The organism is Pseudomonas sp. GW460-LB5 (assembly GCF_059423245.1).
The window spans coordinates 1-55,964 of sequence record NZ_JBWKXT010000024.1 but is presented as its reverse complement, the minus strand read 5'-3'; the positions used below and the strand labels follow the sequence as shown (position 1 = coordinate 55,964).

At 63.1% G+C, this 55,964-nt stretch carries 51 protein-coding genes and 1 tRNA gene (1 of these 52 running past the window's edge); 27 read left to right on the top strand and 25 right to left on the bottom strand.

What is annotated here, in order from left to right; translation table 11 throughout:
- Positions 1-295, top strand: partial view of a disulfide bond formation protein B gene (locus AC07XM_RS16050; protein WP_016484346.1) — the 3' portion only. The gene continues 212 nt to the left of window position 1, outside the view; the window shows 295 of its 507 coding nt (coding positions 213-507); its start codon lies beyond the left edge, outside the window; the stop codon is at positions 293-295.
- Between the two features lie 231 nt (positions 296-526).
- Positions 527-997 (top strand): sigma D regulator, encoded by a 471-nt coding sequence (gene rsd / locus AC07XM_RS16045; protein ID WP_102689384.1) that lies wholly within the window; start codon positions 527-529, stop codon positions 995-997.
- Positions 998-1,006: 9 nt separating this feature from the next.
- Here the strand turns inward: rsd and AC07XM_RS16040 are convergent, their stop codons facing one another.
- Positions 1,007-1,645, bottom strand: coding sequence for an FKBP-type peptidyl-prolyl cis-trans isomerase (locus tag AC07XM_RS16040; protein WP_023047973.1), 639 nt, complete (start codon positions 1,643-1,645; stop codon positions 1,007-1,009).
- Between the two features lie 179 nt (positions 1,646-1,824).
- On the opposite strand from AC07XM_RS16040, the gene AC07XM_RS16035 reads away from it, so the two are divergent.
- Positions 1,825-2,886 carry an AlgP family protein gene (locus tag AC07XM_RS16035; RefSeq protein ID WP_070086489.1) on the top strand — a complete coding sequence of 354 codons (1,062 nt, stop codon included), beginning with the start codon at positions 1,825-1,827 and terminating at the stop codon, positions 2,884-2,886.
- Here the strand turns inward: AC07XM_RS16035 and AC07XM_RS16030 are convergent.
- The gene (locus AC07XM_RS16030) at positions 2,862-3,344 is read right to left on the bottom strand and encodes a TIGR02444 family protein (protein WP_102689383.1); all 483 of its coding nucleotides are present in this window, start codon (positions 3,342-3,344) and stop codon (positions 2,862-2,864) included. The genes AC07XM_RS16035 and AC07XM_RS16030 overlap by 25 nt on opposite strands.
- A 50-nt stretch (positions 3,345-3,394) precedes the next feature.
- Between AC07XM_RS16030 and abc-f the strand changes: the two genes are divergently transcribed.
- The 3 genes from abc-f (at position 3,395) to AC07XM_RS16015 (ending at position 6,723) form a co-directional block, all read left to right on the top strand.
- Positions 3,395-5,305: a ribosomal protection-like ABC-F family protein gene (gene abc-f, locus AC07XM_RS16025; RefSeq protein ID WP_024717580.1), complete on the top strand. Its 1,911-nt coding sequence runs from the start codon at positions 3,395-3,397 to the stop codon at positions 5,303-5,305.
- Positions 5,305-5,892, top strand: a complete 588-nt coding sequence (locus tag AC07XM_RS16020) for a mechanosensitive ion channel family protein (protein ID WP_016484352.1) — start codon at positions 5,305-5,307, stop codon at positions 5,890-5,892. Before abc-f ends, AC07XM_RS16020 begins: the two co-directional genes overlap by 1 nt.
- A 198-nt stretch (positions 5,893-6,090) precedes the next feature.
- Positions 6,091-6,723 (top strand): LysE family transporter, encoded by a 633-nt coding sequence (locus AC07XM_RS16015; RefSeq protein ID WP_016484353.1) that lies wholly within the window; start codon positions 6,091-6,093, stop codon positions 6,721-6,723.
- A 32-nt stretch (positions 6,724-6,755) separates the two neighbouring features.
- On the opposite strand, the gene AC07XM_RS16010 is transcribed toward AC07XM_RS16015, so the two are convergent.
- The gene (locus AC07XM_RS16010) at positions 6,756-7,508 is read right to left on the bottom strand and encodes a slipin family protein (RefSeq protein ID WP_016484354.1); all 753 of its coding nucleotides are present in this window, start codon (positions 7,506-7,508) and stop codon (positions 6,756-6,758) included.
- Between the two features lie 2 nt (positions 7,509-7,510).
- Complete coding sequence (locus tag AC07XM_RS16005) at positions 7,511-8,857, bottom strand: NfeD family protein (protein WP_023048233.1); 1,347 nt, start codon at positions 8,855-8,857, stop codon at positions 7,511-7,513.
- A gap of 97 nt (positions 8,858-8,954) precedes the next feature.
- On the opposite strand from AC07XM_RS16005, the gene AC07XM_RS16000 reads away from it, so the two are divergent.
- The 3 genes from AC07XM_RS16000 (at position 8,955) to AC07XM_RS15990 (ending at position 10,424) form a co-directional block, all read left to right on the top strand.
- On the top strand, positions 8,955-9,413 hold the full coding sequence (locus AC07XM_RS16000) for an aminoacyl-tRNA deacylase (RefSeq protein ID WP_016484356.1): 459 nt from the start codon (positions 8,955-8,957) through the stop codon (positions 9,411-9,413).
- Between the two features lie 60 nt (positions 9,414-9,473).
- Entirely contained in the window at positions 9,474-9,716 is a 243-nt protein-coding gene (locus AC07XM_RS15995; RefSeq protein WP_016484357.1) for a DUF2789 domain-containing protein, read from the top strand.
- 69 nt (positions 9,717-9,785) lie between these two features.
- A complete protein-coding gene (locus tag AC07XM_RS15990; RefSeq protein ID WP_023048232.1) occupies positions 9,786-10,424 on the top strand; it encodes a hypothetical protein in 639 nt (212 codons plus the stop codon).
- Positions 10,425-10,430: 6 nt separating this feature from the next.
- Here the strand turns inward: AC07XM_RS15990 and AC07XM_RS15985 are convergent, their stop codons facing one another.
- The 3 genes from AC07XM_RS15985 to AC07XM_RS15975 all read right to left on the bottom strand — a co-directional run bounded on the left by AC07XM_RS15985 (position 10,431) and on the right by AC07XM_RS15975 (position 13,017).
- Positions 10,431-10,868, bottom strand: coding sequence for a CBS domain-containing protein (locus tag AC07XM_RS15985; protein WP_016484359.1), 438 nt, complete (start codon positions 10,866-10,868; stop codon positions 10,431-10,433).
- Positions 10,869-11,048: 180 nt separating this feature from the next.
- Positions 11,049-12,779, bottom strand: a complete 1,731-nt coding sequence (locus AC07XM_RS15980) for a dipeptidase (protein WP_102689382.1) — start codon at positions 12,777-12,779, stop codon at positions 11,049-11,051.
- A gap of 161 nt (positions 12,780-12,940) precedes the next feature.
- Positions 12,941-13,017 (bottom strand) — tRNA-Arg (locus AC07XM_RS15975).
- Positions 13,018-13,215: 198 nt separating this feature from the next.
- Between AC07XM_RS15975 and AC07XM_RS15970 the strand changes: the two genes are divergently transcribed.
- From AC07XM_RS15970 to AC07XM_RS15935, 8 genes are all read left to right on the top strand, one after another.
- Positions 13,216-13,965 (top strand): GntR family transcriptional regulator, encoded by a 750-nt coding sequence (locus AC07XM_RS15970; RefSeq protein WP_016484361.1) that lies wholly within the window; start codon positions 13,216-13,218, stop codon positions 13,963-13,965.
- Positions 13,962-15,686: a fumarate reductase/succinate dehydrogenase flavoprotein subunit gene (locus AC07XM_RS15965; RefSeq protein WP_095116582.1), complete on the top strand. Its 1,725-nt coding sequence runs from the start codon at positions 13,962-13,964 to the stop codon at positions 15,684-15,686. The genes AC07XM_RS15970 and AC07XM_RS15965 overlap by 4 nt, the downstream gene beginning before the upstream one ends.
- Positions 15,687-15,848: 162 nt before the next feature.
- Positions 15,849-16,094: a 4Fe-4S dicluster domain-containing protein gene (locus tag AC07XM_RS15960; protein WP_008096634.1), complete on the top strand. Its 246-nt coding sequence runs from the start codon at positions 15,849-15,851 to the stop codon at positions 16,092-16,094.
- Positions 16,095-16,212: 118 nt separating this feature from the next.
- On the top strand, positions 16,213-17,619 hold the full coding sequence (locus AC07XM_RS15955) for an ABC transporter substrate-binding protein (RefSeq protein WP_095116586.1): 1,407 nt from the start codon (positions 16,213-16,215) through the stop codon (positions 17,617-17,619).
- 15 nt (positions 17,620-17,634) lie between these two features.
- Positions 17,635-18,417, top strand: a complete 783-nt coding sequence (locus AC07XM_RS15950) for an ABC transporter permease (RefSeq protein WP_016484364.1) — start codon at positions 17,635-17,637, stop codon at positions 18,415-18,417.
- Complete coding sequence (locus AC07XM_RS15945; protein ID WP_016484365.1) at positions 18,417-19,268, top strand: ABC transporter ATP-binding protein; 852 nt, start codon at positions 18,417-18,419, stop codon at positions 19,266-19,268. The genes AC07XM_RS15950 and AC07XM_RS15945 overlap by 1 nt, the downstream gene beginning before the upstream one ends.
- Entirely contained in the window at positions 19,265-20,230 is a 966-nt protein-coding gene (locus AC07XM_RS15940; RefSeq protein WP_016484366.1) for a HEAT repeat domain-containing protein, read from the top strand. Before AC07XM_RS15945 ends, AC07XM_RS15940 begins: the two co-directional genes overlap by 4 nt.
- The gene (locus AC07XM_RS15935; protein ID WP_102689381.1) at positions 20,230-20,517 is read left to right on the top strand and encodes a DUF971 domain-containing protein; all 288 of its coding nucleotides are present in this window, start codon (positions 20,230-20,232) and stop codon (positions 20,515-20,517) included. The genes AC07XM_RS15940 and AC07XM_RS15935 overlap by 1 nt, the downstream gene beginning before the upstream one ends.
- 66 nt (positions 20,518-20,583) lie before the next feature.
- Here the strand turns inward: AC07XM_RS15935 and AC07XM_RS15930 are convergent, their stop codons facing one another.
- Together AC07XM_RS15930 and AC07XM_RS15925 are read right to left on the bottom strand one after the other, a co-directional pair.
- Complete coding sequence (locus AC07XM_RS15930) at positions 20,584-21,447, bottom strand: ABC transporter ATP-binding protein (RefSeq protein ID WP_016484368.1); 864 nt, start codon at positions 21,445-21,447, stop codon at positions 20,584-20,586.
- A complete protein-coding gene (locus tag AC07XM_RS15925) occupies positions 21,444-23,042 on the bottom strand; it encodes an ABC transporter permease (protein ID WP_256596943.1) in 1,599 nt (532 codons plus the stop codon). Before AC07XM_RS15925 ends, AC07XM_RS15930 begins: the two co-directional genes overlap by 4 nt.
- Before the next feature lie 297 nt (positions 23,043-23,339).
- Between AC07XM_RS15925 and AC07XM_RS15920 the strand changes: the two genes are divergently transcribed.
- Positions 23,340-24,377 (top strand): ABC transporter substrate-binding protein, encoded by a 1,038-nt coding sequence (locus AC07XM_RS15920; RefSeq protein ID WP_023048650.1) that lies wholly within the window; start codon positions 23,340-23,342, stop codon positions 24,375-24,377.
- A 40-nt stretch (positions 24,378-24,417) separates the two neighbouring features.
- Positions 24,418-25,323 (top strand): TauD/TfdA dioxygenase family protein, encoded by a 906-nt coding sequence (locus tag AC07XM_RS15915; RefSeq protein ID WP_016484371.1) that lies wholly within the window; start codon positions 24,418-24,420, stop codon positions 25,321-25,323.
- A 64-nt stretch (positions 25,324-25,387) separates the two neighbouring features.
- Here AC07XM_RS15915 and AC07XM_RS15910 read toward each other — a convergent pair whose 3' ends face one another.
- Complete coding sequence (locus AC07XM_RS15910) at positions 25,388-26,302, bottom strand: LysR family transcriptional regulator (RefSeq protein ID WP_016484372.1); 915 nt, start codon at positions 26,300-26,302, stop codon at positions 25,388-25,390.
- Positions 26,303-26,494: 192 nt separating this feature from the next.
- Between AC07XM_RS15910 and AC07XM_RS15905 the strand changes: the two genes are divergently transcribed.
- From AC07XM_RS15905 to AC07XM_RS15885, 5 genes are all read left to right on the top strand, one after another.
- Entirely contained in the window at positions 26,495-28,831 is a 2,337-nt protein-coding gene (locus tag AC07XM_RS15905; RefSeq protein WP_102689380.1) for a TonB-dependent receptor, read from the top strand.
- Positions 28,832-28,848: 17 nt separating this feature from the next.
- Entirely contained in the window at positions 28,849-30,525 is a 1,677-nt protein-coding gene (locus AC07XM_RS15900; protein WP_102689379.1) for an aryl-sulfate sulfotransferase, read from the top strand.
- 338 nt (positions 30,526-30,863) lie between these two features.
- Positions 30,864-32,306, top strand: coding sequence for an NADP-dependent succinate-semialdehyde dehydrogenase (gene gabD / locus AC07XM_RS15895; RefSeq protein ID WP_016484375.1), 1,443 nt, complete (start codon positions 30,864-30,866; stop codon positions 32,304-32,306).
- 182 nt (positions 32,307-32,488) lie between these two features.
- Positions 32,489-33,766: a 4-aminobutyrate--2-oxoglutarate transaminase gene (gene gabT / locus AC07XM_RS15890; protein WP_016484376.1), complete on the top strand. Its 1,278-nt coding sequence runs from the start codon at positions 32,489-32,491 to the stop codon at positions 33,764-33,766.
- Between the two features lie 138 nt (positions 33,767-33,904).
- Complete coding sequence (locus AC07XM_RS15885) at positions 33,905-35,164, top strand: response regulator (RefSeq protein ID WP_016484377.1); 1,260 nt, start codon at positions 33,905-33,907, stop codon at positions 35,162-35,164.
- Positions 35,165-35,217: 53 nt separating this feature from the next.
- Here AC07XM_RS15885 and AC07XM_RS15880 read toward each other — a convergent pair whose 3' ends face one another.
- Complete coding sequence (locus AC07XM_RS15880) at positions 35,218-36,246, bottom strand: GGDEF domain-containing protein (protein WP_016484378.1); 1,029 nt, start codon at positions 36,244-36,246, stop codon at positions 35,218-35,220.
- A 99-nt stretch (positions 36,247-36,345) separates the two neighbouring features.
- Positions 36,346-37,530, bottom strand: a complete 1,185-nt coding sequence (desA, locus tag AC07XM_RS15875; protein WP_016484379.1) for a delta-9 fatty acid desaturase DesA — start codon at positions 37,528-37,530, stop codon at positions 36,346-36,348.
- A gap of 146 nt (positions 37,531-37,676) precedes the next feature.
- Here desA and dibA point away from each other — a divergent pair, with 146 nt between their 5' ends.
- Positions 37,677-39,572, top strand: a complete 1,896-nt coding sequence (gene dibA / locus AC07XM_RS15870; RefSeq protein ID WP_016484380.1) for a phosphodiesterase DibA — start codon at positions 37,677-37,679, stop codon at positions 39,570-39,572.
- Positions 39,573-39,600: 28 nt separating this feature from the next.
- Here the strand turns inward: dibA and AC07XM_RS15865 are convergent, their stop codons facing one another.
- From AC07XM_RS15865 to tcyJ, 9 genes are all read right to left on the bottom strand, one after another.
- A complete protein-coding gene (locus tag AC07XM_RS15865) occupies positions 39,601-40,245 on the bottom strand; it encodes a methionine ABC transporter permease (RefSeq protein WP_023048205.1) in 645 nt (214 codons plus the stop codon).
- On the bottom strand, positions 40,235-41,344 hold the full coding sequence (locus AC07XM_RS15860) for a methionine ABC transporter ATP-binding protein (RefSeq protein WP_016484381.1): 1,110 nt from the start codon (positions 41,342-41,344) through the stop codon (positions 40,235-40,237). The genes AC07XM_RS15865 and AC07XM_RS15860 overlap by 11 nt, the downstream gene beginning before the upstream one ends.
- 1 nt (position 41,345) lies before the next feature.
- A complete protein-coding gene (locus tag AC07XM_RS15855; RefSeq protein ID WP_016484382.1) occupies positions 41,346-42,146 on the bottom strand; it encodes a MetQ/NlpA family ABC transporter substrate-binding protein in 801 nt (266 codons plus the stop codon).
- The gene (locus AC07XM_RS15850) at positions 42,139-43,530 is read right to left on the bottom strand and encodes an LLM class flavin-dependent oxidoreductase (protein WP_102689378.1); all 1,392 of its coding nucleotides are present in this window, start codon (positions 43,528-43,530) and stop codon (positions 42,139-42,141) included. Before AC07XM_RS15850 ends, AC07XM_RS15855 begins: the two co-directional genes overlap by 8 nt.
- Positions 43,530-44,711 carry an SfnB family sulfur acquisition oxidoreductase gene (locus AC07XM_RS15845; RefSeq protein ID WP_016484384.1) on the bottom strand — a complete coding sequence of 394 codons (1,182 nt, stop codon included), beginning with the start codon at positions 44,709-44,711 and terminating at the stop codon, positions 43,530-43,532. Before AC07XM_RS15845 ends, AC07XM_RS15850 begins: the two co-directional genes overlap by 1 nt.
- A gap of 139 nt (positions 44,712-44,850) precedes the next feature.
- Positions 44,851-46,092 (bottom strand): SfnB family sulfur acquisition oxidoreductase, encoded by a 1,242-nt coding sequence (locus AC07XM_RS15840; RefSeq protein ID WP_096425458.1) that lies wholly within the window; start codon positions 46,090-46,092, stop codon positions 44,851-44,853.
- 264 nt (positions 46,093-46,356) lie between these two features.
- Positions 46,357-47,115, bottom strand: coding sequence for an L-cystine ABC transporter ATP-binding protein TcyN (gene tcyN, locus AC07XM_RS15835; RefSeq protein WP_016484386.1), 759 nt, complete (start codon positions 47,113-47,115; stop codon positions 46,357-46,359).
- A 2-nt stretch (positions 47,116-47,117) separates the two neighbouring features.
- Positions 47,118-47,786, bottom strand: coding sequence for a cystine ABC transporter permease (gene tcyL, locus AC07XM_RS15830; protein WP_016484387.1), 669 nt, complete (start codon positions 47,784-47,786; stop codon positions 47,118-47,120).
- The gene (tcyJ, locus tag AC07XM_RS15825) at positions 47,783-48,577 is read right to left on the bottom strand and encodes a cystine ABC transporter substrate-binding protein (RefSeq protein ID WP_023047209.1); all 795 of its coding nucleotides are present in this window, start codon (positions 48,575-48,577) and stop codon (positions 47,783-47,785) included. Before tcyJ ends, tcyL begins: the two co-directional genes overlap by 4 nt.
- Before the next feature lie 331 nt (positions 48,578-48,908).
- Here tcyJ and epsC point away from each other — a divergent pair, with 331 nt between their 5' ends.
- Both epsC and betT read left to right on the top strand, forming a co-directional pair.
- Positions 48,909-49,841: a serine O-acetyltransferase EpsC gene (gene epsC / locus AC07XM_RS15820; protein WP_060518080.1), complete on the top strand. Its 933-nt coding sequence runs from the start codon at positions 48,909-48,911 to the stop codon at positions 49,839-49,841.
- Between the two features lie 290 nt (positions 49,842-50,131).
- Positions 50,132-52,135 carry a choline transporter BetT gene (gene betT / locus AC07XM_RS15815; RefSeq protein WP_023047206.1) on the top strand — a complete coding sequence of 668 codons (2,004 nt, stop codon included), beginning with the start codon at positions 50,132-50,134 and terminating at the stop codon, positions 52,133-52,135.
- A 118-nt stretch (positions 52,136-52,253) separates the two neighbouring features.
- Here betT and tauD read toward each other — a convergent pair whose 3' ends face one another.
- The 4 genes from tauD to tauA are packed head-to-tail and all read right to left on the bottom strand — an operon-like array spanning position 52,254 to position 55,745.
- Positions 52,254-53,087, bottom strand: coding sequence for a taurine dioxygenase (gene tauD / locus AC07XM_RS15810; RefSeq protein ID WP_016484392.1), 834 nt, complete (start codon positions 53,085-53,087; stop codon positions 52,254-52,256).
- Between the two features lie 48 nt (positions 53,088-53,135).
- Positions 53,136-53,975, bottom strand: coding sequence for a taurine ABC transporter permease TauC (gene tauC, locus AC07XM_RS15805; RefSeq protein WP_060518078.1), 840 nt, complete (start codon positions 53,973-53,975; stop codon positions 53,136-53,138).
- Positions 53,972-54,760, bottom strand: coding sequence for a taurine ABC transporter ATP-binding subunit (tauB, locus tag AC07XM_RS15800; protein WP_016497543.1), 789 nt, complete (start codon positions 54,758-54,760; stop codon positions 53,972-53,974). Before tauB ends, tauC begins: the two co-directional genes overlap by 4 nt.
- Positions 54,761-54,773: 13 nt before the next feature.
- Positions 54,774-55,745 (bottom strand): taurine ABC transporter substrate-binding protein, encoded by a 972-nt coding sequence (gene tauA / locus AC07XM_RS15795; RefSeq protein ID WP_016484395.1) that lies wholly within the window; start codon positions 55,743-55,745, stop codon positions 54,774-54,776.
- Between the last annotated feature and the right edge of the window lie 219 nt (positions 55,746-55,964).

The window sequence follows — 55,964 nt, the reverse complement described above, 5'->3', positions numbered from 1 at the left end:
GGGGGTACTGGGCTGCTCGCTGGCGGGCGCTTTGCTGGCAGCACGGCATGTCTGGGTGCAGGGCGCTGAGGGTGTCATTCATGTTTGCCCGGTGCCGATCGGGCGGGTGTTCGAGCAATCCTGGGCTGAGGCAGCACGGCAATTGCTGCTGGGTGGGCCTGATTGCAGCTCGCTGACCTGGAGCTTTCTCGACCTGACGTTACCGGAGTGGAGCCTGTTGGCCTTCCTGCTTCTGGCGGTGCTGCCCCTGAGTTACCTGCTGGCGTATCGTTTCCGCACCCTGGCACGAGCATGACCTGAAGCAAGGCCACGTCATTACCGCGACCAATGGTGATGTAACAGGGGATTAAACACTTGTATGAACTTTGTCTGCTGCGTACCTTGATGGGCAGCACGCGTGGGAATAATCTCCCAGCACGCATACCGAAAATACAACTGCTCGATGCCGTCCTGCTGATGTCACCTTTGTGCCGCACGGTTGTGGTGCGGGGTGCAGCGGCATCTACCCAGAAGGGAAGAGATCGCCATGCTCGATAGTTGTCAGAACGCCCAGGAACGCTGGGGTGGGGTTCACAAGCTGATCGACCGTTGGCTGGCGGAGCGCCGGCAACTGGTGCAGGCTTTCCGCGGCTTGCGCGATTTGAAGCCAGCCTTTGCCGACAAGGACACCAACGGAGACTTTTGCGCACTTCTGGTCGACTACGTTTCGGCGTGGCACTTCGAAGTTTGCGAGCAGCTGGTCAGCGAGGCCAAGGCTTTCGGAGACGAGAAAGCGCTGAAGCTGGCTGAAGAACTCAACCCACGGATCAACGACAGTACCCAGGTCGCACTGGCCTTCAATGACCAATGCACCAAGGGTGAGTGCAAGGACACCGAACGCTTCGCCGAAAAGCTGGGCAAGTTGGGCGGGCTGTTGCACGAGCGCTTCGAACTTGAAGACTGCCTGATTGAGGTGCTGCACAACGCACACAAGGAAGAGGGAGCAGTCCAGGCGTGAGAGTTGACGTCAGTCGCCAACCGCCAGCAATTCGATCTCGAACACCAGGGGTGTATACGGTGCGATAAGGTCACCCGCGCCTTGCGCGCCATAGGCCTGCGCCGACGGAATTACCAGGCGCCATTTGGCCCCGGCGTGCATCCTTGGCAAGGCCACCTGCCACCCTTCGATCACCGAGTCCAGGCTGAACCACTGGGGCGCCTGGTTCTGGTCGAACACAGAGCCATCCGGCAGCCTGCCCACATAACGTACCTGCACTTTGCCGCCCGCTTTGGGCTGGGCGCCAGTGCCTGGCTGCAGCTCGCTGTAGAGCACACCTTCCGGTAGTTCGCGTACCCCATAACGGCCACGCTCGTTGGCCATGAAGCGCGTTTCGGCTGCCTGCAACTTCTGCGTGGCGGCGTCACCTTCCCTCGCTTCGTGCTGCTGCAGCACCGCTTGCATACGTGCCTTGTCGAGCTTCAAGGGTTGCCCCTGATAGGACTGCTTCAGGCCTTCGACCAGTGCATCCAGTTGCAGGCCAGGCATATCCTGGCGCAGGCGCTCACCCAGGCTGGCCCCCAGGCTGTAGGCAAGGTCATGGTCGTTGCTGTCGGCCATTGCAACTGGCACCAGCAGGCATAAACCTAATACAAGATATCGAGGCAATGCCCTGACTCCCAAATATCAGCAATGATTAATTCAGCAACTACACTTTCACGCAGCTGCAAGATAACAACTTTGCCCAGGCATGCAACGCGGCGTAAATATTACTGTCAACATGCCCTAGCGGCGGTAGCAGCAGAAGCATAGTATGAGCCGCAATCTCGTCAGCCAGGAGGTAAACCATGTCGGCCAAAAAGAAGCCAGTAAGTACGCCGTTACACCTGCTCCAGCAACTTTCGGGCAGCCTGCTCGAACACTTGGAAGATGCCTGCTCGCAAGCGCTGGCTGATGCGGAAAAACTGCTGGCCAAATTGGAAAAGCAGCGTGGCAAGGCCCAGGAAAAACTGCACACCGGTCGCCTGAAACTGCAGGATGCCGCCAAGGCGGGTAAAGCCAAGGCGCAGACCAAAGCGCAAAAAGCCGTTGGCGAACTTGAAGAGCTACTCGATTCCCTCAAGGAACGCCAAACCCAGACCCGTACTTATATCCAGCAACTCAAGCGCGACGCTCAGGACAGCCTCAAGCTGGCCCAAGGTGTAGGCAAAGTTCGCGAAGCAGCCGCCAAGGCCCTTGACCTGCGTGCCGCCAAAACCACCAAGCCTGCTGCTGCCAAGCCAGCTGCCAGGTCCACTGCTGCTGCCAAACCTGCCGCTAAGCCAGCTGCCAGGTCCACCGCTGCTGCCAAACCTGCCGCTAAGCCAGCTGCCAGGTCCGCTGCTGCTGCCAAACCTGCCGCTAAGCCAGCTGCCAAGGCCACTGCTGCTGCCAAACCTGCCGCCAAGCCGGCTGCCAAGGCTACTGCTGCTGCCAAACCTGCCGCCAAGCCGGCTGCCAAGGCTACTGCTGCAGCTAAACCTGCCGCCAAGCCGGCTGCCAAGGCTACTGCTGCAGCCAAACCTGCGGCCAAGCCAGCTGCCAAGGCTACTGCTGCCGCCAAGCCAGCGGCCAAAGCCACTGCTGCCGCCAAGCCTGCTGCCGCTGTCAAACCTGCCGCCAAGCCAGCGCCAGCCAAAGCTGCTGCCGCGAAATCCGCTGCTAAACCAGCTGCTGCCAAGGCTCCAGCACGCACGGCCGCCAAGCCAGCTGCCGCCAAGCCTGTTGCCAGCAAGCCAGCCGACGCCAAACCTGCTGCGCCAGCCGCCAGCACCCCGGCTGCAGCAACCAACTCGGCCAACCCGGCCTCGTCGGCAGCGCCGTCGGCACCCGCCAGCACCCCGGCTCAGGCACCCTCTTCGGCGTCCTGAAGCGCAGTCGCCGCGACGCGCAACTGATCCAGCGCGTGGTGGTGTCGGACAGGGGCCGGCGCCAGCCGGGCCAGCCAGTCGTCCGTGGGCTCCCTGGAGCCTGCGGGCCACTTTTGGGCGAATTCCTGCAAGCGCTCCAGCAAAGTTCTTTCTGCCTGCAACTCCAGCCCCTTCACCTGTTCACGCAACGACGCCAGCTGCGTATCTCCCAACGCTGCCGCTCGCCATTGCTGGCGCAGGCTGCGGAGTGGAGTGACCACTTCGCGCTGCCACGGCTCGGCCATTTCGTGCAGTGCTTGCACGCGCTCCTCCAGCACAGCCACAGCACGTGCTTGCAGCCAGGTTGCGCATAGCAGCAGGCAAACATCGCCACCCTGCGCCTGTAGCTCAAGGCAGGCCGCTTCCACGCCAGGCCTGGCATACAGGGCCAAAGCGTAATTCCACAGGTCGGTGTACATGGTTCCACTCGCGCTATGGGCCGAGGAAGCTGGTAGACTCCGCGACCATCATGATCAGACTATCCAACCTCACTTTACAGCGTGGTCCGCAGCGCTTGCTAGACGGCGCCGACATGACCCTGCACGCCGGTCACAAGGCCGGCCTGATCGGCGCCAACGGCGCCGGAAAATCCAGCCTGTTCGCCTTGCTGCGCGGTGAGCTGTCGCCCGATGGCGGCGATTGCCTGCTGCCTGGCGACTGGCGCATCGCCCACATGCGTCAGGAGGTCGACACCCTCGACCGCCTGGCCGTGGATTATGTGCTCGACGGCGATGCGCGCCTGCGCAAGGTCCAGGCCGAACTGGCCGCGGCCGAGCAGGCGCACGATGGCACCGCCCTGGCGCGCCTGCACAGTGAGCTGGAAGGCGCCGACGGCTATACCGCCGATGCCCGCGCGCGCAAATTGCTGGCTGGGCTGGGCTTCACCAACGAGCAGATGGACCGCCGCGTCGGCGACTTTTCCGGCGGCTGGCGGATGCGCCTGAACCTGGCCCAGGCTCTGATGTGCCCGTCCGACCTGCTGCTGCTCGACGAGCCCACCAACCACCTGGACCTCGACGCCATCCTGTGGCTGGAAGACTGGCTCAAAGGCTACCCCGGCACACTGTTGCTGATCTCCCACGACCGTGACTTCCTCGACGCGGTGGTCGACCACGTGCTGCACGTCGAACAGCGCAAGCTGAACCTGTACAAGGGTGGTTACACCGCCTTCGAGCGCACCCGTGCCGAACGCCTGGCGCAGCAGCAGCAGGCCTACGAGAAGCAGCAGGCGCAGCGCGCGCACATGGAAAAGTACATCGCCCGTTTCAAGGCCCAGGCCACCAAGGCCCGCCAGGCACAAAGCCGGATCAAGGCCCTGGAGCGCATGGAGGAGCTGTCGGCGGCGCATGTCGACTCGCCGTTCGACTTCGTCTTCCGTGAGTCGCAGAAAATCTCCAGCCCGTTGCTGAGCATGTCCGAAGGCCGCCTGGGTTATGGCGACACGGCCATTCTCGACAAGGTCAAGCTGCAGCTCACCCCAGGTGCGCGCATTGGCCTGCTCGGGCCCAACGGCGCCGGCAAGTCGACCCTGATCAAGAACCTTGCGGGTGAGTTGGAGCCGTTGTCTGGCCGCCTGGTACGTGGCGAGAACCTGGCTGTTGGCTACTTTGCCCAGCACCAGCTGGACTCGCTGGACGACAAGGCCAGCCCGCTGCTGCACCTGCAGCGTATTGCCCCCACCGAGCGCGAACAGACCCTGCGCGACTTCCTCGGTGGCTTCGACTTCCATGGCGCTCGCACCGACGAGCCGGTTGTGAACTTTTCCGGTGGCGAAAAGGCCCGTCTGGCGCTGGCGCTGATTGCCTGGGAACGGCCAAACCTGCTGCTGCTCGATGAACCAACCAACCACCTTGACCTGGAAATGCGCCTGGCGCTGACCATGGCGTTGCAGGAGTTTGCCGGTGCCGTGGTGGTGGTGTCTCACGACCGTCACCTGCTCAAGAGCACGACCGACGACTTTTTGCTGGTGGCCGACGGCAAGGTCGAAACCTTCGACGGAGACCTGGACGACTACAGCCGCTGGCTGGTCGAGTACCGCCAGCGCAGTGCGCCGGTCAGTACCGCCCCGGTCAACCCGGACAAGACCGACAAGAAAGCCCAGCGTCAAGCTGCCGCGGCCTTGCGCCAGCAACTGGCACCGCACAAGAAAGCTGCCGACAAGCTGGAAACCGAGCTCAACCAGGTGCATGTGCAACTGGCCGAGATCGAGACCGCGCTGGGTGACGGTGGCCTCTACGAGGCGGCGCGCAAGGACGAGTTGCGTGACCTGCTGGCGCGCCAGACCAAGCTCAAGCAACGCGAAGGTGAGCTGGAAGAAGCCTGGATGGAAGCGCTGGAAACCCTCGAAAGCATGCAGGCCGAACTCGAGGCGCTGTCCTGATGGAGGAACTGCGTTCGCTGCTGCCAGGGCAATGGATGGACACGTTCTGGCTGGGCTTGCAGATTCTGTTGATCCTGGTCGCGGCTTTCGTCCTGCAGCGCATCGTTGCGCGTGGGTTGAGCCGCCTGGGCCAGCGTTACCCGCTGCCGCCAGAACTGCTGGTACCGGTGCGTGGTGGCCTGCGCTGGCTGATCATGGGCAGCGCGCTGCTGTTCGTGCTCGAGCGCCTGGGCGTTTCGGCGACCGTGCTGTGGACGGCGTTGTCCGGCTTTGTCGCGGTGGCGGCGGTGGCGTTCTTCGCCATGTGGAGCGTGCTGTCCAACCTGCTGTGCGCGGTGCTGATCTTCACGGTCGGGCCGTTTCGCATCGGTGATGTGGTCGAGCTGGTCGACACGCTGGACAAGCCGGGGGTGAAAGGCCGGGTGATCGCCATCAACCTGCTGTTTACCACCTTGCTGGAAATGCCCGATGCGGGCGGGGCGCTGGTGCAGGTGCCCAATAGCCAGTTCTTCCAGAAGTCGGTACGGCGTTGGCGCGGGGCTGAGGTGCAGGCCTTGCACAAAGAAACAGCTGCCGAAGCTGACTGAACCTGTACTGGCCCCTTCGCGGGCATGCCCGCTCCCACAGGTATCCCGCAGGGTCTGAAACTGCACTGTACTTGTGGGAGCGGGCGCGCCCGCGAAGAGGCCGGCACAGGTCCCAAAAATCCCTCAGAAATCGCTGGTTATTTTTTCACCAAAACCTTAGCTTAACCTTTTGCAACAAATGTTCGAGCGAGGTGTGTGATGTCGATGGAAGTATGGCTGGGCTTCTTTGCCGCCTGTTGGGTAATCAGCCTGTCACCCGGTGCCGGGGCGATTGCCTCGATGTCCAGCGGCCTGCAATACGGCTTCTGGCGTGGCTACTGGAACGCCCTGGGCCTGCAACTGGGCCTGATTGTGCAAATCGCCATCATTGCCGCCGGCGTCGGCGCCATCCTGGCCGCCTCGGCCACGGCCTTCCAGGTCATCAAATGGTTCGGCGTTGCCTACCTCGTCTACCTGGCCTACAAGCAATGGCGCGCCTTGCCGATGGACATGTCCGATGAGTCCGGTGTTCGCCCTATCGGCAAACCGCTGAGCCTGGTGTTCCGCGGGTTCCTGGTCAACGTCAGCAACCCCAAGGCGCTGGTGTTCATGCTGGCAGTGCTGCCGCAGTTCATCAATCCGCATGCACCGCTGTTGCCGCAGTATGTGGCGATCACTGTGACGATGATCAGCGTGGACATGCTGGTGATGGCGGGGTACACCGGCTTGGCTTCGCGGGTGTTGCGCCTGCTGCGTACGCCCAAGCAGCAGAAGCGCCTCAACCGGACCTTTGCCGGGTTGTTCATTGGTGCGGCCACTTTCCTGGCGACCCTGCGCCGCGCACCTCTCTGACAGACCGCTGGGGCCTGGTCCGGGCCCCAGCTCTATTTCTGCTTGTCTACCAACCCTGTCAGCAAGTCCACCGGCATCGGGAAGACAATGGTCGAGGTCCTGTCGCCCGCAATCGCCCCCAGCGTCTGCATATAGCGCAACTGCATTGCCCCCGGTTCCTTGCCCAGCATTTGCGCCGCCTGCATCAGCTTCTCTGACGCCTGCAACTCCCCCTCGGCATGGATCACCTTGGCCCGCCGTTCGCGTTCGGCTTCAGCCTGCCGGGCGATGGCGCGTACCATCGATTCGTTGAGGTCGACATGCTTGATCTCGACGTTGGCCACCTTGATGCCCCAGGCGTCGGTTTGCGCGTCCAGCACATGGCGAATGTCCCCGTTCAGTTGCTCACGTTCGGCCAGCAGCTCATCCAGTTCGTGCTTGCCCAGCACCGCACGCAGCGTGGTCTGGGCCAACTGGCTGGTCGCTACCAGAAAGTCCTCCACCTGGATTATCGCCTTTTGCGGGTCGAGCACGCGGAAGTAGAGCACCGCGTTGACCTTGACCGAGACGTTGTCGCGGGTGATTACATCCTGGGGTGGTACATCCAGCACCACCGTGCGCAGGTCGACCCGCACCATTTGCTGGATCACCGGGATCAACAGGATCAACCCCGGCCCCTTTACCTGCCAAAAGCGCCCCAGCTGAAACACCACACCGCGCTCGTACTCGCGCAGGATGCGAAACGCCGACAGCAACAGCATCGCCAGCACGATCAGCACGGCACCAAAACCAACTTGCATGAACATGGTCATTCTCCTTGCACCGCAGGCGCGGCGGGGCTCACGTCCAGCATCACGCCATGGCGTGCGGTCACCCGCACGTTCTGGCCAGCTTGCAGCGGCGTTGCGCACTGCACTTGCCATTGCTCGCCTTGGGCCAGCACGACGCCACGCAGCGGGTTGCCTGCCATCACCTGGGTGACGGGAACCAGGCTGCCGACAAGGCCGGCGTCACCGCTGACCAGTGCCCGTTGACGTGCCTTGAGGGCCATGCCCAGCACGCCGCCGATCAGCAGCGCCGAAAGCACTCCCAGGGTGCCTATCAAGGCCAGCGGGATGCCGAAACCGGGTGCATCGGTATCGATCAGGATCAGCGCGCCGACCACAAAGGCAACGATGCCGCCAAAACCGACCACGCCGAAACTGGGCAGAAAGGCTTCGGCGATCATGAAGGCGATACCCAGCACGATCAGCGCCACCCCGGCGAAGCTCACCGGTAACAGTTGTAGAGCGTAAAGTGCCAAGAGCAGGCAGATACCACCGACCACACCACCCACCGTAGACCCGGGGCTCATGAATTCGAACAGCAGCCCGTACACACCGATCATGATCAGAATAAGCGCCACGCTGGGGTTGGTGATGACCGCCAGTACCCGTGTGCGCCAATCCGGCAGGTGCTCCACCAGGCTGGCGCTGGCGGTGTGCAGCTGGCGTGGCTGGCCAGCGACCACCAGCGTTTTGCCATCGAGCTTGCGCAGCAGGGCGGGCAGGTCATCGGCGACCTGGTCGATCACATTCAGCCGCAAGGCCTCGCTGGCTGGCAGGCTGACGGCCTCGCGCACGGCCTTCTCCGCCCAGTCGGCATTGCGCCCGCGCAGCTGCGCCAGGCCGCGAATATACGCAGTGGCGTCGTTAACCTGCTTGCGTGCCAGGGTTTCATCATCGCTGCCCTTGGCCTTGTCGTCTTTGGGCGCACCTGGGGGGCCGCCGATCTGCACCGGCGTGGCAGCACCCAGGTTGGTCCCGGGGGCCATCGCGGCGACATGGCTGGCGTAGAGAATATAGGTGCCGGCGCTGGCAGCGCGGGCACCGCTCGGGGCGACGTAAGTGGCAACCGGCACGGGGCTGGCGAGAATCGCTTTGATCATCTGACGCATGGCGCTGTCCAGGCCACCGGGGGTGTCCATGCGGATCACCACCAGTTGCGCGCCCTGTGCCTGGGCCTGCCCGAGGCTGCGAATCAGGTAGTCGGCGCTGGCCGGCCCGATGGCATCATCGATGCCCAGCACCCACACTGCACCGGGCGCTGCCTGGCCACCTGGCGTGATGCCAAGCAGTAACAGCAGCAACAGCCAGCGCCAGCAGCGGGCGATCACCTGTCGTCACCTCGTTTGCCCCTATTACACAAGTTTAGCCCTGGTTGGCGTTACCCCGCCTAAAATTACAGATTGGGGGTGAAAACGGAGGTGCATCATGCGTATGGCAAAGACCCTGCAGGCCCGCCTGGACAAGGCCAACTGCGACTACGACATCATTCCCCATCCACACTCGGCCACCAGCCTTGAGTCGGCGCGCACGGCCGGCGTACCCGCCGAGCGGGTGGCCAAGTCGGTGATGCTCGATGACCGCCATGGCAACTACATCATGGCCGTGCTACCGGCCAACCGGCATCTGGACATGACCAAGGTGCGCATGTCCGGGGCCTGGCAACTGACTCGCGAAAGTGGCCTGCCGAGCCTGTTCGGCGACTGCGAGCGCGGCGCCGTGCCGGCCCTTGGCGACGCCTACCAGATAAAAATGTTGCTTGATCCGAGTCTTACACGCCAGGGCGATGTCTATCTGGAGGCGGGTGACCACGATCACCTGATCCACATGAGCATGGAGCAGTACATGAAATTGGTGCCGCACGCCGAAGTGCGCGAGCTGTGCTGATGCTCTCAACCTATACCAGTCTGGCGTCGTCGATGCCCAGACTGGTGCCCAGGAGGAACCATGGACAAGCCGATTCATCCATTTTCGGAAATTTTCAAACAATTGGGTCTTCCCGACGACCCGGTAGAAATCGATCGTTTCATCACCACCCATTCACCGCTCGATGAGGATGTGAAATTGGTGGACGCGCCATTCTGGAACGACTCTCAACGCGCTTTTCTCAAGGAAAGCTACACCGCCGACGCTGATTGGATACCCATGATCGACCAGCTGAACGAAGCGCTGCATCCCCGCAAAAAATAAAGCGCCGAGCGGCACCTGACGAGTGATTGGCCGTTGCTATGCTCAGGAAAACAATAAGGGGATAGCGCGATGAAAGATCCCTATGCACCAGGCTTCTGGTGCTCCGTGACGATCCTGGGCACCCTGACGGCCAGTTACTTCTATGGCATCAGGCAGACGCAACAGATGAACCAGGCGGTGCACTTCCTGTATGCGGCTGCGGCTGTCACCGTGGCGGTGGTATTGGTGGCGCTGACCTGGATCGCCTGGCAGCAGTTGCACCTGAACAAGCGCGAAGTGATTCAGGGGCGAACGTTGCTGACCATCTGGAACACCAAGGTGGCACTACGCCGCGTCGAGACGGTATTCGACCGCTATTTCTGGGGCAGCTACTGGCATTCCGGCCGCACGTTCGAAGAAGTCATGGGCGAGCTCAAGGGGACACCGCTGGAGCAGAGCCTTGATGCCTTGAAGCGCCAGTGCCGGGTGCTCGACCGTGAAATCCATGACCACCATCACCATTGGCTGGCCAATGCCCGCGACCTGTCCAGCGTGGCCCAGGCCATGGCCCGTGAACGCTACCAGCTGGACCTGGGCGAGCCCACCTGCAGTGGCCATGGCAATACTGCAGTGGTCAACCGTGACCTGGAAGTGCTGGTGTACACCTGGTCGGCACGCCTTCGCAGCTTCGACCATCAACTGGATGAGCTTGAGCGCGCCTACCATTGAGGGGCGTCATTCGCCGCGGATGTACTGCTCCAGTTGCCGAATCAGGCTGGCCTGTTCGGTGATGGTTTCCTTGACCAGGTCGCCGATGGACAGCAGGCCGAGCAGTTTGCCGTTGTCGACCACCGGCAGGTGACGCAGGTGACGGTCGGTCATCAGGTTCATGCAGAAATCGAGCTTCTGCTTTGGCTCCACGGTGACCACGGGTGCACTCATGATTTCGCGCACCGGGGTGGCGGCGGAAGAGCGGCCCTTGAGTACCAGTTTGCGCGCATAGTCCCGTTCACTGACGATACCCACCACCTGGTTGCCCTCGACCACGGGTAACGCACCGACGTTTTTCTCCGCCAGCATTTTCAGGGCGTCAAGCACCGAGTCATCCGGGCCGATGGTGTATACGGTCTGGTGCTGGGACTTGGTCTTGAGGATTTGTTCGACGGTCTTCATACGGGCCTCTGCGGGTGAAAAAAGCGCTGTCTCGGAGTAACTAAAGCATCCGGCACGGCGCTCTGCACGGCAATGCAGGAAACGGCATGGAGTCGATTGAAAAACGTCATGGGTGTCCGCCTGTGCCGGGCTTCGCGGCTAAAGCCCCCCCCCCCCCCCCCCCCCCCCCGGCCCTGCCTATCAAAGCTTCGGCATCTGCCCGATCCGCGCCACCATTTCGCTCACTACCTGCAGGTCGAGCATGAACTGCTCTACGGTCTTGAACTCATTGTCGTTGTGCCCGGTGTATTTCACATCCGGCATGGCAAGGCCGAACTGCACGCCGTTGGGCAGGTCGTGCACCGAGGTTGCACCGGCCGAGGTACCGAACTCATGCTTCATGCCCAGGTTCTCGCTGGCTACAGCCAGCAGGGCCTTGACCCACTCGCCTTCGGGGTTGCGGTACATCGGCTCATCCAGGCTGTAGTCGAATGCCACCGAGATATGGCTCTTATGGGTCCAGTTGCCCAGCTTGCCAACCAGCTCGTCCTTGATCGTGGCAATCGGCTTGCCCTTGGGAATGCGCAGGTTCACCGCCAGTTTCAGGCCTTTGTCATCCACTCCTACAAAGGTTGGCGATGCAGTCAGCGGGCCCATGAACGCGTCCTTGAACGCCACGCCCAGTTTGTTCCCCAGGTAGTCCAGGCCCCAGTTGTCAGCAGCGTAGCGGGCGGCGTCGGTGAAGTGGTTGTGCTTGAGCGGCACCTGCTGGCCGAGGCCATTGATGAAGTCGAGCATGCGCGCCACCGGGTTGACCCCGGACTCCGGTTCCGAGGAGTGGGCAGAAACACCGGTCACGGTGAGCAGTACCTGTTTGCCATCGGCCTTGGCGTCGATGCTGAAGTCGCCCCCATGCTGCTTCACATATTTGGCACCAGCCTGCTGCAGGTGTTTGGCCAGCTGTGCAGGGTTGTCGGCGTTCAGGGTGGCTACCGATGTGGTCGGGATCTGATTGGTGGCCAGGCCGCCGGTCAGGTTGACGATTTCAGCACCTTTGCCGCTGGCCTGGCGCTTGCTGAAGCTGGCCATGACCGTGCCGTAGCCTTTCTCGGCGATCACCACCGGGTAGCCGCCGTCCAGGGCCAGGTTGTAATCGGGGGTAGGGTTGCGTTCGAAGTAGTAGGGGATGGCATCACCGCTGGTTTCTTCGGTGGTGTCGATCAGCAGCTTGAACTGCCGGGCGAGTGGCAGGTTTTCGTCCTTGGCCACTTTCAACGCGTACATTGCCACCACGATGCCGTTCTTGTCGTCTTCGGTGCCGCGACCGTACATGCGGTCGCCCACCAGGGTGACTTTGAACGGGTCCAGGCGGGTGCCGTCGGCCAGCTTCCAGTTGTCCGGGTTGACCGGCACAACGTCGGCATGGGCATGTATACCGATCACTTCCTTGCCGCTGCCGAGCGAAATCTCGTACACCCGGTTGTCGATGTTGCGGAAGGCCAGGCCGAAGCTGTCGGCCAGGGCCTTGATCTTGTCGGCAATCTTGAGGAACTCGGGGTTCTCGTACTGCGGCGTACCCTCGATGTTGAAGGTGGGGATGGCTACCAGCTCGCGCAGGGTTTCGGTAGCGGCCTTGCCATACTTGATGCGGGTATACAGGCCGAGCAGGCGGTTGATTTCGTCTTGTTGCTCGGCGGCCAATGGCTTGTTGGCCAGGTAGGCATCGAGGGTTGCCTCAAGGTTGTCGGCCTTGGCTTGCTCGCTGCCTTTGAGCTTGTCGAGGAACTGCCTGAAGTCGCTTGGGTTGCTGCCGTCGAAGGCTTTGACGATGGCAGCGGACTGCTGTTGGGAGAGGTTGGCCTGGGCCGGCTGGGTGAACAGACCGATGCTGGCCAGCAGCAGGGTGGTGGCGGTGAGTTTTTTCAGGTGCATGGTTGCGCGCATTCCTTCGCCAGTCATTGTCATGGGTTACCCGTCAGAAAACGGGAAGACGCCCACGCTAACACCAATGACCCGTGGCACGGGAGTACCAGAAACGCGACATGTCGCACAAACGAAAAAGCCCCGGGCCAAGGCCCAGGGCTTTTTTGATATGGCGCACTCGGCGGGATTCGAACCCACGACCCCTGCCTTCGGAGGGCAGTACTCTATCCAGCTGAGCTACGAGTGCAACGCGCACGCATGATACCCATCTGAATCGGTGGCGTCCATCGCCTTGATCTGTGGCCTTTTTTCCTCTGTTGCCAGCACCGACAACCAGGATTTCATCTATCCATATGCGAAATGAATATTTCCGCTAGCCGGTTTATGCCCACTATCCTCTGGTCACAACTTGTTATAACAAGTAACCGATCAGCGAAGAGATCCCATGGCCGAACTGCTCCCCCTGTCCCCGGTACCGCTCTACACCCAGCTCAAGGAACTGCTGCGCGAGCGCATCCTCGACGGCACTTATCCACCGCACAGCCGCATGCCGTCTGAAAGCGAGCTGGGCAAGGCTTTCGACGTCAGCCGCATCACCGTGCGCCAGGCGCTGGGCGACCTGCAGAAGGAAGGGTTGATCTTCAAGATCCACGGCAAAGGCACATTCGTCGCCAAGCCCAAGGCGTTCCAGAACGTCAGTACCCTGCAGGGCCTGGGTGAGTCGATGACGCAGATGGGCTACGAGGTGATCAACCGCCTGCGTAGCTTGCGCCATGTGCCGGCCAACGCTTTGGTGGCCGCCCGGCTGCAGGTCGAGGAGGGCAGCCTGGTGACCGAGATCCGCCGGGTGCGGCTGATCAACCGCGAGCCGGTATCGCTTGAACTGACCTGGCTGCCCAAGGCTGTCGGCGAAAAACTGGAGAAGGCCGACCTGGTCACCCGCGACATCTTCCTGTTGCTGGAAAACGACTGCGGCATCGCCCTTGGCCATGCCGACCTGGCCATCGATGCGGTGCTGGCCGACAGCGACCTGACTCAGGCCCTGGATGTTGAAGAAGGCTCCCCGATCATGCGCATCGAGCGCCTGACCCATGCTGCCGATGGCACGCCACTGGACTTCGAACACCTTTACTACCGCGGCGATGCCTTCCAGTACCGCCTGCGCATTGACCGTCAGAAGGGGGGCAAGGCATGAGCATCCAGACCCAGGACTACGACATCATCGTCATCGGTGGCGGCACCGCCGGGCCAATGGCGGCGATCAAGGCCAAGGAGCAGGACAAAAGCCTGCGCGTGCTGCTGCTGGACAAGGCCAACGTCAAGCGCAGCGGCGCGATCAGCATGGGCATGGACGGGCTGAATAACGCCATTATCCCCGGCCACGCCACCCCCGAGCAGTACACCAAGGAGATCACCGTAGCCAATGACGGTATCGTCAACCAGGCCACGGTGCATGCCTACGCTACCCACAGTTTTGAAACCATCGAGCAGCTCGACCGCTGGGGCGTGAAGTTCGAGAAGGACGAGACGGGCGACTACGCGGTGAAAAAGGTTCACCACATGGGCGCCTACGTGTTGCCCATGCCCGAAGGGCACGACATCAAGAAGGTGTTGTACCGCCAGCTCAAGCGTGCCCGGGTCGAGATCAGCAACCGTATGGTCTGCACCCGTGTGCTGCTCGATGGCGAAGGCGCCGCCGCGGGTGTGCTGGGCTTCGACTGCCGCAGCGGCGAGTTTCGCGTGGTGCGGGCCAAGGCGGTGATTCTGGCCTGTGGCGCCGCCGGGCGGCTGGGCCTGCCGTCGTCAGGCTATTTGATGGGTACCTACGAGAACCCGACCAACGCCGGCGACGGTTACGCCATGGCCTACCATGCAGGTGCCGAGCTGGCCAACCTCGAGTGCTTCCAGATCAACCCGCTGATCAAGGACTACAACGGCCCGGCCTGTGCCTACGTTACCGGTCCGCTGGGTGGGTACACCGCCAACAGCAAGGGTGAGCGCTTCATCGAGTGCGACTACTGGAGCGGCCAGATGATGTGGGAGTTCCACCAGGAGCTCGAAGGCGGCAATGGCCCGGTGTTCCTCAAGCTTGATCACCTGGCCGAAGAGACCATCCAGAATATCGAAGAGATCCTGCACAGCAACGAGCGCCCCAGCCGTGGCCAGTTCCACGCCGGGCGTGGCACCGACTATCGCCAGCACATGGTCGAAATGCACATCTCCGAAATCGGTTTTTGCTCCGGGCATTCGGCATCTGGCGTGTGGGTCAATGAAAAGGCCGAAACCAGCGTCAAAGGGTTGTATGCCGCAGGCGATATGGCTGCGGTGCCGCACAACTACATGCTCGGCGCCTTTACCTATGGCTGGTTCGCCGGCGTAAACGCCGCGCACTACGTGGCCGGGCGCGAACTCGCCGAGGTTGATGCCGCACAGGTGGAGCGCGAGCGCGCGCGGGTGTTTGCCCCGCTGCAGCGTGAGCATGGCCTGCCGCCCGCCCAGGTCGAGTACAAGCTCAGGCGCATGGTCAACGATTACCTGCAGCCGCCCAAGGTGACCAAGAAGATGGAAATTGGCCTGGCGCGCTTTGCCGAGATCGAGCGTGACCTGGAGCAGATGAAAGCCAGCAACCCTCATGAACTGATGCGTGCGATGGAAGTGTCAGTGATTCGCGACTGCGCCGAGATGGCGGCGCGCGCCTCGCTGTTCCGCGAGGAAAGTCGGTGGGGGTTGTACCACCACCGGGTGGATTTCCCTGAGCGCAACGATGGCGAGTGGTTTTGCCATTGCCACCTGAAAAAAGGTGAGAACGGTGAAATGACCAGTTTCAAGAAGGCTGTCGAACCCTACCTGATTGCCCTGGAAGCCGATGAGCAGACCGCTTATGACCGGTTGCGGGTGAAGGCTGATGCAGCGTGAATGGGGCTGCTTCAAAGCCCAGTCGCCGGCAAGCCGGCTCCCACAGGTACTGCATCGGCGGTGAAGTCTGCACCCTCCTGTGGGAGCTGGCTTGCCGGCGATGAGGCCATCAGCCTCTGCAAAAAACAGAACGAGGGCCACAGGCCCCAAGGACTCCGTGAAATGGCCTACCAGCCGCAAGAAATCTTCTTTCGCAGCAGCGCCCCGGTCACCATCGACGAAGACAAATGCATCGCCGAAAAAGGCTGCACCGTGTGCGTCGAGGTTTGCCCCATGGACCTGCTGGCGATCAACCCAGCCACGCAAAAGGCCTACATGGCCTTCGATGAATGCTGGTACTGCATGCCCTGCGAGAAGGATTGCCCCACTGGCGCGGTGAAGGTCGACATTCCGTACCTGCTCCGCTGATTCATCCTGCCATCCGGTCAACCCCCGGACGCCCTCCTGCTGTGCCCCTCGTTTCCCACCACCCAAGCCGGGGGCGGAGACGACGCCAACTCTTATAACGATTCGAGGGGAAATACCCATGCGCCTTGCAGCAACCGTGGCCGGCCTCGCGCTGGCGCTCACTGGCCTGAACGCCAGCGCCGAAACCATCCGCATCGCGATCGGCACCCAGGACACCACCATCAACTGCGCCACCGGCGGCCTGCTGATACGTGAGCTGGGCCTGCTGGACAAGTACCTGCCGCACGACGGCAAGTATAAGGATGCGACCTACCAGATCGAATGGAAGAACTTCACCAGCGGTGCGCCGCTGACCAACGAAATGGTCGCCGGCAAACTCGACTTCGGCGCCATGGCCGACTTCCCGGGGTCGTTCAACGGCGTTGCACACCTGGATGCCGGCAAGCGCAGCCTGTTCATCAGTGTGCTGTCAGGCAGCGTGCATGGCAGCGGCAACGGCATCGTCGTGCCCGCCGCGTCCAGCGTGCAGTCGCTGGCGGAGCTCAAGGGCAAGACCATTTCGGTGCCGTTTGCTTCCACTGCCCACGGCATGCTGTTGCGCGCCGTCGCAGCCCAGGGTTGGGACCCGCAGAAGGATGTGCGGATCATCGCCCAGGCGCCGGAGATCGCCGGTTCCGCCCTGCGCAGCAACCGCATCGAGGCCCACGCCGACTTTGTGCCGTTCGCCGAGCTGTTCCCCAACCGGGGTTTTGCCCGCAAGATCTATGACGGCGCCCAGGCCAACGCACCGACGTTCCATGGTGCCCTGGTCGATGCCGACTACGCGAAGAAGTACCCGGAAGTGGTCACCGCCTACCTGCGCGCCAGCCTTGAAGCCGACCGCCTGATCGCTGCGGAGCCTGAAAAGTACAGCGAATTGATCGAGAAGGTCACGGGGATCGAAGCCGAGGTCAATTACCTGTTCCATGGCCCGCTCGGCCTGCAGACCCGCGACCTGACCTGGAAGCCTGAATATCGCCAGGCAGTCGCAACGTCCATCGATACGCTCAAACTGCTGAAAAAGACCGACCGTGGTTTGGACACCGACAAGTTCATCGACGACCAGTACATCCGCGGGGCCTTCAAGGAAGCTGGGCTGGATTACGACAAGGCGCTGAAGAACTACGACCCGTTACCGCTCAAAGCCAATGATGCGCTGACCGGCAAGCCGATCACCGATTTCAGCCGCCTGGCACAGGTCTGGGTGCGTGGTGAAGACAAGGTACGCCACTACGCTTCGCCAGAAGCGGCCCTTGGCGCCCTGGCCCAACTGGAGCAGGAAGGCAAGGACATCCGCGCCATCTACGCCCAGGCCGCCGACAGCGGGATCAAGTTGCTGGCCAACCAGGCCTGGTTCGTGCGCAACGGCAACGGCGAACTGGCGGCGTTCCTGCTCAAGGACCAAGCCGAGCAGTACGCCAAGGCCCATGGTGGCGAGGCGCTGGACTTCGTCAGTGCCAACCAGAAGCTGGTCGCCCAGCGCTGACCGGGAGCCACCGACATGACCCGCAACCTCAAGCGCTGGCCGCTGCGCCTGGCTTCGCTGCTGGCCTGCCTGCTGTTCTGGCAACTGGCGGCAAGCGTGAAGCTGGACCTCGGTCTGCTGACGTTCACCTATGTCCCCACACCCAAGGCGGTGCTGGAAGCTGCCTGGCAATTGCTGACCTCCAGCACGCTGCTGGCGCACCTGGGCAGCAGCCTGTCGCGGGTATTTGCCGGTTATGCCACTGCGGCGCTGACTGGCGTGGCCCTGGGGTTGCTGATCGGCCGTTCGAAATGGGCTGAAGACACCCTGCTGCCGCCGCTGGAAGTGCTGCGGCCGATTCCGGCGGTGGCGTGGATTCCGCTGGCGATCCTGATGTTCCCGTCGTCGGAACTGTCGATGGTGTTCATCACGTTCACCGGCGCGTTGTTCCCCATCCTGCTCAATACCGTGCACGGCGTGGAGGCTGTCGACCCGCGGCTGGTGGCATCGGCGCGCAGCCTCGGTGCCGGGCGCTGGGCGATCCTGCGCGAAGTGGTATTGCCTGGGGCGTTGCCCAGTATCGTCACAGGCCTGGCCATCGGCATGGGGACTTCATGGTTCTGTCTGGTCACTGCCGAGATGATTTCCGGGCAGTTTGGCATCGGCTACTACACCTGGGAGTCCTACACCTTGCAAAACTACCCGGACATCATCGTCGGCATGCTGCTGATCGGCGTGCTGGGCATGGGTAGCAGTGCCCTGGTCAAGCGCATCGGCGAGCTGGCCACGCCCTGGTACCGCACGCGGAGGGCCGGGTGATGAACAGCTTTCAACTTGCGCCAGGGCGTATCGAAGGGCATGGCCTGTCGATACACCTGGGGCACGGCAGCGACGCGTTCGAGGCGGTGCAGCGCTTGGACTTTGCCGTAGAGCCTGGCGAGTTTGTCTGCATCCTCGGCCCCTCTGGTTGTGGCAAGTCAACGTTGCTCGGCGCCTTGGCCGGGCACCTGGTGCCCAGCAGCGGCCAGTTGAAGGTGGACGGCCAGCCCGTTTCCGGTCCGTCGCCGCAGCGTGGCATGGTATTCCAGCATCATACCTTGCTGCCTTGGCGAAGCGTGCTCGACAACGTGGCCTTCGGCCTGAAGATGCAGGGCCTGGGCCGGGCCGAACGTCACCGGCAAGCACGCGAAATGTTGCAACTGGTAGGGCTGGCCGACTTTGCCGGGCGCTGGCCCAGCCAGCTGTCAGGCGGTATGCAGCAACGGGCCGAAATTGCCCGGGTGCTGATCAACCGCCCGGGGCTATTGCTGATGGATGAACCCTTCGGCGCCCTGGATGCGCAAACCCGTGCACGCATGCAGGAGCTGTTGCTGGATATCTGGGCAAGCATCCGTACCACCGTGGTGTTCGTCACCCACGATATCGACGAAGCGCTGTTCCTGGCCGACCGTATTCTGGTGATGAGCCCGCGCCCCGGTCGCTTTATCGAAGACATGCGCCTGGACTTTGCGCGGCCACGCCGCACCCGCCTGCTGACCACCCCTGAATTCACCCACCTCAAGCGTCACTGCCTGGCGTTGCTGCGCCACGAGGAAGGCCGCGAACTGCCGCGCCTGACCCCGTTGGGCCTGCCGGCCACCGACCACCCACCGCTACGGATCGCGCTATGACTGACCGAACGACCGACAACCCCGACATCCTTGCCCTGTTGCCTCGCCTTGATGCCACCGACGCTGGCGTGCGCCGCATCGCCCTGATCGAGCTGGCCGACCTGGAAGACCCGGATGGCTTGCCTTGGCTCACCGATGCCCTGCTGGTGGACGCCGCCGACGAGGTGCGTGCCGAGGCCGCGCGCCTGCTTGAGGCCTGGGAAGAACCCGAAGTTGTGCAAGCCCTGTGCGCTGCGCTGGCCGATGTCGCCGAGCCGGTACGGCTGGCAGCAGCGCAGAGCCTCAGCGAACTCAAGAGCCTTGAAGCCGGTCAGCTGATCCTGCCTTGGGTCAAGCACGCCGATGCCTTCGTCCGCGCCAGTGCCTTGCGAGCCTTGCGCGAGCTGCGCCTGGAGGATGCTGCCGAACCAGCGCTGCTGGCGCTGGCCGATGACGATGCGGCCGTGCGGCGTGAGGCAGTGGGCATTCTTGGCTGGCTCAAGCACCAGCCGGCGTTGCTGGCGCTGGCAGGGCTCGCCCAGGCCGAGCCGGACACCGAGGTGCGCCGCGCGGCCATCGGCGCGCTGGGCCTTGCCCGGGACAACTCGGTGTTGCCTGCGCTGGTGACGGCATTGGCTGACCAGGCCTGGCAAGTGCGCGAGGAAGCCGCCACAACGTTAGGCAAAGTCGGTCAGGACCAAGCAGGCCCGGCGTTGGTGGATGCCCTTGCCGACGACTTCTGGCAGGTCCGCCTGCGGGCAGCGCGCTCACTGGGTCGGCTGCGCTATGCCGCTGCACTGGACGCGCTTGGCTTATTGCTGGGCCATGGCATTGCCAACTTGCGCAAGGAGGCAGCGCTGGCGCTGGGCGAGCTGGGCCAGGCGCGTGCCTTGCCGGTGCTGCAGGCCGCCGAGGCTGACAGCGACCCCGAGGTGCGCAAGGCTGTACGGATTGCCCTGGCGCAATTGCGCGGGGCTGCCTGATGAACGCCCCGCAAGCCATTCGCAACTTGCGCGGGCCAGGGCAGCTGCTGCTGCAATGGGAAGACGGCGAGCACAGCCTCAGCCATACCCGTTTGCGCGGTGCTTGCCCTTGCTCACAATGCCGTGCGGCGCGGCTGGCGGGGGGGATCAGCCTGGTGCGCGACGATGTGCGGGTGGAGCGGATTACCTCGCAGGGATATGGCGTGCAGCTGGTGTTCAACGATGGGCATGAGCGCGGGATCTACCCTTGGGCTTACTTGCGTGACCTAGTCAGCAAGGGAGGCTGATCCCTCAGGCTACCGCATCCCCTATAGGAGCAGCCTTGTATCTGCCCTGAAATTGTCGCCGGTCATTCACAATGCAATCAGCTCCGGCCGCAGCCCTTCCACCCGTCGCCCCGGCGGTGGCAGGTAACCGCCATCCCCGGTGATCTGGTGCAGCACCTTCTCGCGCAGCCCATGCAGTGCCACACCCGTACGTAACCGCGGGTGTGGCAGGTCTATCTCGACCACCGATTTGATCCTGCCCGGGCGTGGCTCCAGCACCACAACCCGATCAGCCAGGTATGTTGCCTCCTCGGCATCGTGGGTCACCAGCAAAGTTGTGATACCTGCTCGTTCGCGAATGGCCAGCAGCTCGTCTTGCAGTTGCTGGCGGGTCAGAGCATCCAGGGCGCCGAACGGCTCGTCGAGCAGCAGGATACGCGGGCTGGCCACAAGGCCACGGGCGATCGCCACGCGCTGCGCCATGCCGCCCGATAGCTGGTGTGGATAGGCCGACTCGAAGCCGACCAGTCCCACCAGTTGCACGAATTCATGCACCCGCCTGGCGCGTTCACCCTGGGTGAGCGACTCGTTGACCAGCCCCAAGGCAATGTTCTGTTCCACGTTCAACCACGGGAACAGCCGGTGCTCCTGGAACACGATGCCGCGTTCGCCACCAATGCCGCTGACCGCTTGGCCGTCGACACGGATGCTGCCGCTGTATTCGGTATCAAGCCCCACCAGCAAGCGCAGCAAGGTGGATTTGCCACAACCGGATGCGCCGACGATGGCAATGAACTCACCTTCGTTGATCGACAGGTTGAAGTTGCGGATAGCTTCGAACGGCTGGCCGTCCACGCTGAACACCTTGCCGACCCCCTCGAAGCTGACCAGAGGCGGGGTGCTGTTGGGCTGGTTGGCCGCCTGCAGGTGGGCCGTGTTGAATGCGTTCATGCGGTTCTCCAGCGCGTAGCGCGCGATTCGAGGCGTTGTCCAAGGGTGCCGAGCAGGGCGCCGACCAGGCCGATCAGGACCATGGCAGCCATCACCTGGTCCATGCGGAACAGTTGCTGGGCACCGATCATCAGGCTGGCGATGCCGCCGTCCGACGGCATGAAGTATTCCGCGCCGATGGTGCCCAGCCAGGCGTAGATCAGCGACAGGCGCAGGCCGGCGAAAATCGCCGGTGCCGCGCCGGGCAGCACCAGCAGGCGCAGGCGCTGCCACAGGTTCAGGCGCAGGGTGCGGGCCGCTTCGCCCAGCTGTGGCGACAGGCTGGCGATACCGCGCTGGGTAGCGATCAGCAGCGGGAAGAAGGCGGCCAGGCCAACGAACACAAGCTTGGCCCCTTCACCCAGCCCGAACCACGCAGTGAGCAAAGGCACCCAAGCAAACAGCGCCACCTGGCGCAAGGCCGACAGGCTCGGGCCGAAGAGGCGTTCGGCTGTGTTGGAGAGCCCCAGCAGCAATCCGGCCAGCAAGCCCGCGGCGCCGCCCAGCAACAGGCCGCTCAGGGTGCGTTGCAGGCTCAGCAACAAGGCTTGCGGCAGCGACCCATCGGCCAGGCCGACGAGCAGCGTGCGCACTACTTCCAATGGCGAGGTGAGGATGTTCGGGTCAACCCAGCCGAAGCTGTTGCTGGCCTGCCACAGCACCACTATCCCCAGTGGCAGCAGCAGGCTTTGCCAGCCGCGCGGCAGTGGCCCGCGCTGCTGCTCGCCAGTGGCCGGTTGCGGCCAATACAGCAGGCGCTTTTCCAGCGCTGAGAAGCTGCGCTCCAGCGCGGCGCCGACCAGGCCGATCACCAGGATGCACAGCATCACCAGGTCGAGCATGAACAGCTGTCGCCCCCAAACCATGAGGTACCCGATCCCTTCGCTGGAGGCCAGCAACTCGACCGCCAACAGCGATGTCCAGCCAGTAGCCAGGGCCAGGCGCACGCCCGTGAGGAAGGCGGGCAGGGCAGCTGGCAGCAACAGGCGCAGGAACAGCAGGTGCTTTGGCAGGCGCAGAGCCGCAGCGGCCTCGCGCAGTTTTGGCTGGGCATCGCGTACACCCACCAGCGTGTGCAAGGTCACGGGGACCACCACGGCTTTTACCAGCACCACCAGCAGCTCGCCGATGCCGAAGAACAACATGAACAACGGAATCCAGGCCAGGGTGGGGACCTGGGCAAGCGCCACGAACGTCGGCAGTACCAGCGTCTGCGCCCGGCGCGAAGCACCCAGCCATACCCCCAGCAGCAGGCCGCTGGCAATGCCCGCCGCCAACCCCCAGAACAGCCGTTGCAGGCTTATCCACAGGTGCCCCCACAGCTCGCCGGAGCCAAACTCCAGTGCGCTTTGCCACACCAGTGCCGGTGCCGGCAGGATCTGCTCGCTCATCCAGTGCTGGCGGCTCGCCACCCCCCAAAGCAGTGCAATCATCACAGGCAACAACCAGGGAAGAACCCGTTTCCCAGAGCGTATGCGATCCCTGTGGGAGCGGCCTTGCGCCGCGAATGGGTCGCGTAGCGGCCCCCCCCGATTCCTGCTCAGCACTCCATTCATCGGCCATCTCTCGAAGCGTTGTTAGGTTATTCACTTATGGAATTAAAAAAACAATAAAGTGATCTTCAAGAGATAAGAGCATGCGTTCCCTGCATACGGAAGCCCTCTTGCGTTGCGTTTTCCTCATATTTTCAATGCGTTTTCCGCAAGCTCCCCGCAGCCCCGCATGTCGCCTGATTTATGCCTTCCAGTTACTGAAAGATGAAGTTTTGATCTTTGTAGGTTCTAACCAGACCTGCCTAGCTTCTGGCCAAAGCGCCGGCCATCGCCGGTGGCAGCCTGCCAAGGAGCCTTGCCATGAAAACCCCGTTGCGCCACCTGATTACCGCCCTTGGGCTGGCTTTCACCCTCGGTGCCCACGCGGCTGAACCCGCCAAGCCAGAAAGCATTCGCATCGCCGTGCCCGACCTCAGTGCCGGCAGCAAGCCCAGCGCCGGTGGCGTGGTCGATGTGCTGCGTGACCAGCAGCTACTGGAGAAGGCATTTGCCAAGGACGGCATCCGCATCGACTGGCACTTCTTCAAAGGCGCCGGGCCCGTGGTGAACGAGGCGTTGGCAAACGGCCAGGCTGACTTCGCCTATCTGGGCGACCTGGCCGCGATCGTCGGCAAGGCCAATGGCCTGGACACCCGCGTGCTGTCGGCTGGCGTGCGTGGGGTCAAGAGCTACCTGGGCGTGGTGCCCGGCTCTGGCATCAAGACCCTGCAAGACCTCAAGGGCAAGCGCGTGGCGGTGTTCCGCGGCACAGCCAACCAGCTGTCGTTCGCCAGCGCCCTGGCCAGCCAGGGGCTTTCCGAGCGTGAGCTGAAAGTGATCAACCTGGATTTAAACGCCGCCAATGCTGCGCTGGCCGCCAAACAGATCGACGCCACCTGGGGTTTGTCGAACCTGCTGTCTTTGCGAGAGCGCGGGCTGGTCGAGCTCCCGGTCAATTCGCGTGACCTGGAAGGGGCCGGCAGCACTCAGGCGGTGCTGCTGGGCACCGGCGATTTCATCCGTAAATACCCCGAGCTGGTCCAGCGCCTGATCAATGCCCAGCAGCAAGCCAGTGCCTGGCTGCGCGATGAACACAACCGCCAGGCCTATATCGATCTGGTGGCCAGCAACGCCAACTGGCCGCGCAACATCCTCAGCGATGACCTGGCCAAGGAAGACCTTGCCCATTACTTCGATCCACGCCTGGACGCTGACTTCGTAGGCCAGCTGCAGCAGGGCGTAGACCTGGCCGCCAAGGAGCGCCTGATCCGCCGTGGCTTCCAGGTAGCCGACTGGGTCGAGCCACGCTTCCTCGATGCGGCGCTGCAACAGGAACAGCCCGTGCAGGCCGCCCGTTGAACCTTCAAAAAACCCGACAATGACCGCAAGGACCATGACCATGAGCAATGCCGCCCTGGCCACCGCGCCACAAGCCCTTGAACTCGACATTCACCCGGTTGCCGGCCGTATCGGCGCGGAAATTCGCGGGGTCAGGCTGTCCGCCGACCTCGATGCCGCCACCATCGAGGCCATCCAGGCTGCACTGGTGCAGCACAAGGTGATCTTCTTCCGTGATCAGACCCACCTGGATGACCAAAGCCAGGAAGGCTTTGCCAAACGGCTTGGCGAGCCGGTAGCCCACCCCACCGTGCCGGTGGTGGATGGCACCAGCTACCTGCTGCAACTCGATGGCGCCGAAGGCCAGCGGGCCAACTCCTGGCACACCGACGTGACGTTCGTCGACGCCTACCCCAAGGCTTCGATCCTGCGTAGCGTGGTAGCGCCGGCTTCGGGTGGCGATACCGTTTGGGCCAACACGGCTGCGGCTTATCAGGAGCTGCCCGAGCCGCTGCGCGAACTGGCCGACAAGCTGTGGGCGGTGCACAGCAACGAATACGACTACGCCAGCATCAAGCCCGACGTGGACCCGGCCAAGCTGGAGCGCTACCGCAAGGTGTTCACCTCCACGGTGTACGAAACCGAACACCCGGTGGTGCGCGTACACCCGATCAGCGGAGAGCGGGCGCTGCAACTGGGGCATTTCGTGAAACGCATCAAAGGCTATTCGCTGGCGGATTCGCAGCACCTGTTTGCTGTGCTGCAAGGGCATGTGACGCGCCTGGAGAACACTGTGCGCTGGCGCTGGCAGGCGGGGGATGTGGCGATCTGGGATAACCGCGCGACGCAGCATTATGCGGTGGATGACTACGGGACCCAGCCACGGGTGGTACGGCGTGTGACCTTGGCGGGAGAGGTGCCGGTGGGCGTGGATGGCCAATTGAGCCGGACTACCCGCAAGGGCTGAGCCCAGTAGAGAACCCTGTGTAGGAGCAGCACAAGGCTGCTCCTACATCTGGCTTCGCACGCCTTCACATTTCGGTATCACAGGCAATCAACTGCCTGACCAGCCCCTGCGCCAACGGCGACAAGCCATACCCCACCCGGCTTACCACCCCATAGCGGGTATGGCACGCCTCTTCCTGCTCCGGTGTCAGGTCAGCCAGCTTCAACTGCACCAGCCCGCCCTCGCGTTGATACGGCCGCAAATTGGCATTGCAGGCAATGCCGATGGTGTCCGAATGCATCACCACATTCAGCAACGCATACCCGTGCTCGCACTCCACCGCTGGCAAGAAGTCCTGGCGCCCGCTGAGGTCGCTGAGGATCTTGCGGATGTTCGGCGGGCGGAAGGTAGTGGCCATCGGGTAGTCGAACAGGTCGCGTGCCTGCACGGCCTCCTGCTCGGTCAGAGGGTGCCCGGCGCGGCAGCAGAAATGCCAGCGTTGTGGCGTCAGCTTGTGCACCTGGTAGTCCGGGTCGGACTCGAACTGGCGCGTGTCGGCGACAAAGAACTCGATCTCTTCGGCAACCAGCTTGCGGTTCAGCGCCTGCCAGTTGTCCACCTGGAAGCAGGTGCGCGCCGCCGGGTACTCGGCCACGAAGCGCGCCACCGCCCGCGGCACCAGGCCACCGGCTGGCGCAGGGCCGGAGCCAAAGCGCACCACCCCGGTCGTGGCGCCGTTGAACTGGTGGATCTCATTGACCAGATTGTGCGCCCCATGCACCAGCCGCCGCGAATGCTCCAGCACCAGCAAGCCTTGGCGGGTGGGCGCCAGTTCTTTGCTGGCGCGGTCGACCAGGCGGCAGCCGATGTTGTGCTCCAGGGTCTGGATACTGCGGCTGAAGGCCGATTGCGACAGGTTCACCGCCGCCGCAGCGGCCACGAAACTGCGGTGCTCGACAAGGGCGATGTAGTGGCGCAGCTGACGCAGATCGATATGCATTTTCTACATTAAAACCTTCGGTCAAATGCAATTGCTGACAAGGGTGAGTCCCCTTATAAAGGGTGTTACTTATTCCACTAAATATGAATTACAAATATTTATATCACTTAAAAGAATATAAGCCCGACTGACCGCGATTCGGTTCCGCCAACGGAAATGCTCGCCAGGGCCCACGCCTCAAGGAGCATTTGCATGTCCGGACTTTCTCGTTGGCCTGCGCGCGCGTCGCGTTTCACCTTGCAACCCTTGGCCGCCGGCGTGCTACTGGCGGCGTCCTCTGGCAGCTTCGCCGAAGAGCCGGTCAGCGCCACCCCGGCGGTGGAGCAGGAGGCCAAGCTCGGCACCGTCACGGTCAATGCCCGCCGCCGCGAAGAAACCGCGCAAAGCGTGCCCACGCCGATCAGCGTGCTGGACAGCGAAACCCTGGAAACCCAGCGCATCTACCGCGTGCAGGATTTGCAACAACTGGTACCCAGCACCAACGTCGCCTACGTGCATGCCCGTCAGTCGAGCATCTCGATCCGTGGCCTGGGCAACAATCCGGCCAGCGATGGCCTGGAGGGCAGCGTCGGCATCTACCTGGACAACGTCTACCTCGGCCGCCCCGGCATGGCGGTATTCGACCTGCTGGATGTGGAGCAACTGGAAGTGCTGCGCGGCCCGCAGGGCACGCTATTCGGCAAGAACACTACGGCCGGCGTGCTCAACATCACTACGCGCAAGCCGACCTTCCACCGCGAAGGCAGCATCCAGCAGTCGATTGGCGAAGACGGCTATCTGCAAACCCAAGGCAGCTTCTCGGGGCCGATCAGCGAGACCCTGGCCGGGCGCATCAGTGCCTACCGCACCGAAGACGACGGCTATGTGAAGAACATCCACAACGGTGACGACCTCAACGGCGGCAAGCGCCAAGGCTTCCGCACACAATTGCTGTTCAAGCCCAGCGAAACATTCAACCTGCGCTGGATTGGCGAATACAACGAAGAAGACTCCAACAACGGCATCCTCAGCCTGTACAGCACCGGCCCCACCATCAATGGCGTCAACCGCTACGAAAGCCTGGCCGCCCAGGCGGGCGCGACGCTGGTGTCGGGCAAGGATCGCAAGGTCAATTTCGACGCCGACCAGCAGGTAACGGTGTTCCAGGGCGGCACTTCGGTGGAGGCCAACTGGACCTTGCCCAATGATTTCACCCTGACTTCGATCACTGCCTACCGCTGGTGGGACTTCACCCCGCGCAACGACGATGGTCTTGACGTACCGGTGTTCTACAGCGCCGGGGTTTCGGTACGTGACAAGCAGTACTCGCAGGAAATCCGCCTGGCTTCGCCTACGGGTGGCGCCTTCGACTACGTGCTGGGTGCCTATTACTTCAAGCAGGACCTGGACAACAAATCCTTTACTTACTACGGGCCGCAGGCGGATGTCTGGAACCTCACACCGGCCGGTGCGCTGAACAACGTCAACAGCATTGGTGACGGGCACATCGATACCGACAGCTATGCGTTGTTCGCCCAGAGCACCTGGCATGTCACCGACCGCCTGGACTTCACCGCCGGCGTGCGCGGTACCTATGAAGCAAAGAGCGCCTGGGTGACCCGCGACGCACCTGACGGCGGCGCCGCTGTAACCGGGGCCGCTGCTGCCGCGCGCCAAGCCCGGATAGGGGCCTACGATTCGGGCGACCTCAACCAGTACAGCTTCAGCCCTTCCGGCCTGTTGGGCCTGAGCTACCGTTTCAACGAGCAGCTGCTGGGCTATGCCACCCTGACCCACGGTGAGAAGTCTGGTGGCGTCAACCTTACTGTTGGCGCTGCACCACGGCTGGGCACCGATTCGCTGCTGGTGGGTACCGAGCGGGTAAACAACGCCGAACTGGGCCTGAAAAGCACCCTGTTCGACGGTCGTCTGCAACTCAACAGCAACCTGTTCTGGGCCGAGGTGCATGGCTACCAGGCTAACGTTTACGACCAGATCAACCGCGTGCAGTACCTGGCCAACGCCGGCAGCGTGCGCTCGCGCGGCCTGGAGTTCGAAGCCACGGCGCTGCCGATCCGCGGCCTCACGGTCAACTTCAACGGCTCGTGGAACGACGTGCGCTACACCGAATACAAGGATGCCCCATGCCCGCCTGAGGTGAGCCTGGCCAATGCCACCGCCACCTGCGACCTGTCCGGCCACCAGGTGGTCGGCGCCTCCAAGTACATCGCCAACCTCAACACCCAGTACAAGTGGCAAGCCACCGAGCATGTCGAGCCTTACGTCACTGCCAGCTATGCCTTCCGCTCGAAGGCCGTGGGCACCATCGATGATTCCGATTTCGGCCAGATCCCCAGCTATGCGCTGGTCAACCTTTCCGCCGGTGTGCGCCTGGACCAGGGCGATGGCGTGGTCGACCTGTCGCTGTGGGTGAAAAACGCCGGCGACAAAACCTACTTCACCAGCCTGTGGAACTCCGCCAACGGTGGCTATGCCGGCGTGCTCGGCACCCCGCGCACCTTCGGCGCCACCGCCCGTTACGACTTCTGAGCACAAGGAGCTTTGCCATGAATGCCAAGACCGAAACCCCTGCACTGCCTGAAGGCGCCTGCCTGACCGCCAAGGTTCCCGAGCGTGACGAGGCGCTGCTCGGCGATGTGGTTGTGAACCCGTACCGCCTGGCGCCGCTGACCGCGATCATCCGCGACGGCGGGCGCAGCCTGAGTGATGCGCATGTGCGTGTACTGGGGCGTGGCGAGCGCGGTGTGGACATTGTCTATGACGTGTCTGACCGTTCGTTGTGGACCTACGGCGGCATCCCGGTATTCGGGCTGTACCCGGACTACGTCAACCAGGTCCAGGTGACCTACAAGCTCGACGGCGAGCGCATTCGCGAGCAGTACCAGATCTACGCCCCGGCCGTGCGCCTGCCGGTGGTGGCCAGGCAGACCGCCGCGTTGCCGGAAGTGCAGCCGGTCAAGGTAGCGCCAGGCTTTGAAAAGCGCCTGTACCTGTTCAACCACCTGCAGGGTGACATCCCGGGCGGCCGCGCCTTCAAGTGGAATGCCCTGGGTGGCGCAGCGGAATGGGACCAGGTGGGCAACAACTGGATTGCCGACAGCAATGGCGATGTGCGCTGGTACCTGGATATCGAACAGATCCACGACTCCAACCGTCGCGATGGCTTGGGCGGCACCATGGGCTTCCAGCAGACCCGCGACGGCAAGCTCATCTGGGGCCAGGGCCAGACCTACTCCAAGTACGACCTGCTGGGTCGGCGCATCTGGCAGCGCAGCCTGCCCGACAAGTTCGCCGACTTCTCCCACGAAATCCGCGAAACCGCCAACGGCACCTACCTGCTGCGGGTGGGCACCAGCGACTACCGGCGCCCCGACGGCAAGCGTGTACGTTCGATTCGCGACCACATCATCGAGGTCAGTGAGGCCGGGGACGTACTGGACTTCTGGGACCTCAACCAGATCCTCGACCCCTACCGTGGCGACCTGCTGGAAACGTTGGGTAAAGCGGCTATCCAGTTGCCGGAAGGGGTGCAGAAGCAAGACGAGCGTCTGGCGAATGAACTGGCCGAGGGCGACTTGCCCTTCGGCGACACCCCGGGGGTGGGTACCGGGCGCAACTGGGCACACGTCAATGCCATCGATTACGACGCCGATGACGACAGCATCATCGTTTCAGCACGGCATCAGGGCGTGGTGAAGATTGGTCGCGACAAGCAGGTGAAGTGGATTCTGGCCTCGCCCCAAGGCTGGCCTGAGCGCCTGCGCGATAAAGTGCTGACGCCGGTTGCGAGCGCAAGCTTCGACTGGTCGTGGACCCAGCACACCGCCTGGCTGACCGGCAAAGGCACGCTGACGGTGTTCGATAACGGCTGGGGGCGCGACTTTGCGCCAACCAGGCTTGCCGGCAACTACAGCCGGGCGGTGGAGTACCGTATCGACGAGGCCAAGGGCACGGTCGAGCAGGTGTGGGAGTACGGCAAGGAGCGTGGCGACGAGTGGTACAGCCCGGTGACCTCGGTGGTGGCTTACCGGCCAGAGACCGACACCCAGTTCATCTATTCGGCTTCGGTGAACTTCCTGACCCCCGAGAAACTGACCACCACCGTGCTCAACGAGGTACGGCGCGGGACCCAGGAGGTGCTGGTGGAGTTGAAGGTGCATAGCCGGCAGCCGGGCAGTGTTGGCTACCGGGCTCTGGTGATCGACCTGGCCAAGGCATTCTGATCCATCCCCTTCGGGAGGGCCGTCGGTCCTCCCTTCACATTTCCTTCAGCCCGTTCGTCTAACCTGTACTGGCCCTTTCGCGGGCACGCCCGCTCCCACAGGTACCCCACCGGTCTCCAATTCGGTGCAGTACCTGTGGGAGCGGGCGTGCCCACGAAGAGGCCGGTTGCCACTACCCAAATGATGAAATTTCCGCCCGGCTGTTCAACCATTCGTTCTTTTTTTCGAACAGCCTATTGTCCAACACCCCAGCAGCCGCTTAGCATTCGTTTGAGATTTCAAACGCTCGATGCCCTGCCTTGGGCGCTTTTCAACAATCAACAATTCGGGAAGCCGACATGCAGCTCAAAGACGCTCAGTTGTTCCGCCAGCAAGCCTACATCAATGGTGAGTGGCTGGATGCGGACAATGGCCAGACCATCAAGGTGACCAACCCGGCCACCGGTGAAGTCATCGGCACCGTGCCGAAGATGGGTACCGCGGAAACCCGCCGTGCCATCGAAGCTGCCGACAAGGCCCTGCCGGCCTGGCGTGCACTGACCGCCAAAGAGCGTTCGGCCAAGCTGCGTCGCTGGTTCGAACTGATGATCGAGAACCAGGACGACCTGGCTCGCCTGATGACCACCGAACAAGGTAAGCCACTGGCCGAAGCCAAGGGCGAAATCGCCTACGCCGCCTCGTTCATCGAGTGGTTCGCCGAAGAGGCCAAGCGCGTCTACGGTGACACCATCCCGGGCCACCAGCCAGACAAGCGCCTGATCGTCATCAAGCAGCCAATCGGCGTTACCGCGGCCATCACCCCGTGGAACTTCCCGGCCGCCATGATCACCCGTAAAGCCGGCCCGGCCCTGGCCGCTGGCTGCACCATGGTGCTCAAGCCTGCTTCGCAAACCCCTTACTCCGCCCTGGCCCTGGTCGAGCTGGCCCACCGTGCCGGTATCCCGGCTGGCGTGCTGAGCGTCGTCACCGGCAGCGCTGGCGAAGTTGGCGGCGAACTGACCGGCAACTCCCTGGTACGCAAGCTGTCCTTCACCGGCTCGACCGAAATCGGTCGCCAGCTGATGCAAGAGTGCGCCAAGGACATCAAGAAGGTTTCCCTGGAGCTGGGTGGCAACGCCCCCTTCATCGTGTTCGACGATGCCGACCTGGACAAGGCGGTTGAAGGCGCGATCATCTCCAAGTACCGCAACAACGGCCAGACCTGCGTCTGCGCCAACCGTATCTACGTGCAGGACGGCGTTTATGACGCGTTCGCCCAGAAGCTGGCCGCTGCAGTTGCCAAGCTGAAGATCGGTAACGGCCTGGAAGACGGCACCACCACGGGCCCGCTGATCGACGGTAAAGCTGTCGCCAAGGTTCAGGAACACATCGAAGACGCCGTCTCCAAAGGCGCCAAGGTGCTGTCCGGTGGCAAGCTGATCGAAGGCAACTTCTTCGAGCCGACCATCCTGGTCGACGTGCCTAAAACCGCCGCTGTCGCCAAGGAAGAGACCTTCGGCCCACTGGCGCCGCTGTTCCGCTTCAAAGACGAAGCCGAAGTCATCGCCATGTCCAACGACACCGAGTTCGGCCTGGCTTCGTACTTCTATGCCCGCGACATGAGCCGTGTGTTCCGTGTTGCCGAAGCCCTGGAATACGGCATGGTGGGTATCAACACCGGCCTGATCTCCAACGAAGTGGCACCGTTTGGTGGCATCAAGGCTTCGGGCCTGGGCCGCGAAGGTTCCAAATACGGTATCGAGGACTACCTCGAAATCAAATACCTGTGCATCAGCGTCTGATAGCACGGTAAAGGCTTTACCTCTGCCAGCGGGGCGCGAGAGCGACGTCTCGCTGGCCTTTTTTACATCGCAGTACCTGGTGGCCAGGGCGTTTACGGCAGTCGATCAACGAATACTGTGCGCGAGCACTCCCAGCCACCCCCGAATAAAAGCGCCATTCCTGTCGGCGCAATGAGGGCATTATGAGCAAGACCAACGAATCCTTGATGCAACGTCGTGTAGCTGCCGTCCCACGTGGCGTTGGCCAGATCCACCCGATCTTCGTCGACACTGCGAAGAACTCGACCGTGATCGACGTTGAAGGCCGCGAACTGATCGACTTCGCCGGCGGCATCGCAGTACTGAACACCGGCCACCTGCACCCGAAAGTGGTTGCAGCCGTGCAAGAGCAGCTGACCAAAGTCAGCCACACCTGCTTCCAGGTGCTGGCCTACGAACCCTACGTAGAGCTGTGCGAAAAGATCAACAAGCTGGTCCCAGGCGACTTCGACAAGAAGACCCTGCTGGTCACCACCGGCTCCGAAGCCGTTGAAAACGCCGTCAAGATCGCCCGTGCTGCCACTGGCCGTGCTGGCGTCATCGCCTTCACCGGCGGCTACCACGGCCGTACCATGATGACGCTGGGCCTGACCGGCAAGGTCGTGCCGTACTCCGCTGGCATGGGCCTGATGCCAGGCGGCATCTTCCGCGCCCTGTTCCCGAGCGAACTGCACGGTATCAGCGTTGACGACGCCATTGCTTCGGTCGAGCGCATCTTCAAGAACGACGCCGAGCCGCGTGACATCGCCGCGATCATCCTCGAGCCGGTACAAGGCGAAGGCGGCTTCCTGCCAGCGCCGAAAGAGCTGATGAAGCGCCTGCGCGCGCTGTGCGACCAGCACGGCATCCTGCTGATCGCCGACGAAGTTCAGACGGGTGCTGGCCGTACCGGTACCTTCTTCGCCATGGAACAGATGGGCGTTGCGCCTGACCTGACCACCTTCGCCAAATCCATCGCTGGCGGCTTCCCGCTGGCCGGTGTGTGCGGCAAGGCCGAGTACATGGACGCCATCGCCCCGGGCGGCCTGGGCGGCACCTACGCCGGTTCGCCGATCGCTTGCGCCGCGGCCCTGGCCGTGATCGAAGTGTTCGAAGAAGAAAAACTGCTGGACCGCAGCAAGGCTGTAGGTGAGCGCCTGACCGCTGGCCTGCGCGAAATCCAGAAGAAGCACCCGATCATCGGCGACGTCCGTGGTCTGGGCTCGATGATTGCTGTTGAAGTCTTCGAGAAAGGCACTCACACCCCGAACGCTGCTGCTGTTGGCCAGGTTGTTGCCAAGGCACGCGACAAGGGTCTGATCCTGCTGTCCTGCGGCACCTACGGCAACGTTCTGCGTATCCTGGTACCGCTGACTGCCGAAGACGCACTGCTGGACAAAGGCCTGGCCATCATCGAAGAGTGCTTCGCTGAACTCGCTTGATGTGACGCGCTTCTGAAAAAACCCGCTTCGGCGGGTTTTTTTTGTGCCCTGAAAAGCCATGTGGCGCTATGGTTGTCGGAGGACTGGCTTTGGAAGCTGCGACGGAACGTGTGTCAGGCTATTCAGGAGTAGTTGGCGATGAACGCTGCAGACCCCACCCCACCCAGCGTACTGATTGTGGAAGGCGACCCGTGGGTGCGTGACATGCTCAGCGAGATGCTGCTCAGTGTGCGCTGCGATGCCCGCCTGCAGGTGTGCGCCGATGGGGCGCAGGCACTCAGCGCGCTGTCCAGCAAGCCAGACCTGATTATCGCCGCCCGCGAGCTGGCCGGTGTCGATGGCCTGGACCTGTTGCGCAAGGTGCGCGCCAAAGGGCCCGGCTTGCCGTTCATCCTCATGAGCAACCGCAGCGACAGCGCCAGTGTGCGCGAGGTGTTGCCCCTGCACCCCACTGCCTACCTGAGCAAACCCCTGAACCTGGACAACCTGCGCAAGCGCCTGGAAGAGCTGCTGCTGGCCGTTGGCGAAGAAATCGCCTGCCCGGTGCCGGCGTTGCAGGCAGGTGCCAGCCTGCCCACCTACCTTGAGCAGCGCCGTGCTACCGCCGATGGCGGGCCGCTGTTGGCCGACGTGCAGGTGGCGATCAAGCGGGCGCTCAACCCTCAGGGCCTGAACCTGAAGGTGCTCGAAGAGGAAGTGCGTAACGACCCTCAGGTTACCGCCGTCCTTATCGCGGCTGCCAACAGCGCTGCGTTGCACCGTGAAGCGCCGGTGCAAACCTTGCTGCAGGCCCTGAACAAGCTTGGCAGCACCCAGAGCATGAATCTGATTCTGGGCATGACCCTCAAGCGCAGTGCACGGCTCAGCGACCCGTTGCTGGCGCAGCACGCGGCCGGGTATTGGCAGCTTTCACTGCATACGGCCGAATATGGCCGTACATTGGCGCGCATGCTCGAGCTGGACGAAGGGCGCTGCTATTGCGCGGGGTTGCTGCATTGCCTGGGCGACCTGGCCGTGTTGCGCTGCCTGCAAGAGTGGCGGTTGGCCGGGGGCGAGCTAGACGAACATAACGTGCAGCAATCGCTGGATGAGTTCGGAGCAGCGTTCGGCTCGGCGCTGCGGACACGCTGGCGTTTGCCGCTGGCCTTGCGCGAATTGATCGCGGCGATCTACCAGTTGGGCGGCGGCGTGTATTCGCGGGAGATCCTGGCCATGAACCTGGCGGGGCAGTTGTCGCGGCTGCCGGCCGACCAGGGGCTGGAGAAAGTGGCCAGTGGCAAGACCGCGCGCTTGCTGAAGATGGGCCTGCCGGAGCTGAACCGGCTGCGCAAGGTGGATAACCCGGAGGTGAAGCCCCAGGAAGAGCCGCCTGTGGCGGAGGCTGAAGCGCCCTGCTGAGATGTTGGGGCCGCTTTGCAGCCCCAGTCATACCATTATCTGCGCAGGATGGGTCAGCCGCGGACGATCTGGTTCTTGCCTTGCCGCTTGGCTTGGTACATCGCCGCATCGGCCCGGGCATACAGGCTGTCCAGTGCCACATCTTCTTCGGTCAGCCCGGTCAGCCCCTGGCTCACCGTCACCCCGTACGTCTGCTCACCGTGGATGAAACTCAACCGCTGGATCTGCCGCTGCAAGCGTTCGGCAATCTGCTCGGCCACCTGCGTATTGCAACCGGGGAACACGGCCGCAAACTCCTCGCCGCCAATGCGCCCGAACAGGTCGCCACGGCGTAGCACGGCCTTGCCGCTGTCGGCGATGTGTTGCAGTACCTGGTCACCCTCCTGGTGGCCGTAGCTGTCGTTGATGCATTTGAAGTCGTCGATGTCCAGCAGCAGGAAGGCCAGCGGTGTACCGTCTTCTCGGGCGCTGTCGAAGGCCTGCTGGGCGCATTCGAAGAAGTGCCTGCGGTTGCTGCTCTGGGTCAGCACGTCAGTGGTGGCCAGGCGCTGCAGTTCGCCTTCAAGCTGCTTCTTATCGGTGATGTCTTCGGCGATACCGACAATGATTACCCGGTCGCCCACGTGTTGCTGGTTGATATAGCACTTGTCGCTCAGCCAGCGCAGTTGCCCGTCGGCATTCAGGATGCGGTACTCGCGGTCTTCCACAGCGCCCTTGAGCAGCACTTGGGCCAGGCTGCGCTCGGCGAACTCGAGGTCGTCAGGGTAGATACTGTCACGCCATTCGTTGTAATCGGCCAGCAACAGGCTGACCGGGCGGCCGAAGATGCGTTCGTATGCGGGGCTTACGTACAGCACCTGACGGGTTTCCCAGTCAAATGCCCAGAGCACCGCGTTGACGCTGTCCAGCAACGAACTGAACAGCTGATCGCGCTCGCTCAGGCGGGCTACCTCGCCTTGGGCGTGCAGGAGCGCAAGTAAAGTCTTGGCGGCTTCGGGAGGCGGGGTGCCGGGCAATGTCGTTGGAATATTCTTGGCCATGTGCACGAAGCGGGTCTCGACGTAAAAGCGTGCGGCCAGCATCCGGCCCGCCACGCGGGCGATGTGCCAAATTTGAGTGGAGTCGAGGTGGCTAAGTTCCGAACGGCACGCACCGAAATGGGGCGTGCCGATCAACGGCGGTCAGGCGCCGGTCGGGCGCAGGGAGTAGGTCTTGAGTTGTGCTGCGAAGTCGCGCAGGGCGTGGATGCCGCTGGTTTCGGCCTCGTGTATCCAGTCCTTCATGGCAGCCAGCATGTCGTGGCCGTTGGCGCTGGTGCGCGCCCAGATCTGCTGCAGGGCCAGGCGCTTTTCGTAAATGGTCTTCAGCGCCTGGCTATGGGCAAGCATGGACTCGATACGCACATGGTGGCGGTCTTCCAACAAGCTGGTTTCACGCGACAGCAGGCGCTTGGCGCGGCGGAAGTGGTGGCGCACCGAAGCGTCCACCCGGGCCAGCTCCTGCTTGACCAGCGGGCCGATCACCAGCTTGCGGTACTGGGCCATGATCTGGAAGCGGTTGTTGAGGATGGCCATGGCGGTGTCCATGTCCAGGCTTGCCTTGCCGGCCACCCGGTGGGCGATTGGCGCCACGCGCTGTACCTTGGCCAGGCGCAGCAGGCAGAACAGGCGTATCCACGCCCAGCCCATGTCGAACTCCCAACGCTTGACCGACAGCTTGGCCGAGTTGGGGTAGGTGTGGTGGTTGTTGTGCAGCTCTTCGCCCCCGATGACGATGCCCCAAGGCACCAGGTTGGTGGCAGCATCGCGGCATTCGAAGTTGCGATAGCCGAGGGCATGGCCCAGGCCGTTGACCACACCGGCGGCCCAGAATGGAATCCACATCATCTGTACAGCCCAGATGGTGATGCCGGCGGTACCGAACAGCAGCAGGTCGATCACCGCCATCAGCGCGATCCCACCCAGCTTGTAGCGCGAGTAGAGGTTGCGCTCGATCCAGTCATCCGGGCAGTTTTTGCCATAGATGCGCAGGGTTTCGGGGTTGCGCGCCTCTTCACGGTACAGCTCGGCACCCTTGCGCAGCACAGTGCCCAGGCCCTTGTACACCGGGCTGTGCGGGTCGTCGGGGGTTTCGCACTTGGCGTGATGCTTGCGGTGGACTGCGGTCCATTCACGGGTGTTCTGCGCCGTGGTCAGCCACAGCCAGAAGCGGAAGAAATGCTTGAGCGCGCCATTGAGCTCCAGGGCCCGGTGCGCGGAGTAGCGATGCAGGTAGACCGTGACGCTGACAATGGTCACGTGGGTCATCAGCAGAGTGATGCCGACCAGTTGCCAGGCCGACAAGTCGAGCAGGCCGTTATACCACATAGATGTAAATACCCTCGAAATGCGGGGGGAAGGGCTGATTATCCCTTGGCGGGGAAATAAAACCAGTCAACCGTTTAGATAGGAGGTCACGACATGTTTCAGCCTTTATAATGCCCACTCCTTTTTGATGGGCTTTTCCACCCGACATGTCTGTTTCCGTTCGCGACGCCTTGCGCATGGCTGCGCTGTATGTGGTGCTCTCGATCCTCTGGCTGGCGCTGGCCGAGGTGATGCTGCACGGCATGGCTGACGATCCCCTGGCACTGGCCGTGGGGCGGCAGATCAATGTGGTGCTGTGGGTGTTGTTCAGTGCCGTGCTGATCTATGTTTCGAGGGTGCGGCTGCTGAACTTCATCGGCATTGGTGCGCGCTTGCGCTGCGAGGACCGCGAGCGGCTGCGCATGGCTGCTGCAGTGTTCGACAGTACCCTCGAAGGTGTGCTGGTCACCGACCGCCAGGGCCTGATTGTGCACGTCAATCGTGCCTTCATGCGCATCACCGGCTACCAGCAGGATGAGGTGATCGGCCAGCGCCCGAGCAAGTTCAAATCGGGCCGCCACGGCCAGGCGTTCTACCAGCAGATCTTTGCCACCCTGGCCGAGCAGGGGGAGTGGAGCGGCGAAATCTGGAACCGGCGCAAAAGCGGCGAAATCTATCCGCAATGGCAGACCATCTGCGCCATCCGCGATGACGACGGTGAGCTGAGCCATTACGTGGCGGTGTTCAGTGATATCAGCGCGATCAAGCATTCGGAGCAGGAACTGGCCTACCTGGCCCACCACGATCCGCTCACCGGCCTGCCCAACCGCCTGCTGTTCACCGACCGGGTCGAGCAGGCCCTGGCGGCCGCTCAGGCCAACAAGCGCGGTTGTGCCCTGCTGCTGTTGGACCTGGACCATTTCCAGAGTATCAACGACGGCCTGGGCCACACCATCGGTGATCAGTTGCTGAAGCTGGTGGGCGAGCGCCTGGGCGAGGTGCTGGGCAATGGCGTGACCCTGGCACGCCTGGGTGGCGACGAGTTCGGTGTGCTGGCCGAGAACTGCCAGCAGGTCGGCCAGGCGGGCAAGCTGGCGCAGTGCATTATCGAACGCATGCGCGAGCCGTTCCTGTTCGAGGAAAATCGCCTGTTCATCAGTGCCAGCGTCGGTATCAGCCTGTTCCCCAGCGACGCCCTGAGCGCCGAGCAGTTGCTGCGTAATGCCGACGCGGCGTTGTACAAGGCCAAAAGCAACGGCAGGGCCTGCTATGCGCTGTACACCGAAGAGCTGACTGCTCACGCCCAACAGCGGGTCGAGACCGCCGGTGAGCTACGCCGGGCCCTGGAGCAGGATGAGCTGCGGGTGTACTTCCAGCCGGTACATGACCTGGCGACAGGCCGGCAGGTCGGGGTCGAGACACTGGTGCGCTGGCAGCACCCCCAGCGCGGCCTTGTGCCGCCGGGCGAGTTCATCCCGATTGCCGAGCGCACCGGGCTGATTGCCGAAATCGACACCTGGGTGCTGCGCCAGGCCTGCCTGCAAATGGTGCAGTGGCAGGCCGAAGGCCGGCAGTTGGCATTTGTGGCGGTGAACATCTCCAGCCGGCTGTTTGGCCAGCACGAGCTGTACCAGCAGGTTGCCGAAGTGCTGCACGACACCGGCCTGGCGCCGGCGCTGCTGGAGCTGGAAGTCACCGAGAGCGCCGTGATGGAAGACCCGGAAGTGGCGCTGGAGCAGTTGCACCGTTTGCGCGAGCTGGGCGTGACCCTGGCCATCGACGACTTTGGCACCGGGTATTCGTCGTTGCTGCGGCTCAAGCGTTTGCCGGTGCAGAAGCTGAAAATTGATCAGGGCTTCGTTGCCGGGTTGCCTCTGGATGAGGATGACATCGCGATCGTGCGGGTAATCATTGCCCTGGCACGCAGCATGGGCATGCAGGTGCATGCCGAGGGCATCGAGCAGGCGGAGCAGGCCAGCTTCCTGCTGCTGGAGCAGTGTCAGCTGGGGCAGGGGTACTGGTTCGGGCGGCCGGTGCCGGCTGCGGATCTTCGCTGGGATTGAGACCCAGGGCCCGCTTTGCGGCCCTCGTCTATCGCTTGTTCAGGCCCTTCGCCAGGCGGTCCCCACCCAGCTGGATCAACGCCACCAACGCCACCAGCATGGCAATCACGGTCAGCATGATCTGGCTGTCAAAGCGCTGGTAGCCATACCGGTAGGCAATGTCGCCCAAGCCCCCGGCACCGATCGCACCGGCCATGGCCGAGGAGTTGATCAGGGTCACCAGGGTAATGGTGAAACCCCCGACGATGCCCGGCAGCGCCTCGGGCAACAGCACGTGCCAGACGATGTGCCAACGCCGACAGCCCATGGCCTGTGCAGCTTCCACCAAACCATGGTCGACTTCGCGCAGGCTGACCTCGGCAATGCGCGCAAAAAAAGGCGTGGCGGCAATGGTCAGCGGCACCACCGCCGCCCACACCCCGTAGGTGGTGCCTACCACCAGGCGGGTGAAGGGGATCAGCGCGACCATCAGGATCAGGAACGGGATCGAGCGGAACAGGTTGACGAAGGCGCCCAGCACCCGGTTCAGCAACGGTGCCTCGAAGATTCCGCCCTTGTCGCTGGTGACCAGCAGCACCGCCATGGGCACCCCCACCAGCAGGGCGATCAGCGACGACACGCCGACCATCAGCAAGGTGTCGAGCAAGCCGTCCAGCAGGCGATCAAACCACATGGCCCAGTACCTCCACGTCCTCGGCCCAGCGGCGGGCACGTTCCAGCAGTTGATGGGTGTCGTGCGGCGAATGTTGCACCGACAGGATCAGTTGCCCCAAGGCATGCTCGCCGATGGTTTCCACGCCGCCCTGCAGCAGGCGTACGCGGCCGCCCAGATCGTTGAACAAAGCAGACAGCTCGGGCTCACCGAGCAGGGTCAGTTTCAGCACTACAGCGCTGTCGCGGCTTACCGGGCTGGCCCGCAAGCTGGCTTGCAGTGCGGCAGGCAACCTGGCTTGCAACGGCGCTAGCAGGGTGCGGGTGACCTCGTGGCGTGGGGCACCGAACACCCGCCAGACTTCGCCCTGCTCGACCACTTCGCCGCGCTCCAGCACGACCACCCGGTGGCAGATATCGCGGATTACCGCCATTTCGTGGGTGATCAGCACGATGGTCAGGCCCAGCCGCTGGTTGATGTCGCGCAGCAACTCAAGGATCGAAGCGGTGGTTTCCGGGTCCAGCGCCGAGGTAGCTTCGTCGCACAGCAAAATCTCGGGGTCGTGTACCAGCGCCCGGGCAATGCCGACGCGCTGTTTCTGCCCGCCAGACAGCTGCGCCGGGTACACGTGGTGCTTTTCCTGCAAACCGACCAGCTCAAGCAAAGCGCGCACCTTGCGCTGGCGCTCGGCCTTGGCCACGCCGGCCACTTTCAACGGCAGTTCGACGTTTTGCCATACGGTCTTGGCCGACATCAGGTTGAAGTGCTGGAAGATCATGCCGATGCGCCTGCGCAGCGCCACCAGGTGGTCCTCATCGAAAGGCGCGATGTCCACCTGGTCGATCAGCACCCGGCCCTGGCTGGGTTGCTCCAGGCGGTTGATGGTACGCAGCAGTGAAGACTTGCCGGCACCGCTGCGGCCGATGATGCCGAAGATCTCGCCATGGCGGATGTTCAGGTCGATGCCTTGCAAGGCCGGTTGCGGCTGGCCAGGGTAGGTCTTGCCCAGGCCGATAAAGCGTACATGGGCTTCATTGACCTCCGGGCGCAGGGCCTGTTCCTTGACCGGTGGCGGCGATGGTTGTGGTGCAGGCGCCCTGAGCGCGTGGGCCTGGCGCATGTCAGCCTTCCCAACCGGCTTGGTAGAGCTTGCCGTGGGCTTTGTCCAATGCTGCGCGCACCACCGGAGAGTGCTGGTAGATGTCGACGAACCTGGCCAGCCGTGGGTCGTCCTTGCTTTGCGGGCGGATGACGAACTGGATCACGTATTCCTTGTTTTCCAGGCCGTCGAACAGCAATGCCGAGGTGGCATCGAAGGTGTTGGCCAGACGGATGTAGGCCGGGTAGCCCTGCACCAGGTCGGCGTCGTCGTAGGCGCGGACCAGCTGAACCGCCTCGACCTGAAGGATTTTCAGCTTTTTCGGGTTGGCGACGATGTCGTCCTCGGTGGCCTTGTAACCAACACCTGGCTTCAGGGTGATCAGCCCGGCCTTGGCCAGCAGTTGCAGGCCACGGCCGCTGTTGATCGGGTCGTTGGCGATCGCCACGCTGGCGCCCTCAGGCAGCTCGGCAAAGCTCTTGTACTTTTTCGAGTACAGGCCAACGTTGTTGATGATGCCCGAGGCGTAAGGCACCAGGTTGAAGCCCGCAGCAGCCTTGGCGTTCTCCAGGAACGGGATGTGCTGGAAGTAGTTCACGTCGATGTCGCCGCTGTTGAGGCTGACGTTGGGCGCGATCCAGTCGCTGAATTCGATCAGCTTCACTTCCAGGCCTTGCTTGTGCGCTTCTTCCACGGCGGCTTCCAGCGGAATGGCAAAAGCCGAGGTGGTGCCGATCTTCAGCGGTTCGGCAGCCAGGACACTGGCGGACAGGCCCAGGGTGAGGGCAATGGCCGCGACGGGCCGGAACAGTTTCTCAAGCATGGTGCAGGGCTCCAGTCGGGGCAGGGGTTGGGGTAAAGCGGTAGGTCGAGCCCGGGTGGTCGGCGGGCAGGTGCGGGTGGTCGGCCTGGAACAGCTTTTCGCGCAGGGTGCCTTCGGCATAGGCGGTCTTGTAGCGGCCACGCTGTTGCAACTGCGGGATGACCAGGTCGATGAAGTCCTCGAAACTTTCCGGGGTGACGGTGCGGGTCAGGTTGAAACCGTCCAGCCCGGTTTCGTCGATCCAGGCGATCAACTGTTCGGCCACTTGTTCCGGTGAGCCGACCAGGGTTACGTAGCGGCCACCCAGGGCGTGCTGTTCAAGCAGGCGACGGCGGGTCCAGGCGTTGTTCTGCAACTGGCGCGTGGCGGACTGGATGGCATTGCCCTGGCTGAAGCCAATCGGCTCGTCCAGCCCGTAGGCCGCAAAGTCGATGCCGGTGGAGGCGGCGAAGTGCGCGACGCCGGCCTCGGGGCTTGCATGGCGCAGGTATTCGGCATGCTTGGCCTGGGCCGCTTGCTCGGTAGGGGCGACGATCACCGTGATGCCCATGAACACTTTGATCGCTTGCGGGTCGCGCCCGGCGGCCTGGGCGGCAGCGCGCACCTTGTCGACCTGGGCGCGGGTGGCGGCCTTGTCCTGGCCACTGATGAACACGCATTCGGCATGGTTGCCGGCGAACGCCAGGCCACGCTGCGAGCTGCCGGCCTGGAACAGTACTGGGGTGCGTTGCGGCGAGGGTTCGCTCAGGTGATAGCCCTCGACGTTGTAGAACTCGCCGTGGTGGCTGACCTTGCGCACCTTGTCGGGCCGGGCATAGACGCGCTGCTTGCGGTCTGCGACCACCGCGTCATCGGCCCAGCTGCCTTCCAGCAGCTTGTAAAGCACTTGCAGGTATTCGTCGGCCTGGTCGTAGCGACGGTCATGCTCGGGTTGCTGCTCAAGGCCCATGGCCCGGGCGGCGCTGTCGAGGTAGCCGGTGACGATGTTCCAGCCCACCCGGCCATTGCTCAGGTGGTCGAGGGTGGAAAGCCGCCGGGCGAACAGGTATGGCGCTTCGTAGGTGAGGTTGGCGGTAAGGCCGAACCCCAGATGGCGGGTGACGGCAGCCATGGCCGAAACCAGCAGCAGCGGGTCGTTGACCGGCAGCTGGATCGACTCCTTGAGGGTGACGTCCAGCGACTGGCCGTAGATGTCGTAGGTGCCGACGATGTCGGCAATGAATAGCCCGTCGAACAGGCCGCGCTCCAGTAGGCGGGCCAGATCGGTCCAGTATTCCAGGGACTTGTACTGGGTCGAGGTATCCCGTGGGTGGGTCCACAGGCCGTGGTTGATGTGCCCGATGCAGTTCATGTTGAAGGCATTGAGCAGAATCTGCCTGGCCATCAGATGGTCCCCCGGCGTGGCGGGTTGGTATCGTTGAGGTAGTAGTTGCCGATGGCGTGATACTTCCAGCGCACCGGGTCGTGCAGGGTATGCACGCGGGCGTTGCGCCAGTGGCGGTCGAGGTTGTGCTCGGCCAGCGTTGCCTGGCTGCCGCCCAGTTCGAACAGGGCAGTACCGGCAGCGAGCGAAATCTCGGTGCTGATGGCACGTGCTTCGGCCACGGCAATGGAGGCGGCGGCCACGTTGTCGGCCGTGCTGTCGTCGCGGGCGCGGTCGAGGTATTCGCCGGCGCGCTCCAGCAGGGCTTCGGCGGCATGCAGACGGATCGCCAGGTGGCCGAAACTCTTCAGCGTCAGCGGGTCATCCGTAGCCTTGTCCAGGCCCGAGTCGACCCACGGGCGGCTGCGGGTGCGCACGAAGTGCAGGGCATCTTCATAAGCGGCGCGGGCGATGCCAGTGTCGATGGCAGCATGAAGAATTTGCGCCAGCGGCCCGACCGGCGTGGGGCGCTCGAACGCGCTCTGGAACGGCACCACATCGGCGGCGCTGACGTACACGTTGTCAAACACCACCGAACCGCTGCCAGTGGTGCGCTGACCGAAGCCGCTCCAGTCGTCGATCACCTGCAAGCCCTGGCTATCGGCCGGGACGAAGGCCAGCTGCTGCACGCCTTGTTCATCGACGACCGAGGTGGGAATGCGCTGGGCGTAGATGGCGCCGGTGGAATAGAACTTGCGGCCGTTGATGCGAAAGCCGTCGCCGTCACGGCTCAGGCGGGTGGTGCGGTCGTTGGCGGTTTTGGTGCCCAGCTCGGCCAGCGCATTGCCGAAGCGCCGGCCGGCGAGTACTTCGGCGTACAGGCGCTGTTGCTGCTCGGGGGTGCCGTTTACCCGCAGCACTTCCAGGCCGTAGAAATGGTTTTGCGGGATTTGCCCGAGCGAGCCGTCGGCCTGGGCTATACGGGCGATGACCTTCGCCAGGGTGACGTTGGACACGCCGGCGCCGCCAAAGGCCTTGGGCACGCTGATGGCCCACAGGCCGGAGCGGGTGAACAGCTCCAGCTCGGTATGCGGCAGGCGGCGCTCGCGATCGCGCAGGGCGCTGTCGCGGCGCAGTTGCTGGGCGATGTCTTCGGCGACATTCAGGGCTTCGGTGTCGCTGGTGATGATTTTTGTAGTCATGTTGTTTCTCCGGGGCCATTGGGGCCGCGTCGCCACCCTTTCGCGGCACAAGGCCGCTCCTACAAGGGGTCGCACACGGCTTTGTAGGAGCGGCCTTGTGCCGCGAAAGGGCTGCAGGGCAGCCCCAAGGGCCTAAAAATCAGATCCAGGAATGCCGCGCAGGCAGGGTGCCGTTGAGGTGGTACGCGCCCACCGCGTGGTACTTCCAGCGCACCGGGTCGTGCAGGGTGTGCACCCGGGCATTGCGCCAGTGCCGGTCGAGGTTGAACTCGGCAAGGGTGGCGCGGCTGCCGGCCAGTTCGAACAGCTTCTCGCTGGCCTGCAGGGCAATTTCGGTGGTCAGCACCTTGGCCTCGGCCACCGCAATCGAGGCGCGTGCCGCGCTGGCTGCGTCGATAGGCGCTGCATTGACCTCGTCGAGTACCCGCGCGGCTCTGCGTAGCAGCGCTTCGGCAGCGTGCAGTTCGAGCTTCAGGCGGCCGATGTCGGCAATCACATAAGGGTCGTCACTGGCGCGGTCCACGTTGGCTTCGATCCACGGGCGGGACTTTTCCCGCACGAACGTGATCGCATCGTCGATTGCCGCTTCGGCAATACCGGCGTCGATCGCCGCCTGGATCAGCTGCGAGGCTGCGCCCTGGATGTTGGGGATGTCACGCTGGCGCCAGTTGTCGATCACCAGCTCCGCGTCTACCGGCACCTCGTCCAGCAATACAGTGCCGCTGGCGGTGGTGCGCTGGCCGAACCCGGACCAGTCATCGACGATGCGCAGCCCCGGGCTGCCACGGCGCACGAACGCCAGGCGCTGACGACCTTCCTCGTCGAGGGCTTTTACCGCCACCCAGTGGGCGAACAGGGCACCGGTGGAATAGAACTTCTCGCCGCTGATGCGATAGCTGTCGCCGGCGCGGGTGATCCGGGCCTTGAGGGTGAGGGTGTCCTTGGTGCCGCGTTCGGGGCCGGCATTGCCGATGCGCCAGCCGTCGAGCACGCTGCGGAAGATCAGCGCCTGTTGCGCCTCGGTGGCTGTCAGGCGAATCAGTTGCAGCATGCCGAACTGGTTCTGCGGGATCTGCCCCAGGGCCGGGTCGGCGGCACTGATCAGGCGGAACACTTCGGCCACGGTTTCGAACGTCACGTCGGGGCCGCCGTGGGCCTTGGGTACGCTGATGCTGCCCAGGCCGCTGCGGGTGAACAGCTCGATCTCCGCCCACGGCAGTTTGCGTTGCTGGTCGCGGCGGGCGGCTTGCTCGCGGGCAACCTCGGCCAGTTCACGGGCCGCTTGCAGGGCTTCGGCGTCGGTGCGCAGTACCTTGGCCGGCAGCAGCAGGGGCGAGCTGTCGAGATCGCTATGGAATTGGGTATTTGGCTGGCTGGACATCAGTACCGCTCCTTGGCTGCACTCAATGCCCTGGCGATACGCACTGGGGTGATTGTGATCCTGACCATTCCTGACCTCACAAAAAAGTTGTGTCGCTACAGCTGGTCGCGACAAATGTGTGCTGGTCCGGTGGTCCGGTTTATATACCCTAATGCTTTATAAAAAGTTTATGAACTAACTCTTTGGAATATGTATAGAAGGAGGGATTTGTTACAGATGTGCCGGCCCTTTCGCGGGCGTGCCCGCGAAGAGGCCGGAACAGGTTTACTCGGAGGCGGCAGTGCCGAGGAACTTGCGCAGGAACTGGCGGGTACGCTCTTCCTTCGGCGCCGCAAACAGTGCCTTGGCCTCGCCCTGTTCCACGATCACGCCCTTGTCGAAGAAGATCACCCGGTTCGCTACGTCCCGGGCAAAGCTCATCTCGTGGGTGACAATGATCATGGTGCGTTTCTCCTCGGCCAGGCCGCGGATGGTCGCCAGCACTTCACCCACCAGCTCCGGGTCCAGTGCCGAGGTGGGTTCGTCGAACAGGATCACCTCCGGCTCCATGGCCAGGGCGCGGGCGATGGCCACCCGCTGCTGCTGTCCGCCCGACAGGCGCCGTGGGTAGGCGTCTTCCTTGCCTGCCAGACCGACCTTGGCCAGCAGGCGCCGGCCCAGTTCGATGGCTTGCTCGCGGGGCGTCTTCTTGACGATCACCGGCCCCTCGATCACGTTCTCCAGGGCGGTACGGTGGGGGAACAGGTTGAAGTTCTGGAATACGAACCCGGCCTGCTGGCGCAGGCGGCGTATCGCACTTTGCTGGCCACCCAGCGGGCGGTTGGCATCGATGCTGATGGCGCCTATCTTGATCTGCCCGGCGTCGGGGGTTTCCAGCAGGTTCAGGCAGCGCAGGAAGGTGGTCTTGCCCGAGCCGCTGGGGCCGATGATGGCCACCACTTCGCCGGGCTGCACGGTCAGGTCGATGCCGTTGAGCACGGTCTGGCCCTTGAACTGCTTGGTCAGGCCTTTGACTTCAATCATGCTCATTGCTCCTGGTCATGCTGGTTGACCCGCGCTTCCATGCGGTTCTGGAAGTGCGCGAGGATGCTGCACAGCACCCAGTAGATGACCGCGACCGCCACGTACATGGTGAACACTTCGAAGGTGCGTGCGGTAATCAGCTGCGCCTGGCGGAACAGCTCTGGCACCTGGATGGTCGCGGCCAGCGCAGTGTCCTTGACCAGTGAAATGAAGCTGTTGCCCAGCGGGGGCAGGGCGGTACGCAAGGCTTGTGGCAGGATCGCCCGGCGCATGGCCTGGACGCGGGTCATGCCGATACTGGCTGCGGCTTCCCACTGGCCACGGTCGATCGAGGAGATTGCAGCGCGCAGGATCTCGCAAATGTAGGCCGCCATGTTCAGCGACAGGCCGATCAGCGAAGCCGGGATGGGATCGAGTTCGATGCCGATCTGCGGCATGCCGAAATAGATCACGAACAACTGCACCAGCAGCGGCGTGCCGCGGAAGAACGACACGTAGATCCGCGCCAGCCAGTTCAGCGGCAAGAGCTTCGACAGCCGCATCAGCGCCAGGGCAAAGCCCAGCAGCAGGCCGAAGAACATGCCGCCGACACTGAGCAGCACTGTATAACCCGCGCCCTTCAGCAGGAAGGGCGCGGAGTCGACAACGAGTTGCAGGCTTTCAGCAATCATTTGGTGACATCGGCACCGAAGTATTTTTCGGACAGCTTGGCCAGTCTGCCGTCAGCCTTTAGCTTGTCGATGGCCTTGTTGATGGCCGCCAGCAGTTCAGGCTCGCCCTTACGCAGCGCCACGCCGCTTTCCAGGCGCGAGAAGGCATCGCCGGCCAGTTCGGTGTCTTTGGCTTTTTGCGCGTATTCCAGCGCGGCCAGGCGGTCGATCAGGATGGCATCGATACGGCCGTTGCGCAGGTCGGCGAACTTGCTCGGGTCGTCTTCATAGGTGCGCACTTCGGCTTTCGGGACGTCTTGCTTGACCCACTGTTCGTAGTTGGTGCCCAGGCCCACGCCGACTTTTTTGCCGGCCAGGTCTTGCGCGGTCTTGATGTTCAGGTCCGCGGCTTTCTTCTTCAGGATCAGGGCCTGGATGCCCGAAACGGTATAGGGCTCAGAGAAATCGTATTTCTTCTTGCGCTCCTCGGAGATGGTCACCTGATTGACCACCACGTCCAGGCGCTTGGATTCCAGCGCGGCAAGGATGCCATCCCACTTGGTCGGCTGGATCTTGGCCTTGACCCCCAGCTCCTTGGCCAGCAGTTCCGAAAGCTCCACTTCGAAGCCCGCCAGCTTGCCGTTCTCGTCCTGGAAGCTGAACGGTGGGTAGGTGCCCTCGAGGCCGACGTTGATCACGCCTTTTTCCTGGATGGTCTTCAACTGCTCGCCGGCGAACGCCTGGCTGAGCAGGCCGGCACCCAGCAGGATGGCCAGGCTGGCGTTGAGTAGCGGTTTGGCGAATTTCGACATGTCAGAGCCCCGCGCTTGTTGTGTAAGTAGTGAGGTGGCGACTATAGGGTTGGCTTTTTAGGCCAGGAAATACTAAAAAATTATTTTGTTATTCCCTTTTTGGTTTGTGCCAGGTGCTGGCTGCTTTGAGGGTAGGCGAGGATGCTCGCTACGTCATCGCGGCTTATGCCTGACTTAGCGCAGGATGGAATAAAGCGTTGTTTTTTCCAAGGGACGGATTTGCCGTAGAGTGGGCTGTATGTAAGCAGGGTGGGCCTCTTCGCGGGTAAACCCGCGAAAGGGCCTGGCCTGCCGATAAAAATAGTTTGGCCGACTCAGGCAGGAGAAAACCGTGAGCGAACAACCTTCATCCGCGCACTGGCAGTTGCACAGCATTGTCACTGGCCTGCGTGGCGCCCGTGAGCAATGGCGCACCCGCAATGGCCGTAGCATTGGCGAACAGGGCGGGCGTGAGCTGCCGTCGCGTGAAGCAATGCGGCAGATCCTGGAGCAACTGTGCGGCGCGTTGTTCCCCATGCGCCTTGGGCCTGTGGACCTGCGCGAAGAGAGCGAAGACTTCTACGTTGGCCATACCCTGGATGCCGCGCTGACTGCATTGCTGACCCAGGCGCGCCTGGAGTTGCGCTATGCCGCCCGGCAAAGCAAGGCTGAGCTGGCCAGCGTCGATGCCCAGGCATTGAGCCTCATCCAGGGCTTTGCCGCCGCGCTGCCGGAGTTGCGGGTGCTGCTCGACACCGACGTGCTGGCCGCCTACCACGGCGACCCCGCCGCGCGCAGCGTCGATGAAGTGCTGCTGTGCTACCCGGGTATCCTGGCGATCATCCACCACCGCCTGGCGCACCACCTGTACCGGGCCGGCCTGCCACTGCTGGCACGGATCAGTTCGGAGCTGGCGCATTCGGCCACCGGTATCGATATTCACCCGGGCGCACAGATCGGCCCGAGCTTCTTCATCGACCACGGTACCGGGGTGGTCATTGGTGAAACCGCGATCATCGGCGAGCGCGTGCGTATCTACCAGGCGGTGACCCTGGGCGCCAAACGCTTCCCCAGCGATGAGTCCGGCACCCTGCACAAAGGCCTGCCGCGCCATCCGATTGTCGAGGACGATGTGGTGATCTACGCCGGGGCCACGGTGCTGGGGCGTATTACCATCGGCAAGGGTTCGACCATTGGCGGTAACGTGTGGCTGACCCGCAGTGTGCCTGCTGAAAGCAACATCACCCAGGCCAACCTGCAGCTGGATTGCCAGGACAAGAATTGATCTAGCATTTGCTTAGCCTGTACCGGCCCTTTCGCGGGTAAACCCGCTCCCACAGGTACCCCACAAAGACTGAGGCTTGTGCAGTACCTGTGGGAGCGGGTTTACCCGCGAAAGGGCCGGTACAGGACAACACCAATCAGCGCCCCAATTCGCATTGAAAACCGATCCATGTTTAACTTGAACGCTTGTTCAATGAAAAACGCTGGTCCGCTGCCGGTGTTCAACAGGAGGATTCCTTTGCTGAACCCGTTCATTTCGAACCTCACGTCATTCGACGAGGTGCACGCCCGATGAGTGCACCGAACACTTCCGCTGCCAATGGCAAAATCCGCATGAACCCCCCGGTGTTCTACTTTGCGGCAAGTTTTATCCTCATCTTTGGCCTGGTGGTCATCTCCAACCCGCAAGCCGCAGGCGACTGGCTGCTGGCGGCGCAGAACTGGGCGGCCAATACGGTCGGCTGGTATTACATGTTGGCCATGACGCTGTACCTGGTCTTCGTGGTGGTCACCGCCTTGTCCGGCTATGGCAAGATCAAGCTCGGTGCCGACCACGACGAACCCGAGTTCAGTTACCTCTCATGGGCCGGCATGCTGTTCGCCGCCGGTATCAGCATTACCCTGTTCTTCTTCTGTGTCTCCGAGCCGCTGACGCACATGTTGCAGCCGCCCCAGGGCGAAGCGGGCACGGCCGAGGCCGGGCGCCAGGCGATGCAGATCCTGTTCCTGCACTGGGGCCTGCATGGCTGGGGCGTATTCGCCTTCGTCGGCATGGCGCTGGCCTACTTCGCCTACCGCCACAACCTGCCGCTGGCATTACGTTCGGCGCTGTACCCGCTGATTGGCAAGCGCATCAACGGGCCGATCGGCTACGCAGTGGATGGCTTCGGCATCATCGCCACGGTGTTCGGCCTGGGTGCCGACATGGGCTTTGGCGTGCTGCATTTGAACGCCGGTCTGGACTACCTGTTCGGCATCAGCCACAGCCAGTGGGTGCAGGTGATCCTCATCACCCTGATGATGGGCGCGGCGGTGGCCGTGGCCGTCGCCGGGGTAGAGAAGGGGGTGCGGGTGATGAGCGACATCAACCTGTTCCTCGCTTGCGCGCTGCTGTTGTTCGTATTGTTTGCCGGGCCTACACAGCACCTGTTCAACACGCTGATCCAGAACCTTGGCGATTACCTGGGCGCGTTGCCACGCAAAAGCTTCGACGTGTATGCCTACGGTGAAAACCGCGACTGGCTGGGCGGCTGGACGGTGTTCTACTGGGCCTGGTGGATTGCCTGGGCACCGTTCGTGGGCCTGTTCATCGCGCGCATTTCCCGCGGCCGCACCATTCGCGAGTTTGTCTTCGGCGTGCTGCTGATTCCGCTGGGCTTTACCCTGGCGTGGATGTCGATCTTCGGTAACAGCGCTCTGGACCAGGTCATCAATCACGGCATGACCGCGCTGGGCCAGTCGGCACTGGATAACCCGTCGATGAGCCTTTACCTGCTGCTGGAAACCTACCCGTGGAGCAAGGCGGTGATCGCCACCACGGTGTTCATCAGCTTCGTGTTCTTCGTGACGTCGGCCGACTCAGGCACCGTGGTGCTGTCGACCTTGTCGGCCAAGGGTGGCGATGCAGATGAGGACGGCCCGAACTGGCTGCGTATCTTCTGGGGCGCCATGACTGCACTGATTACCAGCGCACTGCTGTTCGCGGGCAGCATCGACTCGCTGAAGTCGGCGGTGGTACTGACCTCGTTGCCGTTCTCGCTGATCCTGCTGTGCATGATGTGGGGGCTGCACAAGGCGTTCTACCTGGAGTCGCAACGGCAGATCGCGCAGATGCACTCGCTGGCCCCGTTCGCCCAGTCACGTCGCGGCCGTGGCGGCTGGCGCCAGCGCCTGAGCCAGGCGGTGCACTTCCCGTCGCGTGATGAGGTGTACCGCTTCATGGACGACGTGGTGCGCCCGGCGATTGCCGATGTGCGTGAAGTGTTCGAGCAGAAGGGCCTGGTGCTGATCACCCAGGATGACCCGAGCCATGACAACGTCAGCCTGAAAATTGGCCATGGCGAGGAGCAGCCGTTCATTTACCAGGTGCAGATGCGTGGCTATTTCACGCCATCGTTCGCCCTGGGTGGGTTGGGTGCGCAGGAGTTGAAGAACCGCCGCTATTACCGTGCGGAGGTGCACCTGAGCGAAGGCAGCCAGAATTATGACCTGGTGGGCTACAGCAAAGAGCAGATCATCAACGACATCCTCGACCAGTACGAGCGGCACATGCAGTACCTGCATCTGGTCCGTTAGATCGCCGGGGCCGCTTTGCGGCCCATTCGCAGCACAAGGCTGCTCCTACAAGGGTACGCGATCCCTTGCAGGAGCAGCCTTGTGCTGCGAATGGAGGCCAAAGGCCTCCGAAAATCTGTCAGAAAGGTGCATCCCCCAGGATGGTCGCCCGGTGCATCACCCGCCGGTTCGGCCGGTAATCATCCACCGCAAAATGCTGGGTCACGCGGTTGTCCCAGAACGCTACATCATTTTCCTGCCAACGCCAGCGAATGCTGAACTCCGGTCGCGTCGCATGGGCGAACAGCAGCCTCAGCAGCGCATCGCTCTCCAGTTCGCTCAGTTCATTGATGCGTGTAGTGAACCCTTCATTGACGAACAACGCCTGGCGCCCGCTCACCGGATGTGTGCGCACCACCGGGTGCGACAGCGGGGGGTTGTTACGCCGTGTGGCCTCCCAGCGCGCCAGGTCTTCCGGCGTGGTGCCAAAGCGCTCCAGCGGAAACGACTTGGTGAAGTCGTGGGTGGCGGTCAGCCCATCAAGCATTTCACGCAGCGGCGCCGACAAGGCTTCGAAGGCCGCAATGCCGCTGGCCCACAGGGTATCGCCACCGTAAGCGGGCAGCTGCTTGGCGCTGAGCACCGCGCCCAGTGCCGGGGTCGGCAAAAAGGTCACGTCGGTGTGCCACACGGCGTTGTCGCGTACATCGGTGACTGCCGTGTCGAGCACCAGCACCTGCGGGGTTTCCGGCACGTTGGGGTAGATCGGGTGAATGTGCAGGTCGCCGAAGCGGGCGGCAAAGCGCGCCTGCTGCTCCGGGTTGATCGGCTGGTCGCGGAAGAACAGCACCTGATGCTTGAGCAGCGCCTGCTCGATGGCGTCGCGCTCTTCTGCAGTGATATCGCGGCTGATGTCCACGCCGCTGATCTGGGCACCGAGGGCCGGGCTGAGAGGGGTAACGGTCAGGCTCATGTTTTTTCTCGTTCTAGGCGCCGGGTTGCCGGCGTGGTCAGTCGGCAATCAGTGGCTCTGCCCGTGCCAGGGCACCAGTTTGCGTTGCAGGGCCCGCAGGCTCATTTCCAGGGCGAAGGCGATCAGGGCGATCAGCAAAATGCCCAGTACCACCACATCGGTGACCAGGAATTGCGCCGCCGACTGGACCATGAAGCCCAGGCCGCTGGTGGCGGCAATCAGCTCGGCGGCTACCAGTGTCGACCAGCCGACCCCCAGGCCGATGCGGATGCCGGTGAGGATGTCGGGCAGCGCACTGGGCAGGATCACATGGCGGATCAGTTGGGCCTTGGTCGCGCCCAGCGACTGCGCCGCCCGCAGCTTGGCCGGGTCGACCGTGCGCACACCGGTGGCGGTGGCAATGGCGATCGGGGCGAAGATCGCCAGGTAGATCAGCAGCACCTTCGACAGCTCGCCGATACCGCACCAGATGACGATCAACGGCAGGTAGGCCAGCGGCGGGATGGGCCGGTAGAACTCGATCAGCGGGTCGAGGATGCCACGGGCCACGCGGTTGTAGCCGATGGCGATGCCGACCGGGATCGCGGTAAGGGTCGCCGCCACCAGCGCCAGGCCGATACGGCCCAGGCTTGCGCCCAGGTGCTGCCACAGGCTGGCGTCCATGTAGCCTTGGGTCAGCAGGGTCCACGCCCTGGCCAGGATGTCGCCGGGCGAGGGCAGGAACAGGGGCTCGATCCAGCCGGCGGCCGTCACCAGCCACCAGACCAGCAGCAGGCTGGCCAAGGTCAGGGTGCTGATCCAGCGAGTGGACAGTGGTCGGCGCAGCTTGGCGGCGGGCCGGGTTTGTGCGGTGTGTTTGCCGGCGACCGGCAGGTCCAGGCTGCTCATGCGCGCTCCTGCAAGCTTTGGCGTTGGGAGAACACCCGCGCCAGTACATGCTCGCGGGTTTCGATAAAGGCGGGGTCGGACTTGATGGCCCGGGCCGATTCGCCAGCGGCATAGCGCTGGCCGAAGTCCAGTTGCAGGCGTTCCACCACGCGCCCCGGGTTGGGCGCCAGCAGTACCAGCTCGCTGGCGAGGAACACCGCTTCTTCGATGTCGTGGGTAATCAGGAACACCGGCTTGGCGGTGCGCTGCCACACCTGAAGCAGCAGTTCCTGCATCTGCTCGCGGGTGAACGCGTCGAGGGCGCCGAACGGTTCATCCATCAGCAATACCCGTGGGTCGGCCGCCAGCGCGCGGGCCAGGCCAACGCGCTGCTTCTGCCCACCGGACAATTGCCAGATGCGCCGCTCACCGAAGCCATCAAGGTCGACGAGGGCGAGCATTTCCCGGGCCTTGGCCTCACGCTGGGCGCGGGGCACGCCGGCCAGTTCGAGGCCGAAGGCGACATTGCCCAGCACGTTCTGCCATGGCAGCAGGGCATCATCCTGGAACACCACGCCGCGCTCGGCACCAGGGCCTTGCACCGGTACGCCGTCGAGGGTGATGCGCCCGCCGCTGGGGGCGACAAAGCCGGCGATCAGGTTGAGCAGTGAGGTCTTGCCGCTGCCGGAAGGCCCCAGGGCCACCAGCAGCTGGCGTGGCCCCAGGCTCAGGTTGATGTCGGCCAGCACCGGGGTGCTGGCGCCAGGGTACTGTGCGCTGATGCGCTCCAGCTCGAGCAAGGCCATGACGGGCTCCGGATCAGTTTGGAAGGAACTTGGCGCTGACGTACGGCGAGTAGTCCGGCAGTACGGCGTCGACCTTGCCTTGCTGCTTGAGGAAGTTGGCCGTGTCGGTCAGTGCCTGGGTGGTCGGCGCGCCCAGGGCGTTGGCCTGGTCTGCGGCCAGTGGGTAGACGTTGCCCTCCAGCAGCACCGGGATGTCGCTGGCCTTGGCGCCGGACAGCTTCACCAGCTTGTCTACGTTGCCCTTGTCGGCCAGCCAGGCTTTCGGGTCCTTGCGGTAGTCGGCGTAGGCATCGAGGGTGACTTTGGCAAACGCCTTGACCACCTCGGGGTGCTTCTCGGCGAAGTCTTTGCGCACAATCCAGGCATCGAAAGTAGGTGCGCCTTTCTGGGCCAGTTCGCCAGAGGTGATCAGCACCTTGCCATTTTCCTTGGCCACGCCCAAGGCTGGGTCCCAGACGTAGGTGGCGTCGATGTCACCACGTTTCCAGGCGGCAATGATGGCCGGCGGCGCCAGGTTGAGGATCTGGACCTTGGAGGGGTCGATGTTCCAGCTTTTCAGGGCGGCCAGCAGGCTGTAGTGGCCGGTGGAAACGAACGGCACGGCGACCTTCTTGCCGATCAGGTCTTGTGGCGTCTTGATGCTGTCGCGGGCGACCAACGCTTCACCGGCACCAATCTGGGTGGCGATGAGGAAGGTTTCGACCGGCAGTTTGCGGGTGGCGGCAGCGGCCAGCGGGCTGGAGCCCAGGTAGCCGATCTGCACGTCGCCGCTGGCCACCGCAGTGATCACGTCTGCGCCGTTATCGAATTTGCGCCAGTCGATGCTGGCCTTGCTGGCTTTTTCGTAGTCGCCATCGACCTGGGCCACTTTGGCCGGGTCGACGGTGGTCTGATAGGCCACGGTCAGGTCGGCGGCCTGAGCAAACCAGCTGGTGCTGGCGAGGGTCAGGGCAGCGAACAGGCGCAGCGGAGCGTGCGGGATCATGGTGGACCTCTCGTCAGGCAATCAGGGTGTTGGATGGCGAGAAGACTAAATGATCTAAGAATTTCTAAATAAATAACTTTTTTGCATTAGCTTAGGAGCCAAATGCTTTAAGCCCAAGGGGAGTGCGGTCTTTGTGGGAGCGGCCTTGTGTCGCGATGGGCCGCAATGCGGCCCCGGCATTTTACGCGGCGAAGCTGAAGTCCTGGGGCCGCTTCGCGC

Bases quoted from the DNA above. Each gene is read 5' to 3' on its own strand.
- rsd (WP_102689384.1), top strand. From the start codon at position 527: ATGCTCGATAGTTGTCAGAACGCCCAGGAACGCTGGGGTGGGGTTCAC.
- AC07XM_RS16035 (WP_070086489.1), top strand. From the start codon at position 1,825: ATGTCGGCCAAAAAGAAGCCAGTAAGTACGCCGTTACACCTGCTCCAG.
- AC07XM_RS16030 (WP_102689383.1), bottom strand. From the start codon at position 3,344: ATGTACACCGACCTGTGGAATTACGCTTTGGCCCTGTATGCCAGGCCT.
- abc-f (WP_024717580.1), top strand. From the start codon at position 3,395: ATGATCAGACTATCCAACCTCACTTTACAGCGTGGTCCGCAGCGCTTG.
- AC07XM_RS16020 (WP_016484352.1), top strand. From the start codon at position 5,305: ATGGAGGAACTGCGTTCGCTGCTGCCAGGGCAATGGATGGACACGTTC.
- AC07XM_RS16015 (WP_016484353.1), top strand. From the start codon at position 6,091: ATGTCGATGGAAGTATGGCTGGGCTTCTTTGCCGCCTGTTGGGTAATC.
- AC07XM_RS16010 (WP_016484354.1), bottom strand. From the start codon at position 7,508: ATGTTCATGCAAGTTGGTTTTGGTGCCGTGCTGATCGTGCTGGCGATG.
- AC07XM_RS16000 (WP_016484356.1), top strand. From the start codon at position 8,955: ATGCGTATGGCAAAGACCCTGCAGGCCCGCCTGGACAAGGCCAACTGC.
- AC07XM_RS15995 (WP_016484357.1), top strand. From the start codon at position 9,474: ATGGACAAGCCGATTCATCCATTTTCGGAAATTTTCAAACAATTGGGT.
- AC07XM_RS15990 (WP_023048232.1), top strand. From the start codon at position 9,786: ATGAAAGATCCCTATGCACCAGGCTTCTGGTGCTCCGTGACGATCCTG.
- AC07XM_RS15985 (WP_016484359.1), bottom strand. From the start codon at position 10,868: ATGAAGACCGTCGAACAAATCCTCAAGACCAAGTCCCAGCACCAGACC.
- AC07XM_RS15980 (WP_102689382.1), bottom strand. From the start codon at position 12,779: ATGCACCTGAAAAAACTCACCGCCACCACCCTGCTGCTGGCCAGCATC.
- AC07XM_RS15970 (WP_016484361.1), top strand. From the start codon at position 13,216: ATGGCCGAACTGCTCCCCCTGTCCCCGGTACCGCTCTACACCCAGCTC.
- AC07XM_RS15965 (WP_095116582.1), top strand. From the start codon at position 13,962: ATGAGCATCCAGACCCAGGACTACGACATCATCGTCATCGGTGGCGGC.
- AC07XM_RS15960 (WP_008096634.1), top strand. From the start codon at position 15,849: ATGGCCTACCAGCCGCAAGAAATCTTCTTTCGCAGCAGCGCCCCGGTC.
- AC07XM_RS15955 (WP_095116586.1), top strand. From the start codon at position 16,213: ATGCGCCTTGCAGCAACCGTGGCCGGCCTCGCGCTGGCGCTCACTGGC.
- AC07XM_RS15950 (WP_016484364.1), top strand. From the start codon at position 17,635: ATGACCCGCAACCTCAAGCGCTGGCCGCTGCGCCTGGCTTCGCTGCTG.
- AC07XM_RS15945 (WP_016484365.1), top strand. From the start codon at position 18,417: ATGAACAGCTTTCAACTTGCGCCAGGGCGTATCGAAGGGCATGGCCTG.
- AC07XM_RS15940 (WP_016484366.1), top strand. From the start codon at position 19,265: ATGACTGACCGAACGACCGACAACCCCGACATCCTTGCCCTGTTGCCT.
- AC07XM_RS15935 (WP_102689381.1), top strand. From the start codon at position 20,230: ATGAACGCCCCGCAAGCCATTCGCAACTTGCGCGGGCCAGGGCAGCTG.
- AC07XM_RS15930 (WP_016484368.1), bottom strand. From the start codon at position 21,447: ATGAACGCATTCAACACGGCCCACCTGCAGGCGGCCAACCAGCCCAAC.
- AC07XM_RS15925 (WP_256596943.1), bottom strand. From the start codon at position 23,042: ATGAATGGAGTGCTGAGCAGGAATCGGGGGGGGCCGCTACGCGACCCA.
- AC07XM_RS15920 (WP_023048650.1), top strand. From the start codon at position 23,340: ATGAAAACCCCGTTGCGCCACCTGATTACCGCCCTTGGGCTGGCTTTC.
- AC07XM_RS15915 (WP_016484371.1), top strand. From the start codon at position 24,418: ATGAGCAATGCCGCCCTGGCCACCGCGCCACAAGCCCTTGAACTCGAC.
- AC07XM_RS15910 (WP_016484372.1), bottom strand. From the start codon at position 26,302: ATGCATATCGATCTGCGTCAGCTGCGCCACTACATCGCCCTTGTCGAG.
- AC07XM_RS15905 (WP_102689380.1), top strand. From the start codon at position 26,495: ATGTCCGGACTTTCTCGTTGGCCTGCGCGCGCGTCGCGTTTCACCTTG.
- AC07XM_RS15900 (WP_102689379.1), top strand. From the start codon at position 28,849: ATGAATGCCAAGACCGAAACCCCTGCACTGCCTGAAGGCGCCTGCCTG.
- gabD (WP_016484375.1), top strand. From the start codon at position 30,864: ATGCAGCTCAAAGACGCTCAGTTGTTCCGCCAGCAAGCCTACATCAAT.
- gabT (WP_016484376.1), top strand. From the start codon at position 32,489: ATGAGCAAGACCAACGAATCCTTGATGCAACGTCGTGTAGCTGCCGTC.
- AC07XM_RS15885 (WP_016484377.1), top strand. From the start codon at position 33,905: ATGAACGCTGCAGACCCCACCCCACCCAGCGTACTGATTGTGGAAGGC.
- AC07XM_RS15880 (WP_016484378.1), bottom strand. From the start codon at position 36,246: ATGCTGGCCGCACGCTTTTACGTCGAGACCCGCTTCGTGCACATGGCC.
- desA (WP_016484379.1), bottom strand. From the start codon at position 37,530: ATGTGGTATAACGGCCTGCTCGACTTGTCGGCCTGGCAACTGGTCGGC.
- dibA (WP_016484380.1), top strand. From the start codon at position 37,677: ATGTCTGTTTCCGTTCGCGACGCCTTGCGCATGGCTGCGCTGTATGTG.
- AC07XM_RS15865 (WP_023048205.1), bottom strand. From the start codon at position 40,245: ATGTGGTTTGATCGCCTGCTGGACGGCTTGCTCGACACCTTGCTGATG.
- AC07XM_RS15860 (WP_016484381.1), bottom strand. From the start codon at position 41,344: ATGCGCCAGGCCCACGCGCTCAGGGCGCCTGCACCACAACCATCGCCG.
- AC07XM_RS15855 (WP_016484382.1), bottom strand. From the start codon at position 42,146: ATGCTTGAGAAACTGTTCCGGCCCGTCGCGGCCATTGCCCTCACCCTG.
- AC07XM_RS15850 (WP_102689378.1), bottom strand. From the start codon at position 43,530: ATGGCCAGGCAGATTCTGCTCAATGCCTTCAACATGAACTGCATCGGG.
- AC07XM_RS15845 (WP_016484384.1), bottom strand. From the start codon at position 44,711: ATGACTACAAAAATCATCACCAGCGACACCGAAGCCCTGAATGTCGCC.
- AC07XM_RS15840 (WP_096425458.1), bottom strand. From the start codon at position 46,092: ATGTCCAGCCAGCCAAATACCCAATTCCATAGCGATCTCGACAGCTCG.
- tcyN (WP_016484386.1), bottom strand. From the start codon at position 47,115: ATGATTGAAGTCAAAGGCCTGACCAAGCAGTTCAAGGGCCAGACCGTG.
- tcyL (WP_016484387.1), bottom strand. From the start codon at position 47,786: ATGATTGCTGAAAGCCTGCAACTCGTTGTCGACTCCGCGCCCTTCCTG.
- tcyJ (WP_023047209.1), bottom strand. From the start codon at position 48,577: ATGTCGAAATTCGCCAAACCGCTACTCAACGCCAGCCTGGCCATCCTG.
- betT (WP_023047206.1), top strand. From the start codon at position 50,132: ATGAGTGCACCGAACACTTCCGCTGCCAATGGCAAAATCCGCATGAAC.
- tauD (WP_016484392.1), bottom strand. From the start codon at position 53,087: ATGAGCCTGACCGTTACCCCTCTCAGCCCGGCCCTCGGTGCCCAGATC.
- tauC (WP_060518078.1), bottom strand. From the start codon at position 53,975: ATGAGCAGCCTGGACCTGCCGGTCGCCGGCAAACACACCGCACAAACC.
- tauB (WP_016497543.1), bottom strand. From the start codon at position 54,760: ATGGCCTTGCTCGAGCTGGAGCGCATCAGCGCACAGTACCCTGGCGCC.
- tauA (WP_016484395.1), bottom strand. From the start codon at position 55,745: ATGATCCCGCACGCTCCGCTGCGCCTGTTCGCTGCCCTGACCCTCGCC.